The sequence below is a fragment of the Streptomyces daliensis genome (genome assembly GCF_054782395.1).
In genome coordinates this window covers 114,196-169,868 of sequence record NZ_BAAGSO010000088.1, presented here as the reverse complement: position 1 = coordinate 169,868, position 55,673 = coordinate 114,196, and the positions used below count along the sequence as shown (strand labels likewise).

General features: G+C 72.9%; 52 protein-coding genes (1 of these 52 running past the window's edge). 22 read left to right on the top strand and 30 right to left on the bottom strand.

Features of this window, described 5'->3' with window-relative positions; translation table 11 throughout:
* Positions 1–45: 45 nt before the first annotated feature.
* Positions 46–1,416 carry an aspartate aminotransferase family protein gene (locus ACYVOO_RS20180; RefSeq protein ID WP_461017042.1) on the bottom strand — a complete coding sequence of 457 codons (1,371 nt, stop codon included), beginning with the start codon at positions 1,414–1,416 and terminating at the stop codon, positions 46–48.
* An 88-nt stretch (positions 1,417–1,504) separates the two neighbouring features.
* On the opposite strand from ACYVOO_RS20180, the gene ACYVOO_RS20175 reads away from it, so the two are divergent.
* On the top strand, positions 1,505–2,488 hold the full coding sequence (locus tag ACYVOO_RS20175) for a LysR substrate-binding domain-containing protein (RefSeq protein WP_461017041.1): 984 nt from the start codon (positions 1,505–1,507) through the stop codon (positions 2,486–2,488).
* Positions 2,489–2,523: 35 nt separating this feature from the next.
* Here ACYVOO_RS20175 and ACYVOO_RS20170 read toward each other — a convergent pair whose 3' ends face one another.
* Together ACYVOO_RS20170 and ACYVOO_RS20165 are read right to left on the bottom strand one after the other, a co-directional pair.
* Positions 2,524–3,480 (bottom strand): DUF4349 domain-containing protein, encoded by a 957-nt coding sequence (locus tag ACYVOO_RS20170; RefSeq protein ID WP_461017040.1) that lies wholly within the window; start codon positions 3,478–3,480, stop codon positions 2,524–2,526.
* A gap of 144 nt (positions 3,481–3,624) precedes the next feature.
* A complete protein-coding gene (locus tag ACYVOO_RS20165; RefSeq protein WP_461017039.1) occupies positions 3,625–4,098 on the bottom strand; it encodes a carboxymuconolactone decarboxylase family protein in 474 nt (157 codons plus the stop codon).
* Between the two features lie 184 nt (positions 4,099–4,282).
* Between ACYVOO_RS20165 and ACYVOO_RS20160 the strand changes: the two genes are divergently transcribed.
* From ACYVOO_RS20160 to ACYVOO_RS20150, 3 genes are all read left to right on the top strand, one after another.
* Positions 4,283–5,374 carry an NUDIX hydrolase gene (locus ACYVOO_RS20160; protein WP_461017038.1) on the top strand — a complete coding sequence of 364 codons (1,092 nt, stop codon included), beginning with the start codon at positions 4,283–4,285 and terminating at the stop codon, positions 5,372–5,374.
* A 156-nt stretch (positions 5,375–5,530) separates the two neighbouring features.
* Positions 5,531–7,858 carry a HelD family protein gene (locus ACYVOO_RS20155; RefSeq protein WP_461017286.1) on the top strand — a complete coding sequence of 776 codons (2,328 nt, stop codon included), beginning with the start codon at positions 5,531–5,533 and terminating at the stop codon, positions 7,856–7,858.
* An 82-nt stretch (positions 7,859–7,940) separates the two neighbouring features.
* Positions 7,941–8,186, top strand: a complete 246-nt coding sequence (locus tag ACYVOO_RS20150) for a hypothetical protein (RefSeq protein ID WP_461017037.1) — start codon at positions 7,941–7,943, stop codon at positions 8,184–8,186.
* A 38-nt stretch (positions 8,187–8,224) separates the two neighbouring features.
* On the opposite strand, the gene ACYVOO_RS20145 is transcribed toward ACYVOO_RS20150, so the two are convergent.
* Complete coding sequence (locus ACYVOO_RS20145; RefSeq protein WP_461017036.1) at positions 8,225–8,905, bottom strand: DNA alkylation repair protein; 681 nt, start codon at positions 8,903–8,905, stop codon at positions 8,225–8,227.
* 821 nt (positions 8,906–9,726) lie between these two features.
* On the opposite strand from ACYVOO_RS20145, the gene ACYVOO_RS20140 reads away from it, so the two are divergent.
* The 3 genes from ACYVOO_RS20140 to ACYVOO_RS20130 all read left to right on the top strand — a co-directional run bounded on the left by ACYVOO_RS20140 (position 9,727) and on the right by ACYVOO_RS20130 (position 11,249).
* Entirely contained in the window at positions 9,727–10,581 is an 855-nt protein-coding gene (locus ACYVOO_RS20140; RefSeq protein WP_461017035.1) for a SigB/SigF/SigG family RNA polymerase sigma factor, read from the top strand.
* 149 nt (positions 10,582–10,730) lie between these two features.
* Positions 10,731–10,859 carry an LPFR motif small protein gene (locus ACYVOO_RS20135; protein ID WP_453347598.1) on the top strand — a complete coding sequence of 43 codons (129 nt, stop codon included), beginning with the start codon at positions 10,731–10,733 and terminating at the stop codon, positions 10,857–10,859.
* A 195-nt stretch (positions 10,860–11,054) separates the two neighbouring features.
* The gene (locus tag ACYVOO_RS20130) at positions 11,055–11,249 is read left to right on the top strand and encodes a hypothetical protein (protein WP_461017034.1); all 195 of its coding nucleotides are present in this window, start codon (positions 11,055–11,057) and stop codon (positions 11,247–11,249) included.
* A 99-nt stretch (positions 11,250–11,348) separates the two neighbouring features.
* Here the strand turns inward: ACYVOO_RS20130 and ACYVOO_RS20125 are convergent, their stop codons facing one another.
* Positions 11,349–12,812 carry a phenylacetate--CoA ligase family protein gene (locus ACYVOO_RS20125; protein WP_461017033.1) on the bottom strand — a complete coding sequence of 488 codons (1,464 nt, stop codon included), beginning with the start codon at positions 12,810–12,812 and terminating at the stop codon, positions 11,349–11,351.
* 219 nt (positions 12,813–13,031) lie between these two features.
* Between ACYVOO_RS20125 and ACYVOO_RS20120 the strand changes: the two genes are divergently transcribed.
* Entirely contained in the window at positions 13,032–14,165 is a 1,134-nt protein-coding gene (locus ACYVOO_RS20120) for a pyridoxal-phosphate-dependent aminotransferase family protein (protein WP_461017032.1), read from the top strand.
* An 84-nt stretch (positions 14,166–14,249) separates the two neighbouring features.
* On the opposite strand, the gene ACYVOO_RS20115 is transcribed toward ACYVOO_RS20120, so the two are convergent.
* The 6 genes from ACYVOO_RS20115 to ACYVOO_RS20090 all read right to left on the bottom strand — a co-directional run bounded on the left by ACYVOO_RS20115 (position 14,250) and on the right by ACYVOO_RS20090 (position 20,408).
* Positions 14,250–15,485, bottom strand: a complete 1,236-nt coding sequence (locus tag ACYVOO_RS20115; RefSeq protein WP_461017031.1) for a cytochrome P450 — start codon at positions 15,483–15,485, stop codon at positions 14,250–14,252.
* Between the two features lie 61 nt (positions 15,486–15,546).
* Positions 15,547–17,007, bottom strand: a complete 1,461-nt coding sequence (locus ACYVOO_RS20110) for an MFS transporter (protein WP_461017030.1) — start codon at positions 17,005–17,007, stop codon at positions 15,547–15,549.
* Positions 17,008–17,081: 74 nt separating this feature from the next.
* A complete protein-coding gene (locus tag ACYVOO_RS20105; protein ID WP_461017029.1) occupies positions 17,082–18,284 on the bottom strand; it encodes an NAD(P)/FAD-dependent oxidoreductase in 1,203 nt (400 codons plus the stop codon).
* Complete coding sequence (locus tag ACYVOO_RS20100; protein ID WP_461017028.1) at positions 18,281–18,481, bottom strand: ferredoxin; 201 nt, start codon at positions 18,479–18,481, stop codon at positions 18,281–18,283. The genes ACYVOO_RS20105 and ACYVOO_RS20100 overlap by 4 nt, the downstream gene beginning before the upstream one ends.
* Positions 18,478–19,191 carry a TetR/AcrR family transcriptional regulator gene (locus ACYVOO_RS20095; protein ID WP_461017027.1) on the bottom strand — a complete coding sequence of 238 codons (714 nt, stop codon included), beginning with the start codon at positions 19,189–19,191 and terminating at the stop codon, positions 18,478–18,480. The genes ACYVOO_RS20100 and ACYVOO_RS20095 overlap by 4 nt, the downstream gene beginning before the upstream one ends.
* Positions 19,188–20,408, bottom strand: coding sequence for a cytochrome P450 (locus ACYVOO_RS20090; protein ID WP_461017026.1), 1,221 nt, complete (start codon positions 20,406–20,408; stop codon positions 19,188–19,190). The genes ACYVOO_RS20095 and ACYVOO_RS20090 overlap by 4 nt, the downstream gene beginning before the upstream one ends.
* 215 nt (positions 20,409–20,623) lie before the next feature.
* On the opposite strand from ACYVOO_RS20090, the gene ACYVOO_RS20085 reads away from it, so the two are divergent.
* Positions 20,624–21,421, top strand: a complete 798-nt coding sequence (locus ACYVOO_RS20085; protein WP_461017025.1) for a VOC family protein — start codon at positions 20,624–20,626, stop codon at positions 21,419–21,421.
* Positions 21,422–21,552: 131 nt separating this feature from the next.
* Here the strand turns inward: ACYVOO_RS20085 and ACYVOO_RS20080 are convergent, their stop codons facing one another.
* The 5 genes from ACYVOO_RS20080 to ACYVOO_RS20060 all read right to left on the bottom strand — a co-directional run bounded on the left by ACYVOO_RS20080 (position 21,553) and on the right by ACYVOO_RS20060 (position 24,834).
* Complete coding sequence (locus ACYVOO_RS20080; RefSeq protein WP_461017024.1) at positions 21,553–21,819, bottom strand: DUF4235 domain-containing protein; 267 nt, start codon at positions 21,817–21,819, stop codon at positions 21,553–21,555.
* A complete protein-coding gene (locus ACYVOO_RS20075; RefSeq protein WP_461017023.1) occupies positions 21,816–22,088 on the bottom strand; it encodes a DUF3618 domain-containing protein in 273 nt (90 codons plus the stop codon). Before ACYVOO_RS20075 ends, ACYVOO_RS20080 begins: the two co-directional genes overlap by 4 nt.
* Positions 22,085–22,576: a phage holin family protein gene (locus ACYVOO_RS20070; RefSeq protein ID WP_461017022.1), complete on the bottom strand. Its 492-nt coding sequence runs from the start codon at positions 22,574–22,576 to the stop codon at positions 22,085–22,087. The genes ACYVOO_RS20075 and ACYVOO_RS20070 overlap by 4 nt, the downstream gene beginning before the upstream one ends.
* Before the next feature lie 182 nt (positions 22,577–22,758).
* Complete coding sequence (locus ACYVOO_RS20065) at positions 22,759–23,814, bottom strand: YihY/virulence factor BrkB family protein (protein WP_461017021.1); 1,056 nt, start codon at positions 23,812–23,814, stop codon at positions 22,759–22,761.
* Positions 23,815–23,952: 138 nt separating this feature from the next.
* On the bottom strand, positions 23,953–24,834 hold the full coding sequence (locus tag ACYVOO_RS20060; RefSeq protein ID WP_461017020.1) for a DUF4344 domain-containing metallopeptidase: 882 nt from the start codon (positions 24,832–24,834) through the stop codon (positions 23,953–23,955).
* A gap of 122 nt (positions 24,835–24,956) precedes the next feature.
* Between ACYVOO_RS20060 and ACYVOO_RS20055 the strand changes: the two genes are divergently transcribed.
* On the top strand, positions 24,957–25,607 hold the full coding sequence (locus tag ACYVOO_RS20055) for a class I SAM-dependent methyltransferase (RefSeq protein ID WP_461017019.1): 651 nt from the start codon (positions 24,957–24,959) through the stop codon (positions 25,605–25,607).
* Between the two features lie 29 nt (positions 25,608–25,636).
* Here ACYVOO_RS20055 and ACYVOO_RS20050 read toward each other — a convergent pair whose 3' ends face one another.
* Complete coding sequence (locus ACYVOO_RS20050; RefSeq protein WP_461017018.1) at positions 25,637–26,575, bottom strand: SGNH/GDSL hydrolase family protein; 939 nt, start codon at positions 26,573–26,575, stop codon at positions 25,637–25,639.
* A 429-nt stretch (positions 26,576–27,004) separates the two neighbouring features.
* Here ACYVOO_RS20050 and ACYVOO_RS20045 point away from each other — a divergent pair, with 429 nt between their 5' ends.
* Positions 27,005–27,082: a 50S ribosomal protein bL37 gene (locus ACYVOO_RS20045; RefSeq protein WP_370443954.1), complete on the top strand. Its 78-nt coding sequence runs from the start codon at positions 27,005–27,007 to the stop codon at positions 27,080–27,082.
* Between the two features lie 130 nt (positions 27,083–27,212).
* Here ACYVOO_RS20045 and ACYVOO_RS20040 read toward each other — a convergent pair whose 3' ends face one another.
* Complete coding sequence (locus ACYVOO_RS20040) at positions 27,213–27,968, bottom strand: MerR family transcriptional regulator (RefSeq protein ID WP_461017017.1); 756 nt, start codon at positions 27,966–27,968, stop codon at positions 27,213–27,215.
* Positions 27,969–28,091: 123 nt separating this feature from the next.
* Between ACYVOO_RS20040 and uvrA the strand changes: the two genes are divergently transcribed.
* A complete protein-coding gene (uvrA, locus tag ACYVOO_RS20035) occupies positions 28,092–30,698 on the top strand; it encodes an excinuclease ABC subunit UvrA (protein WP_461017016.1) in 2,607 nt (868 codons plus the stop codon).
* Between the two features lie 76 nt (positions 30,699–30,774).
* Here the strand turns inward: uvrA and ACYVOO_RS20030 are convergent, their stop codons facing one another.
* A complete protein-coding gene (locus tag ACYVOO_RS20030) occupies positions 30,775–31,455 on the bottom strand; it encodes a class I SAM-dependent methyltransferase (protein ID WP_461017015.1) in 681 nt (226 codons plus the stop codon).
* A 96-nt stretch (positions 31,456–31,551) separates the two neighbouring features.
* Between ACYVOO_RS20030 and ACYVOO_RS20025 the strand changes: the two genes are divergently transcribed.
* Positions 31,552–32,589: a phosphotransferase gene (locus ACYVOO_RS20025; RefSeq protein ID WP_461017014.1), complete on the top strand. Its 1,038-nt coding sequence runs from the start codon at positions 31,552–31,554 to the stop codon at positions 32,587–32,589.
* A 53-nt stretch (positions 32,590–32,642) separates the two neighbouring features.
* Here the strand turns inward: ACYVOO_RS20025 and ACYVOO_RS20020 are convergent, their stop codons facing one another.
* Positions 32,643–33,083, bottom strand: a complete 441-nt coding sequence (locus tag ACYVOO_RS20020; protein ID WP_461017013.1) for a nitroreductase family deazaflavin-dependent oxidoreductase — start codon at positions 33,081–33,083, stop codon at positions 32,643–32,645.
* A 401-nt stretch (positions 33,084–33,484) separates the two neighbouring features.
* Here ACYVOO_RS20020 and ACYVOO_RS20015 point away from each other — a divergent pair, with 401 nt between their 5' ends.
* Positions 33,485–33,991: a MarR family winged helix-turn-helix transcriptional regulator gene (locus ACYVOO_RS20015; protein ID WP_461017012.1), complete on the top strand. Its 507-nt coding sequence runs from the start codon at positions 33,485–33,487 to the stop codon at positions 33,989–33,991.
* Positions 33,992–34,176: 185 nt separating this feature from the next.
* On the opposite strand, the gene ACYVOO_RS20010 is transcribed toward ACYVOO_RS20015, so the two are convergent.
* On the bottom strand, positions 34,177–35,436 hold the full coding sequence (locus ACYVOO_RS20010; protein WP_461017011.1) for a PP2C family protein-serine/threonine phosphatase: 1,260 nt from the start codon (positions 35,434–35,436) through the stop codon (positions 34,177–34,179).
* A 520-nt stretch (positions 35,437–35,956) separates the two neighbouring features.
* Between ACYVOO_RS20010 and ACYVOO_RS20005 the strand changes: the two genes are divergently transcribed.
* On the top strand, positions 35,957–36,322 hold the full coding sequence (locus tag ACYVOO_RS20005) for an ANTAR domain-containing protein (protein ID WP_461017010.1): 366 nt from the start codon (positions 35,957–35,959) through the stop codon (positions 36,320–36,322).
* A gap of 73 nt (positions 36,323–36,395) precedes the next feature.
* Here the strand turns inward: ACYVOO_RS20005 and ACYVOO_RS20000 are convergent, their stop codons facing one another.
* Both ACYVOO_RS20000 and ACYVOO_RS19995 read right to left on the bottom strand, forming a co-directional pair.
* Positions 36,396–37,472, bottom strand: coding sequence for an alpha/beta fold hydrolase (locus tag ACYVOO_RS20000; RefSeq protein WP_461017009.1), 1,077 nt, complete (start codon positions 37,470–37,472; stop codon positions 36,396–36,398).
* Between the two features lie 183 nt (positions 37,473–37,655).
* A complete protein-coding gene (locus ACYVOO_RS19995) occupies positions 37,656–38,396 on the bottom strand; it encodes a class I SAM-dependent DNA methyltransferase (RefSeq protein WP_461017008.1) in 741 nt (246 codons plus the stop codon).
* Positions 38,397–38,538: 142 nt separating this feature from the next.
* On the opposite strand from ACYVOO_RS19995, the gene ACYVOO_RS19990 reads away from it, so the two are divergent.
* The 4 genes from ACYVOO_RS19990 to ACYVOO_RS19975 all read left to right on the top strand — a co-directional run bounded on the left by ACYVOO_RS19990 (position 38,539) and on the right by ACYVOO_RS19975 (position 43,143).
* Positions 38,539–39,162, top strand: coding sequence for a TetR/AcrR family transcriptional regulator (locus ACYVOO_RS19990; protein WP_461017007.1), 624 nt, complete (start codon positions 38,539–38,541; stop codon positions 39,160–39,162).
* A 221-nt stretch (positions 39,163–39,383) separates the two neighbouring features.
* Positions 39,384–40,256, top strand: coding sequence for a HalD/BesD family halogenase (locus ACYVOO_RS19985; RefSeq protein ID WP_461017006.1), 873 nt, complete (start codon positions 39,384–39,386; stop codon positions 40,254–40,256).
* Positions 40,257–40,309: 53 nt separating this feature from the next.
* The gene (locus tag ACYVOO_RS19980; RefSeq protein WP_461017005.1) at positions 40,310–41,158 is read left to right on the top strand and encodes a class I SAM-dependent methyltransferase; all 849 of its coding nucleotides are present in this window, start codon (positions 40,310–40,312) and stop codon (positions 41,156–41,158) included.
* Between the two features lie 143 nt (positions 41,159–41,301).
* Positions 41,302–43,143 (top strand): choline/carnitine O-acyltransferase, encoded by a 1,842-nt coding sequence (locus ACYVOO_RS19975; protein WP_461017004.1) that lies wholly within the window; start codon positions 41,302–41,304, stop codon positions 43,141–43,143.
* Positions 43,144–43,221: 78 nt separating this feature from the next.
* On the opposite strand, the gene ACYVOO_RS19970 is transcribed toward ACYVOO_RS19975, so the two are convergent.
* The 4 genes from ACYVOO_RS19970 to ACYVOO_RS19955 form a co-directional block, all read right to left on the bottom strand.
* On the bottom strand, positions 43,222–44,736 hold the full coding sequence (locus ACYVOO_RS19970; RefSeq protein ID WP_461017003.1) for a nickel transporter: 1,515 nt from the start codon (positions 44,734–44,736) through the stop codon (positions 43,222–43,224).
* An 86-nt stretch (positions 44,737–44,822) separates the two neighbouring features.
* Positions 44,823–46,196, bottom strand: a complete 1,374-nt coding sequence (locus ACYVOO_RS19965; RefSeq protein ID WP_461017002.1) for a tetratricopeptide repeat protein — start codon at positions 46,194–46,196, stop codon at positions 44,823–44,825.
* A 244-nt stretch (positions 46,197–46,440) separates the two neighbouring features.
* Entirely contained in the window at positions 46,441–47,979 is a 1,539-nt protein-coding gene (locus ACYVOO_RS19960; protein ID WP_461017001.1) for a DUF4331 domain-containing protein, read from the bottom strand.
* A 475-nt stretch (positions 47,980–48,454) separates the two neighbouring features.
* Positions 48,455–49,204 carry a TetR/AcrR family transcriptional regulator gene (locus ACYVOO_RS19955; protein WP_461017000.1) on the bottom strand — a complete coding sequence of 250 codons (750 nt, stop codon included), beginning with the start codon at positions 49,202–49,204 and terminating at the stop codon, positions 48,455–48,457.
* Positions 49,205–49,386: 182 nt separating this feature from the next.
* Here ACYVOO_RS19955 and ACYVOO_RS19950 point away from each other — a divergent pair, with 182 nt between their 5' ends.
* Genes ACYVOO_RS19950 through ACYVOO_RS19940 form a run of 3 tightly spaced genes read left to right on the top strand, consistent with a single transcriptional unit; the run spans position 49,387 to position 53,152 of the window.
* Positions 49,387–49,998, top strand: a complete 612-nt coding sequence (locus ACYVOO_RS19950; RefSeq protein WP_461016999.1) for a (2Fe-2S)-binding protein — start codon at positions 49,387–49,389, stop codon at positions 49,996–49,998.
* Positions 49,995–50,978, top strand: coding sequence for an FAD binding domain-containing protein (locus tag ACYVOO_RS19945; RefSeq protein ID WP_461016998.1), 984 nt, complete (start codon positions 49,995–49,997; stop codon positions 50,976–50,978). The genes ACYVOO_RS19950 and ACYVOO_RS19945 overlap by 4 nt, the downstream gene beginning before the upstream one ends.
* Positions 50,975–53,152, top strand: coding sequence for a xanthine dehydrogenase family protein molybdopterin-binding subunit (locus tag ACYVOO_RS19940; RefSeq protein ID WP_461016997.1), 2,178 nt, complete (start codon positions 50,975–50,977; stop codon positions 53,150–53,152). The genes ACYVOO_RS19945 and ACYVOO_RS19940 overlap by 4 nt, the downstream gene beginning before the upstream one ends.
* A gap of 152 nt (positions 53,153–53,304) precedes the next feature.
* Here ACYVOO_RS19940 and ACYVOO_RS19935 read toward each other — a convergent pair whose 3' ends face one another.
* The 3 genes from ACYVOO_RS19935 to ACYVOO_RS19925 form a co-directional block, all read right to left on the bottom strand.
* Positions 53,305–54,618 (bottom strand): maleylpyruvate isomerase N-terminal domain-containing protein, encoded by a 1,314-nt coding sequence (locus ACYVOO_RS19935; RefSeq protein ID WP_461016996.1) that lies wholly within the window; start codon positions 54,616–54,618, stop codon positions 53,305–53,307.
* On the bottom strand, positions 54,615–55,229 hold the full coding sequence (locus ACYVOO_RS19930; RefSeq protein WP_461016995.1) for a sigma-70 family RNA polymerase sigma factor: 615 nt from the start codon (positions 55,227–55,229) through the stop codon (positions 54,615–54,617). The genes ACYVOO_RS19935 and ACYVOO_RS19930 overlap by 4 nt, the downstream gene beginning before the upstream one ends.
* 284 nt (positions 55,230–55,513) lie before the next feature.
* Positions 55,514–55,673: the end of an aminotransferase class III-fold pyridoxal phosphate-dependent enzyme gene (locus ACYVOO_RS19925; RefSeq protein WP_461016994.1), read on the bottom strand. The gene runs 1,223 nt beyond the window's last position; only the last 160 of its 1,383 coding nucleotides appear in the window; its start codon lies off the right edge, out of view — the gene reads right to left on this strand; it ends in the stop codon at positions 55,514–55,516.

Sequence of the window (55,673 nt, the reverse complement as noted above, 5' to 3'; positions counted from 1 at the left end):
GTCCCCCTGGGCTCCGTGCGCGAGGGGGACGGTGGCGCGGGGCGGTCAGAGCGCGGCGCAGGTGTCGGCTATCGCCTCGTCCAGGATCGCCAGGCCGAGGGAAAGCTCCTCCTCGGTGGCGGTCAGCGGGGGCGCGATGCGGAAGACGCCGCCCATGCCGGGGAGCTGGACGATGTTCATGTGCAGGCCGAGTTCCAGGCAGCGCCGGGTGACGCGCGCGCCCAGCTCGTCCGAGCTCTCCTTCGTCTCGCGGTCGACGACGAGTTCGAGCCCGGCCAGCAGGCCCCGGCCGCGGATGTCACCGACGACGGGGTGGCGCTCGGCGATGTCCGTCAGGCCGTCGCGGAGGAACGTGCCGAGCGCGTGCGCCCGCTCGTCGAGCCTGTCCCGGGTCAGGACGTCGAGGACGGTGTTGCCGACGGCGGCCACCAGCGGGTCGGAGACATGTGTGGTGAGGAACAGGAACCCGCGCTCGTGCGCCTTCTCCTCGATCTCGGCACTGGTGACCACCGCCGCCAGCGGCAGTCCCGCGCCGAGCGTCTTGGACAGGGTGATGATGTCCGGGACGACGCCGTCGCGCTCGAACGCGTACCAGGTTCCCGTACGGCACAGGCCGGTCTGCGCCTCGTCGAATATCAGCAGCATGCCGCGCTCCCGGCACTTCTCCTGGAGCGCCGCGAAGTATCCGACGGGCGGCTCGATGATGCCGCCCGAGCTGAGGATCGGCTCGACGAGGCACGCGGCGAGGCTGCCCGTCGACTGGGCGTCGATCAGGTCGAAGGCGAAGTCGAGCTGACGGCGCCAGTCCAGCTCCCCTTCGGCCGTGGTGAAGTCGGGGCGGTACGCGTGCGGCGCGGGGATGGCGAAGTTGCCCGGAGCACCGGGGCCGTAGCCCTTGCGGCCCGCGCTGTAGGTGGCGGAGGCGGCGGCCTGCGTCATGCCGTGCCAGGACCGCGCGAACGAGACGACCTCGTGCCCGCCGGTGACCAGCTTGGCCATCCGGATCGCGGCCTCGTTCGACTCGGCGCCCGTCGTCAGCAGCATCGCCTTCTCCAGCGGCGCGGGCAGCGTCTCGGCCAGCCGCCGCGCAAGGTCGACCACGGGGCGGCTGAGCATGCCGCTGTAGAGGTGGTCGAGGGAGGCGACCTGCCGCTGAACGGTTTCGACGATCTCGGGGTGGGAGTGGCCGAGGATCGCGCTCATCTGGCCGGAGGTGAAGTCGAGGATCTTCCGGCCGTCCTCGGTGAACACGAAGCTCCCGGCGGCGCGGTCGACGATCTCGCGGGTGAAGGGGCCCCCGTAGCGCACGAGGTGCTTGTCGGCGTCGGCCCAGAAGCGCTCGGCGGAGGCGGCGGTGTGGGCCGAGGGAGTGGCGGGTGTGGCGGCGGAGGGTGAGGCGGTGGTCGAAGCAGGCATGGCCCCGACGGTAGGCCGGGCCCGAGCGTCGCGTCCATCACACAATTCCGGCTGTCCTGTACGGCAAAACCGCACAACAATGGCCAGCATGATGAACCCCTGGAGGCTGCGGCTGCTGAGCCAACTGGACACGCTGGGCACCGTCAGGGCGGTAGCGCAGGCCGCCAGCCTGAGCCCGTCCAGCGTGTCCCAGCAGCTCGCCGTGCTGGAGGCCGAGACGCGCACACAACTGCTGGAACGCACCGGGCGGCGGGTGCGGCTGACCTCGGCCGGGCTGATCCTCGCGCGGCGGGCGCGGGCGATCCTCGACCACATGGACGGCGTCGAGGAGGAGCTGCGCGGCTTCGGCGAGGAACCGGCCGGGCTGGTGCGGCTGGGCGCGTTCCAGAGCGCGATCCACACCATGGCCGTGCCCGCTGTGACCCGGCTAGCGCGCGAGCATCCGCATCTGGAGATCGAGCTGCTGGAGCTGGAGCCGCACGAGAGCGTGCCCGCGCTGCGGGGCGGCGACGCGGACGTCATCATCACGACCACGGACTTCGACGAGCTGCCGCTCGGCCCCGACCTCGACCTCGTGACGCTGGCCACGGACCCGATCGTCCTGGTGGTCCCACCCGAGCACCCCGCGGCCGGGCGCGGCACCGTGGACCTCGCGGCCTACGCGGACGAGTCGTGGGCGTTCGACATCCCGCAGTCGTACATGGCGAACCTCGCGCTGCGGCTGTGCCGTCAGGCACGGTTCGAGCCGCGGGTGGTGTGCCGGTTCAGCAATTACATGATGACCTTGCAGCACGTCGAGCAGGGGCTGTCGATCGCGCTGCTGCCGGGGCTTGCCGTCGACCGCCGCTACCGCGTCGCCACAAGGGAGCTGGCGACTCCCCTGACGCGCACGATCACGGCGGCCATCCGCCGCGGCTCGCCGCCTCGCGCGGCGGTGCGCGCCGTGCTGGACGCGCTGCGGCACGCACCGGACCCGTCGACGGCCGGGGCCGGACCAGAACCGGGGCCCGGACCGGGGCAGGGGCAGGGGCCGGGGCCCGACGGCTCGCCGCCGAACCCTCCGTCGACGTGACCTGACCGGCGCCCTGACCGGACGAGCCCCCCACGTCAGGGGTTCTCGGAGCCCTCCGGAGAACGCTCGGTCCCGGCACCGTCCGCTGCGGCGGGCGCCGGACGGCGTGCGAGCCGCGGCCTCACCAGCAGCCACAACCCCACCAGCAGCGCGGCCCCCGCGGCGAACGGCAGCACCGCGCCGAGCGCCACCGCCACCCAGCGCAGCACCGTCACGAACGCGCTCCAGCCGCCCGCCAGCGCGTCCGTGAACCCCGGCTCGTCGTCCTCCCCCGCCGCCTTCGGCCGCGTCTCGGACAGGGAGAGGGTGATGGTGGCGAAGTCCGTGCGGTCCTTCAGGGACGCCTGCTGTGCCAGCAGGGACTCCAGGTCCGCCTGCCGGGAGGCGAGTTCGCTCTCCAGCTTCACCACGTCGTCCAGCTCGGTGGCCTTGTCCATCAGCTCACGGATGCGGGACACGCTGGCCCGCTGGGACTTGACGCGGCTCTCCACGTCGACGACCTGCTCCGTGACGTCCTGCGCCTTCGAGTCGCGCTTCAGGAGCCGTCCCGCGCCCTCCAGGCCGGTGAGGACCCCCTCGTACTCCTCGGCGGGGACGCGCAGCACCACGCGCGTGCTTTCGTGCCCTTCGTCGTCCCGGCTGGTGGACTCCTTGCCGACGTAGCCACCGGCCGCCTCCGTGGTGCTCCTGGCCTCGTCCAGCGCCTTCGGCACGTCTTGCACCCGGACGGTCAGCGAGGCGGTCCGGATGACGTTGCTCCGGTTCAGCCGCGACGGCGCGGCCGACGGCCCTGGGCCCTCGGCCGCGCCGCCCCGGGAAGCCCTCTTCTTCCCGTCCGTCCCGGCCTCGGGGGCGGCGGCGTCCTGGGCCGTCCCGTCGGCGGAACTGCCCGCGGAGCCCTGCCCTCCGGTGCAGCCGGTGAGCACGAGTGCCCCGGCCAGCAGGGCGCCGGCCAGGGCGTGAACGGGCCGCAAGGAACGGTGCACGCACATCTGTGTCCCCCCTGGGGTCGTCTTGACTGCCGTCCCTTCGACGTCGCGCGTGCGGTGTGAGACGGCGCGGAACGGTCCCAAAGAGGTCACGGTCGGAACTCGGCCGCGGTGACGCCCCCCTGTGCGGCCGGGTGAACCGGCCGGTCAGCCGAACTGGCCGGGCTGGTAGTCGCCCGCGGGCTGCTGGACGAGGACGTTCGCCCGGTTGAAGGCGTTGATGAGGGCGATGGCGCACACCAGGGCCGCCAACTGCTCCTCGTCGTAGTGCTTCGCCGCGTTCGACCAGATCGGGTCCGGGACTCCTCCGGCCGCGTCCGCGATGCGGGTGCCCGCCTCCGTCAGCTCCAGCGCGGCCCGCTCGGCCTCGGTGAAGACGGTGGCCTCGCGCCACGCCGCGACCAGGTTGAGGCGCACCGAGGTCTCACCGGCGGCAGCGGCGTCCTTGGTGTGCATGTCGGTGCAGAAGCCGCAGCCGTTGATCTGGCTGGCGCGGATCTTGACCAGCTCCTGCGTCGCGGCGGGCAGCGTCGACTGCTCAAGGATCTTGCCTGCCGAGATGATGTGCTTGAAGACCTTGCCCAGGGTCGGGCTGCTGAACATGTCCAGACGGGCGCTCATGGTGATCTCCTCCGGCGTTGTCGTCGCTTTCACCCGTACGACGGCGCGGCTCGCCAGGATGTGACACGAGCGGCTGTGACCCGCGTCTCACCTCTCGACGGGGGGCCGTGACGGGGCGCGCCCCGGCCCGTTCACCGGGCACACGCCCGGGAAACCCCCGAGCCGACCCGCAGAGGAGACCCCGTTGCCGCACTCCGGACCACCCCACGACGAACCGGTGCCGACCGTGCACTCCGGCGGCTCTGACGTGACGGCGATCGCCGTCACGCTCCTGGTCACCGACGAGCGGGGCCACGTCCTGCTGACCACCGGCACCACCACCGCCGCATCCGGGCCCGCCACGCGCGGTGCCCACGCGCTGCCGGGCACCCCCGTGCGGAGCACCGAGACGCCGCAGCAGGCCGCGGCTCGCGAGCTGGCCTCGGCGTTCGGGCTCGCCGATGTCACGGTCGGGCGGCTGGTGGCCGTCGACGGCCGGACGCCGCCCCCGCACGACCAGCAGCCGCCCGGCCGCCCACTCGCGCTGCACGCGCACGCGGTCGGCCCCCTCACCACCCGGCAGTTGGCGGATCTCCGTACCGCCGACGGCCACGCGGCGCGGTGGTGCACCGTCGAGGAGGCCGTTCACCGGCTGGCCCCGGCGGCCGGGCGGCTCCTGCGGCACGGGCTGCGGGCCCTGGCCACCGGGCGCGTGGCGTATCTGCACGAAGGCGAGCCGCAACTCGGCTCCCCTGTGGGTGTCCCGCCCGCGCGCCGCGCCGAGCTGGAGAGCGCACACGCGTTGGCCTGGGCCGACTTCGTCGCCCAGCGGCCGACGGTCTGGGTCAGCGTCTGCGTCCTGCTCACGGACCCGCGCGGCCGGGTGCTGGTGGTCGAGCCCGGTTACGCGCGGCACTGGCTGCTGCCGGGCGGCGGCCTGGACAGCGACACCGGGGAGACGCCGCGGGAAGGGGCCGCGCGCGAACTGGCGGAGGAACTCGGGCTCCGGCTGGACGTGGGCCGGCTGCTGGCCGTCGACTGGATTCCGCACGCAGCGCTGCCGCGCGTCGCCTACGCCTACGACGGCGGCACCGTGGACGAGGACGTGCTGTCCCGGATCCGGCTGCCGGAGCGGGAACTCACCGCCTGGCGGCTCGTGGCGCCCGAGGACCTCGACGGGCTGCTGCGGGACCATGTGACGGCCCGCGTACGGGCGTGCCTGGCCGCCCGCGCGGGAGAAGGAGGAGGCGGCGCGCTGGAACTGGTCAACGGCGCTCTTCCGGGGGCGGCTCCGTAACGCGCGGGGGGACACGTGGGGCGGCTCCCGGAATTCACGGCCACGGAACACGAAAAAAGCCCCCGCCGCTTGCGGCTGGGGCTTGGCACTGCGTATATTCGACTGCTCATGAATTCAGTGACACGAATTCACATCGAAATTTACTAAGCAGAGTATATCCGGGTGGGAGTGGCATTGTCAAACGAGGAATTGCGGGACGAGCAGGAATTCATCGACCGGCTCTACCGCCGCGTCGACGCGCTGCGCGGTGAGACCGAGGAGTCCGTCGAGGGCGCCATGGAACCGGTGGGCAGCACCATGCAGGCGAAGCTGGAGCGCGACGTGCTCGTGGCGGAGCGGTCCGGTCTGCTCGCAGCCCTCAACGCCGTGGACGGTTCGCTCTGCTTCGGCCGCCTCGACCTCGTCGACGACGCGCACCACCACATCGGCCGCATCGGCATCCGCGAGGACGACGAGGACCGCACGCCGGTGCTCATCGACTGGCGGGCCCCTGTCGCGCGCCCCTTCTACCTGGCCACAGGACACACGCCCATGGGCCTGCGCCGGCGGCGTCACATCACCACCGAGGGCCGCGACGTCACCGCGCTGCACGACGAGATCCTCGACCTCGGCGACGAGAAGCGCACCGGGTACGAGGACCCCAGCGGCGACGCGGTACTGCTCGCGGCGCTCAACTCGGCGCGCACCGGCCGTATGAACGACATCGTGCAGACCATCCAGGCCGAGCAGGACCGCATCATCAGGGCCCCGCACCGCGGGGTGCGCGTCGTCGAGGGCGGGCCCGGCACCGGCAAGACCACGGTGGCGCTGCACCGTGCCGCATACCTCCTCTACGAGCACCGCGGCCTGCTCGCGCGGCGGGCCGTGCTCGTCGTCGGCCCCAACCCGGCCTTCCTCGGCTACATCAGCGAGGTGCTGCCGTCCCTCGGTGAGACGGGGGTGCTGCTGGCCACCCTCGGCGAGCTGTACCCCGGGCTGCACGCGACCGACACCGACACCCCGCAGGCCGCCGCGGTCAAGGGCCGTGCCGGGATGGCGGACGCGCTCGCCGCCGCCGTCGCGGACCGGCAGGCGCTGCCAGAGCCGGTCCTCACCATCGAGCACGACAAGCTGGTGCTGTTCCTCGACGACGACCTGGTGCGCGTAGCCCGCGAGCGCACCCGGGCGCTCGGCCTGACGCACAACGCCGCGCGCGAACACTTCGAGGGGCACATCCTCAACATGCTCACGGACATGGTCGCCGAGCGGATCGGGACCGACCCGTACGACGGGGAACAGCTCCTCGACGACAGCGATCTGACGCAGATCCGCGACGACCTGGGCGCCAACGAGGAGGTGCACGCCGCGCTGGACGTCCTGTGGCCCGCGCTGTCGCCGCGCCGCTTCGTCGCCGAGTACCTGGCCGAGCCCACGCACCTCGACGCCGTCGAGGCCGCCGCGATCCGCCGCCCCCTGGGCTCGGAGTGGACGCCCGCCGACGTGCCGCTTCTCGACGAGGCCGCCGAGCTGCTGGGCGAGGACGACCGTGCCGAGCGCGCCGCACTCGAAGCCGAGCGCCTGGAGCGGATCGCCTACGCGCAGGGCGTCCTCGACGTCTCCCACGCCTCCCGGACCTTCGAGTTCGAGGACAAGGACGAGGAGGACTCCGAGGTCCTCGGCGCGCGGGACATCGTGGACGCCGAGAGGATGGCCGAGCGCCAGGAGGAGGCCGATCACCGCACCGCCGCCGAGCGTGCCGCGGCCGACCGCACCTGGGCGTTCGGGCACATCATCGTCGACGAGGCGCAGGAACTGTCGCCGATGGCGTGGCGGCTGCTGATGCGGCGCTGCCCGACCCGCTCCATGACGCTCGTCGGCGATCCGGCGCAGACCGCCGAAGAGGCGGGCGTGGGGTCCTGGGAGGAGATCCTGAAGCCCTACGTCGGGGACCGCTGGGAGCACAACCGGCTGGGCGTCAACTACCGCACACCCGCCGAGATCATGGACGTGGCAGCTGAGGTGCTGCGCGCTGAGCACCCCGGCTTCGAGCCGCCAGGGTCTGTGCGCTCGACCGGCGAGAAGCCGCGCCTGTGGAGCGCGCGGGAGGCGTCGGGTGCGGCAGCGGGGGACGCGTCCGGTGCGGTGGCGGAGGACGTCGCCGCGACCACCGCGCGTGCCGTCGCGGCGGCCGCTCCGGGCGAGGGGCGGCTGGCGGTGATCGCACCCGCGGCACTGCACGAGGCGCTGCTCGCCGCGCTTCCCGGGGCCTCCGCCGGGCGCGAGCCCGACCTGACGCGGGACGTGGTGCTGCTCGACCCGCGCCAGTCGAAGGGGCTGGAGTTCGACGCGGTGGTTCTCGTCGAGCCCGCGCGGCTGGGAACCAGCGATCTGTACGTGGCGCTCACCCGGGCCACCCGCACCCTCGACATCGTGCACGGGGAGCCGGTTCCCGAGGCGCTCAGGCCGCCGCACACCGTCGCGGCCGAGGCGGAGCGGCTTTCATGATCGGCTCGCGTGGGGATAGCCTCGGGGCACCGATGCCCGCGGAGGGCCGGGAAGCACGGGGAACACGGGGAAGGTGAGTGTCATGGCGCCCAAGCTGGTGCATGCGGCCCTCGGCGACACCTGGATCAACTGCCTCTTCTGCAAGGGCGATCTGTTCCGGACGCGGGGGGTGAAGCTGAACAGTTCCGGCATGGAGCTGATGAAGATGGCCTGGGCGGACGAGACGGCGACGGGGCTGATCTGCTCGTCGTGCGGTTACGTACACCTCTTCTCGAACGAGGCCATCCAGTTCTACCGCCCGGAGAAGTCCGGGAAGCGGAAGATGTAGTCCAGGCCCTTTCGCGCGTCCGGGACCGCCGACGGCCGTCAGCCCGCCGTCCCGTCCTGCCTCCGGCGCACCATCTCGGTGATCCAGACGGGCGCGAACGGAGAGGTGCAGCCCGGGGAGGTCGGGTAGTCCTTGAGCACCCCCAGGCGCTCGCCGATGCCGATCGCGCGGTCCCGGTACCCGGCGTGCTCGATCCCGATCTGCGCCAGACAGGTGTTCATCGCCCATTGCAGGCGCTCCGGGGCGTCCTTCATCCGCGTCTCGACGGTGTCGAGGAGTCCTGCGAGATCCAGCCCCTCGGGCCTCTTCGTCACACGCTCGGTGGTCAGCGCCCATCCGGCGCTCGCGACCACCGGGTCCGGGTCGGCGAACCAGGCCAGGCGCAGTTCTTCGGCGTGCGGGCTCTTCTTCACCACGTAGTTCACGAGCCAGTCGTGCACCTTGGGCGGGCGCGCCTCGCGCACCATGGCGTCCAGTTCGTCGCGCCCGAACGCCTTCGGGCGGCAGATCAGCAGCGCGAGGAGCCGCGCCGCGGTGTCGCCCGTGTCCCACAGCTCGCGCGCCAGGTCCTGCTGCGCCTTCAGCCGCTTCGCGAGCGCGCGCAGCTTGCCGAGGTGCACACCGTGATCGTCACCGTGCCGCTCGTTCACCGCCCGCGCCTTCGGGTCCTCCAACCCGGCCAGCTCGGCCATCACCTCGGCCACCGTCGTCCCGGCCATCCCAGCCTCCCGCGCGTCGGTCTTCCGCACCTCACGTGCGGGGTTCAGCCTACGAGGGGCGCCGGCCTTCCGCCGCTCCGGCGCCGCGCACGACGCCCCGTACGCAATGTCCGTACACGACGAGGGCCCCGGCGCCGTGCGGCGCCAGGGCCCGAGATTTCAACACCATCTGCCGACGTCATGCGTCGGCCTGTGAATTCCGCGCGTCCGCCCCGAGGGCTGGAGGCGCGGGGATCGCGGTTGCGTGACCGGGGACCACCTGCCAATCCGGGGTCTGCGGCACCCGAGCGGACAAGAATCCCGCTCAGGCGATCCTGATGGCGTCTACTCCTCTCCTGTTCCGTGCTCGCTCACGGGCGCCCGTCGCACACGCGGTCATGCTCAGCGGCCCTTGGAGGCCGCTCGGTCCGGCAGTCAGCGAGGGGACCTTCCAGAGCACTTCCCGGCCCCGCCGCTCCACTGCCGTGCCGTCCGCCGCGCACGTCAGATCGCCGCTGTCGCGCAGCACTTGACTTCTTTCTCCTGCGCGAAACACGTTAGTCCTGCCGACAGGCAATGTCTACCGTCACCACCACAGATTTTCTGTTCTCTGGCGGGCGGCAAAGTGACCGCAGGCCACAGCCCCCGGGGCTCCTCGCCCCACCCGACGATGAAAATCCTTCGACGCGGGTTTGTCCGACATGGTGTCGGGGAGGCGTGTGTTCACGTGCTTCGGAAGAGCAGGCACACCGTGCGGGAGCGGCCATCGGACTGCCCCAACTGTGTCTGCTCCCGCCTTGTTCAGCAGTAGTCGATGCGTGAACTCGGGAGTGAGCACCTCCATGAACACCACCCAGCTCCGCACAAAGGCACAGGCCGCCGGTGCCCGCCACAGCCACCACGACGCACCCGACACCACCGCCGACTTCGAGGAACTGGCCGCCATGCACGACGGCCCCGAGAAGCAGCGGCTCCAGGACTGCGTCGTCACCGCCTGGCTCCCCATGGCACACCGCCTGGCCGCCAAGTACCGCAACCGGGGCGAAGCCGTAGAGGACCTTGAGCAGGTCGCGGCCCTGGCGCTCGTCAAGGCCGTGGAGCGCTACGACCCCTCGCGGGGCAAGGCGTTCGAGGCCTTCGCCATTCCGACGATCTACGGTGAGCTGAAGCGGCACTTCCGTGACCACATGTGGGATCTGCACGTCCCGCGCCGCGTCCAGAACCTGCGCAACCAGGTACGCGCCAGCGTCCGCGACCTCAGCCTCACCCTGGACGACCGCACCCCCACCATCACGGAGATCGCCGAACACAGCGGACTGACCGAAGACGACGTCCACACCGGACTCGAAGCCCTCGAAAGCTACAGCTCCCTCTCCCTCGACGCCGAAATGCCCGGCACCGCGGGAAACGGAGACGGCTTCAGCCTCGTCGACACCCTCGGCACCGAAGAGACCGGCTACGACCACGTCATCGACCGCGAAGCCGTCAAGACCCGGCTGCGCCACCTCCCCGACCGCGAACGCGAAATCCTCTACCTCCGCTTCTTCCGCGAAATGACCCAGTCCGCCATCGCCCACGAATTCGGCATCTCCCAGATGCACGTCTCCCGCCTCATCTCCGGCGCCTGCCGCCGCATACGCGAAGAGATCGAGGACACACCGGAAGAGGCTGACGCGGGCGGCAGGCCCGCCGCCTGACCTGCGGCGGGCCGGTACGTGACGCGGTCCCGTCGCACCCCGGGGTTTACCGGCCTCTCCCGAGGCAACCGGTAACCCGCCACCACACGGGTGGCAGCACCACCGCCGCGTCCCTCCGGGGCCCGGCGACATCGCAGGGAGGCAGACTCATGCTGAAGGCAATCGCGGACATCCTGCGGACCATCGGCGGTGCCGTCGCCACCGTCGTCACACTGCCCTTCCGCTTGGTGGCACGCCTCTTCGGCGGCGCCTCCGACAGCGCACACGGCCGCCACTGACACCCGTGTACGGCCCGGCGGCCCCGCCGGGCCGTACACGGCGCGGCTCCCGCACCGGTGCCCGGCACACGGTGCGCGCACATCGGAGCGATGTCGGAGCAATATCGGAGCGCCCACGTCCGCATCCCGGCAGCACAGCAGGGCACCCGGCCCCTACGACAGCGCTGAGGACACAAGCGCGGAAGGGAGCCCGGCGTGGGCAAGAGCAAGGACGATCCGCAGACGGCGGTCGACGAGATGGAGGAGGAGATCCGCAAGGACCGGCCCGCCCTCGACGACGCGGAGGCCGAGCCGGCCGAGCGGTCGGAGAAACACGGTGCCGAGGCGGAGGACGCCGCGACCACCAACGAGGACGCGCCCGCGAAGCCCTCCGGCGAGACCCCCGACTGAGCGGGGCGGCGCCTGCCGGGCGGGCCCCTGTGCGGGGGCCCTGTGCGGGGCCCCTGCCCGGAGGGGCTTCCCCGGGAGGCTTTCCGGTGGGCCCAGGCCTCAGCCGCGCGTGTAACGGTGCTTCACCCCGGCCGGGAAGAACTCGGGGTCGGCGAAGTCCCGGAGCACGATGTGCGGGAGCTGCCGGTCTGCGGGCACGTAGTGCGCGAACTCGCTGTTCAGGCGGACGAGCTGGTCCCGTACGGAGCGGGCGATCGCCCCGGCGTCGGCGTCCCGTCGTCCCGCCGCCCGCTCGACGGTGATCCGCAGGCGACGGTCGTACGCCTCGTCCTCCTCGGTCTCCAGGACGAAGCGCCCGGTGACCCCGTCGCTGATGCCGCGCTGCTCCAGGCCGACGGTCACGTTCTCCGGATAGACGTTGGCGCCGAAGAAGGACACGGTGAACAGGGACCGGCCGAAGACGTACACGAAGGGCAGCTCGCCGCCCGTGCTCCCCGAACGTGCCACCGGGTCGAAGCCGTGCCGCGCGCAGAAGCGGAGCATCTCCTCGTACGGCACGAGCCCGCCCTCGTCGGCGATGTGGTAGCGGACCAGGGGGATCCCGCCGTCGCCGGAGAAGAGCAGGGTGCCCTCGTGCGTCTCGAAGAAGCGGCTCCCCGGGTCGTACTGCGCCAGCGTGGGCAGCCGCGCCTCGCCGAACAGTTCTCGGGCCGGGCCCGGGTTGGCGGCGAAGAAGCGGCGCACGGTGACGGACAGCGGCGTCTCGTTGCCCAGTACGCCCGCGTCCGCCGTGCCGTAGAGGGAGGCGGTGTCGTGTGCCGGGTCCGTCAGTCCGGCGCGTTCGGCGACGAGGTCGCGCCACTCCTCGCTGAACACCTCACCGGCGAGGACGAGCTTGACCGCGTACGTGTCCCAGGGGACCCCGGAGGCCGTGCCCGCGTCGATGACGTCCTTGAGGAAGGGCGGGTATCCGAGGAGGACCGTCTGGTCGAAGTGGGGTGCCAGTTCGGGGACGATGCGCAGGATCTCGTCCGTCCTGTTGCCGGGCGACACGGCGGTGACGGGGTAGCCCTTGGCGGCGAGGTGCCGTACGCAGGCCGTCGTGAACATCCCGCCCACCCAGGTGCCCAGCGGGAAGCAGACGACCGCCAGCGTGCTGCGCTCCCCCGCCCGGAACGCGTCGCGGAAGATCTGCTCGAAGCGGCGCGCGACCCGCAGTTCGTCGACGACGGTGCGCGGCCACACCGTCGGACGCCCGCTGGAACCGGAGGAGACGGCGACCATGTCGCAGCCCTCGACGCGGCCGTCCCGGCAGCGCTCGGGGAGGGGGTAGCGCTGGTGGTAGGACGCCTTGTCGAGCAGCGGAAGGCGGCGGAAGTCGGCCATCGTGCGGACGCCGGCCGGGTCGACGCCGTGCTCCGCGAGGAACGCGCGGTAGGCGGGCACCGAGGCGGCCACCCGCCGGAAGAGGGCCACGGGGTCCTCGGCCCCGGTCAGCTCCGTGTCCGCGGCGAAGTCCGCGAGCGCCGAGGCGACGTGGCCCGGCCGGTCGTGGTCCCTCATGAGGCGTCCCTTCCACGGACGGGGCGACGGGTGGTGGCAGGCCGCGGCGGCGCGGGCGGCCTCCATCATGCGGGCGCGCGGGGCGGGCCGCCAGTACCGGTGGCGGGGTGGCGCCAGGGGCAGGGCGCGGGGTGGTGAGGGTGCCGCGGGAGGCCGTCGTAGAGTCGAGGAGTACCCCGAGCCGTGGCGGACGCGGCTCGCTATCGCTGGAAGGCGACCGTGACTGCGAACAACGAGCCCCTGTCCCTGCTGGACCTGCCGCCGCTCGGCGCGGCGCACTTCGCCGCCATCGAGGACAAGATCGCGTCCTTGATGGGGACGCGTGCCGACGTCGTGGCCATGCAGGGCGAGGCACTGCTGCCCCTGGAGGCGTGCATCCGTTCCGCCGCACGCGCAGGCAGCACGGCCCTCAACATCGTCACGGGGCCCTACGGGGAGACGTTCGGCGGCTGGCTGCGGTCCTGCGGCGCCGAGGTGGTCACCCTCAGCGCGCCCTTCACCGGCGCGGTCTCCCCCGGCCAGGTGGCGGAGGCGCTTCGCGAGAACCCCGCCGTCGAGCTGGTGAGCCTCGTCCACGCGGAGGCGGCGACGGGCAACACCAACCCGGTCGCGGAGATCGGCGCCGTGGTGCGGGAGCACGGCGCGCTGCTCATGCTCGACGCCGTCGCCTCCGTGGGGGCCGAGCCCCTGCTGACCGACGAATGGGGCGTGGACCTGTGCGTCATCGGCGGCCAGAAGGCCCTGGCCGGGCCCGCCGGAGTCTCCGCCGTCTCGGTCAGCCCGCGCGCCTGGGAGCGGATCGCGGCCAACGAGCGGGCTCCGCGCCGCTCCTACCTCTCGCTGCTGGACTGGAAGGAGAGGTGGCTCGACGGGGGCCGCACGGCGCTGCCGCACGCCCCGGCTCAGCTGGAGATGCTGGCGCTGGAGCAGGCCGTGGACCGCGTCGCCGCCGAGGGGCTCGACGCCGCCATCGCCCGGCACCGGGCCGCCTCCGCCGCGCTGCGTGCGGGGGCGCGGGAGCTGCCGGGCCTCTCCCCCTACGTGGTCAGGGACGCGGACGCCGCACCGGCTGCCACGACGCTGCGCGCCCCGGCCGACCTGGACGCGCGCGACGTGGTGTCCGCCGCGCTCGCGGTGGACGGCGGCGTGCCGCTCCAAGCCGCGGCCGGGCCGCTGGCCAAGGAGATGCTGCGGGTCAACCACTACGGGCGCGCCGCGGAGCGCGCCGTCGCGCTCGCCACGCTGGAGGCGCTGGCGGGCGGCCTGCGCGCGCTGGGCCTGGAGACGGCGAGCGGCGAGGCGGCACGCGGGGCCGCGGGCGCGGCCTGGGACGCGACGGCCGTCACGGGCTGACGGCCCGACCCTGCGGGGGCCGGGCGGGCCCAGCGGGGCGGCGGCCCGGTCCGTCCGCGCCCCGCCCGGGGCCCGGAGCTACCGCTACCAGGTGACGGGCAGCTCGTAGAGCCCGTAGATGACCGCGTCGTACTTGAACGGGAGCCGCGCCACGTCCTCCGTCACCCGGAGCGTGGGGACGCGCCGGAAGAGCGTCGGGTAGATGACCTGGAGCTCCATCCTGGCCAGCGGCTGGCCGACGCAGTGGTGGGTGCCGGAGCCGAACGCCTGGTGCTGGCGGGCGTCGCGGGTGAGGTCGAGGCGGTCCGGGTCGGGGAAGACGGCGGGGTCCCGGTTCGCCAGCTCGCCGAGCAGGATCACGCCGTCGCCCGCGCGGATGGTGCGGCCCGCGATCTCGATGTCCTCCAGCGCGGTCCTGCGGCGCCCGAGGTGCACGACGGAGAGGTAACGCAGCAGCTCCTCCACCGCGGTGGCGATCACCCTGGGGTCCTCGGCCTCGCGGATGACGGCGAGCTGATCGGGGTGCTGGAGCAGGAGCAGCGTGCCCAGGCTGATCATGTTCGCCGTGGTCTCGTGCCCGCCGAGGAGCAGCAGCACGCCCATCGTGACCGCTTCCCTGCGGGTCAGCTCACCGGCGTCGATCAGCTCGGCGAGCTTGGAGAGCAGATCGTCGCCCGGCTCGGCGAGCTTTTCGCCGACCAGGCGGTCCAGGTACTCGGCCAGGTTGGTGTGCGCGGCCTGCCGCGCCTCGGGGGTGGTGACGGCGGAGACGATGTCCTTGCTGTTGTTCTGGAAGAACGCGTGGTCCTCGTAGGGCACTCCGAGCAGTTCGGAGATCACCAACGAGGGGAGGGGCAGCGCCAGCGCCTGGACCAGGTCGGCGGGGTTCGGCCCGGCGAGCATGTCGTCGATGAAGCCGTCGACCATCTTCTGCACGACGGGACGCAGCGCCTCGATCCGTTTGACGGTGAAGGCGCCGCTGACCATCCGGCGCAGCCGGGCGTGCTCCGGGTCGTCCATGCCGACGAAGCTCATGTCGGTCTTGCCCGCGTGCGCGTGGCGCGGGTCGACGGGACTGGGGAAGCCGGGGTGGGAGAAGTCCGCGCTCAGCCGGGGGTCGGCGAGCAGCGTCTTCTGCTCGGCGTGGCTGGTCACCACCCAGGGGGTGCTGTCGCCCCAGGACCTGACCGGCGCCACCGGGCCGTGCCGCGTCAGGTTCCGCAGCTCGGGTGACGGGTCGAAGGGGCAGACGGCGGAGCGCGGTGCCGGGAAGTCGGGGATGTCGGCCGGGGCGGTGCCGAAGCTGTGCGCGGTGGTCATTGTCGTCCTCCAGGGGGCCGGGTGTCCAGGGCGTTCTGGCCGTTCGGGGTGTTCAGCGTGTTCAGGGGGTGTCGCCCGGCTTGGCCACGGAGAGCGGTGGCCGGGCCGGGGGCGTGTCCGCGTCCTGCGGAGGCGCGGTCTTGCGCAGGGGGATGGCGACGGCGATCGCCGCAGCGAGGAGGGCGACGCCACAGCCGAGCAGCATGCCCGTGCGGATGCCGCTCTCGGAAGGCAGTGACCGGCCACCCATGTGCACCGTCATCTGGGCGAGGACGATCCCGACGACCGCGGCGGCGACGGAGGTGCCGACGGAACGCATCAGCGTGTTGAAGCTGTTGGCCGAGGCGGTCTCCGACTGCGGGACCCCGCTCATGATGAGCGCGGGCATGGCTCCGTAGGCCAGCGCTACGCCGGTGTTGCAGACGCAGGTGACGATCAGCAGGCCCCACGTCGAGCCCATCAGGAACAGCGACGAGCCGTAGCCGAGGGCGATGACGAGGCTGCCGACGGCGAGGGTCGTCTTCGGCGTGCGCGCGGCGGACAGTTTCGCGCCCAGGGGCGACACGAGCATCATCATCAGCCCGGACGGTGCCATCCACAGCCCGGCGGCCTGCATGGACTGGCCCAGTCCGTGGCCGGTCTCGCTGGGCAGTTGCAGCAACTGCGGCACGATGAGCGCCGCCGCGTACATCGAGAAGGCGACGACGATCGACGCCGCGTTGGTCACCAGCACCTGCGGGCGTGCCGCGACGCGCAGATCGACGAGCGGAGCGGGGCTGCGCAGCTCCCACCAGCCCCATACGGCGAGGACGACCGGCGCCGCGATCAGCAGCCCGAGCACTGTGGTGCTGGACCAGCCCCAGTCGGCGCCCTTGGAGACGCCGAGCAGGAGGCAGACGAGACCGGCGCCGAGGCCGAGCGCGCCCACCGTGTCGAAGCGGCCACCGGCGAGCGCCGGTGTGGCGGGTATCAGGAACCGGACCAGGGCGCCGACGAGCACACTGAGCCCTGCCGAGACCCAGAACAGGACGCGCCAGTCGGCGTGTTCGGCGACGGCGGCGGCGAACGGCAGGCCGAGCGCGCCGCCGATGCCCAGCGAGGAGGAGATCAGGGCGATGGACGAGCCGAGCCGCTCGGGCGGCATGAGGTCGCGCAGCGCGCTGATGCCCAGCGCCACGATGCCCATGCCCATGCCCTGCATGCCGCGGCCGACGACCATCTGCGCGAGGGAATCGGCGAGGGCGCAGAGCACGGAGCCCGCCACGAGCGGGACGCAGAGGCCGAGGAGGACGCGGCGCTTGCCGTAGAGGTCGCCGAGGCGCCCGCTCGCGGGTGTGGTGACGGCTCCGGCCAGCAGGGTGGCGGTGACCGCCCATGAGGCGTTGGAGGCCGAGGTGTCCAGCAGGACGGGCAGCTCGCCGATCAGCGGGACCACCAGGGTCTGCATGAGCGCGGCGACGATACCGGCCAGCGCCAGCACGCCCACGACCGCTCCGGGCCGTTGGGCGGTTCTCGGGGTCATCGCGGGTTCCTTCGTGCGGTGTGTGCGGTGCGGCGTGACGGCTTACGGGGGTACGGGCCGGGTGGTGCGGTGCGTCAGCGGCTCGGCAGCACGGGGGTGTGCGCGCCGCCGTCGACGAGTGCCTGCCGGTGCAGACGGGCCTGGCGCGGCATGTTCCAGCCGAGCACGGCCGTGACGCGGCCCTCCCTCGTGTAGTGCGCCACGAACCGGCGGTCGTGTTCGCCGCCTTCCACGACGGTCACCTCGGCATCGGGGGACGGCACCCCGTACACCTGGATCTTCACGTCGTACTGGTCCGTCCAGAAGTACGGGACGGGCACGTAAGCGCGGTCCTCGCCGAGGATGTTGGCCGCGACGACCCCGGCCTGTTCGACCGCGCTCGTGCGGTTCTCCAGCCGGAGCGGGACGCCGAGGTGGTCGTGGTGCCAGCGGGCCACGTCGCCGACGGCGTAGATCCCCTCCGCCGCGCGGCAGCGGGAGTCGCACACCACTCCGTCCGCCAGCCGCAGCCCGCTCCCGGCCAGCCAGTCGGTGGCCGGGACGCAGCCGATCGCCACCACGGCCACGTCGGCGGGAAGGGTCTCGCCGTCCGGCAGCCGTACGCCGCTGACCCGTCCCCGCTCCGACGTGAGACCGGCGACGGCCGTGCCGCCGCGCACCCGCACCCCGTGCTCGGTGTGCAGCTCGGCCAGCAGGCGCGCGAGGTGCGGGCCGAGCTGGTCGGTCATCGGCGCGGTCTGCGGGCCCGCCAGGGTGACGGACGGACCCATCCGCCGTGCCGTGGCGGCGATCTCGGCGCCGAGCACACCGTCCCCGACCACCACGACTCTCCCCCGGTCCCCGGCGTCGAGCAGCGCGCCGCGGAGCGCCATGGCGTCGTCCAGCGTGCGCAGCACGTGCACGCCGCGCAGGTCCTCCTGTCCGGGGAAGGTGCGGGGGCGCAGCCCGGTGGCCACGACGACGGCGTCGGCGCTCAGCGTACGCGCGGAGGCGGTACGGACGGTGCGCGTCTCCGCGTCGAGGGAGAGGGCCGCGTCCCCGAGCAGGAACTCGGCGTCCAGCGCGTCCAGTACCTCCTGGGCGCGGAGCTGGGTCCGTTCGGGCTGCCAGGCGCCCGAGAGCACCTGCTTGGACAGCGGCGGCCGGTCGTAGGGCAGCCGGGTCTCGTCGCCCAGGACGGTCAGCCGGCCCGTGTAGCCCTTGCGGCGCAGGGCTTCCGCCGTGCCGAGCCCTGCGGCGGAGGCGCCGACGACCAGTACGTGTCCGGGTGTGCTCACGGGGTCCCGCCGAGGTGGATGGCGGCAGCGGGGCACACGTCGGCCGACTCGCGGACGGCCGTGTGGTGTTCGGCGGGCGGTTCGGCGTCGAGCAGGACGACGATGCCGTCGTCGTCCCGCTGGTCGAAGACCTCGGGCGCGATCAGCACGCACTGTCCCGCGCCGCAGCACTTGTCCTCGTCGACGGTGATCTTCATGATGCGGTGTCCTCCAGGCGGTCGCGATCGAGGTCGCGGTCACGGTCGCGGTTGCGGTGGGTGGTGACGGGCGCGGTGAGCAGGCCGGTGATCGCGTCGGACAGCGCGTCGGCCGTGTGCTCCCATGACGCGTGCAGGGGCGCGTTGCCCTCGGCCAGCGCGCGTTCCCGTTCCGCGCAGGTGTGGATGATCAGGTGGCGGGCCATGCTGCCGCGTTCGGCCCTGGCCTCGGCCGGAAGCGTCCGGAGGCAGCCGCCGAGTCCGTCGAGGGTCTGACTCAGTGTCGTCCTGACGAGGGCCTCGTCGGTGACGAGCGCGCGCATCATGGGGTCGGTCATGACCTGGACGGCGAAGCGGGCGTGCCAGGAGGGAACGCCGAGCGAGCCCAGGTACTCCGGTACGGGGCGCACCAGGCAGTCCACCCAGTCCCGGACGTCGCGGCTCCCGCCCATCCCGTCGAGGTAGCGCTGCCGGATGCGGTCGACCGCCTCGCCGTGCCTGGCCATGATGGCGCGCACGAGTCCTGGCCTGCCGCCGAAGTGGTAGCTGACGGCGGTGACGTTGCCCTGTCCCGCCGCCTCCCCGATCTGGCGGTTCGAGACGGCGGCGAGCCCGTGTTCCGCGTAGAGCCGCTCGGCCGCCGACATCAGGGCCGCGTGTGTCTCCGCGACGCGCGAGGCACGGGGTGTGCGCGTGCCGCCGCCGCTCACCAGGTCACCGGCAGTTCGCGCAGCGGGGTGGTCAGCATGCCGTCCTGGCGGCGCAGGTCCGTCACCTCGACGCCGAGGTCGAGGGTGGGCAGCCTGCGCAGCAGCACGCCGAGCACGGCCTGGAGTTCGGTGCGGGCCAGCGGCTGGCCGAGGCAGGAGTGCGGACCTGCACCGAAGGTGAGGTGCGGGTTGGGGGTGCGGCCCAGGTCCATGGTGTCCGCTTCCTGCCACGCGCGCTCGTCGCGGTTGGCCGCCGCCATGCTGCACACGACGGTGGTACCGGCGGGGACCACGCCGCCGGAGAGTCCGGTGTCCTCGTGCACGTAGCGGAGCATGCCGAAGCCGCTGCCGTTCGGGTCGTACCGCAGCACCTCCTCGACGGCGAGGCGGGTCTTCGAGGGGTCGGCCAGCAGCCGTTCCCAGCGTCGGCGGTCGGCCATCAGGTGCGCCACCATCATGGTGATGAAGCCCGCCGTGGTCTCGTGCCCCGCGAGGAGCAGCGCCTGCCCGGTGGCCACGAGCCCGGCCTCGGACATGGGCTCGCCGTCGCCGTCGGCGCCCGCGATGAGCAGGCTGAGGAGATCGTCCCCCGGCCGCGCGCGCTTCTCCTCGACGAGCCCCGACATGTAGGCGGCGAACTCCTCGTGCGCGGCCCGTGTCTCGTCGCGGGTGTACCCCGTCGTGTTCAGGAAGGTGTCCGACCAGTTCTTGAACCTGTCCCGGTCGCCCTCCGGCACCCCGAGCATGGTGCAGATCACGAACACCGGGAGGGGGAAGGCCAGATGCGTGACGAGGTCGGCGGGCTTCCCGTGCTCCAGCATCCCGTCGACGAGCTGGTCGGCCATGGCCTCCATGCCGGGGCGCAGCGCCGTCATCCGCTTCGCCGTGAACCACTTGCCGACCATGCGCCGCCAGCGCTCGTGGCCCTCGTCATTGAGCGCCTTCGCCATGGGGCTGCTGAAGATGCCCTCCGAGTCACCGGCGGCCACGCGTGCCGCGTCCGGCGAGGCGAGTCCCTCGCGGCTCAGCCTCGGGTCGGAGAGTGCGGTCTTCACGTCCTCGTACCGCGTCAGCAGCGCGGCCTCGTCGCCGCTCGGCAGCGTCACCCGGGCCACCGGGCACGTCTGCCGCAGCTCCGCCCACTCCGGGGGCGGCTCCAGGGGCGCTGGAGAGGCGATCGGATAGGACAGCGGTTCCGTGCCCTGGACCTGCGTCATGTGGGTGCCTCCTCGAAGCGTGCCGGGCGTGTGAGGTGAGCCGGGCACGCGGCAGTCAACCGGATCCACATTCTTAAGTCAATCAACTGAATTAATAACCGGACGGATCTCGTCTGCCGGACCCGGCGGTAACTCACTACCGTGGAAGACGGAGCCGTCCACCGACCCGAAACCGACCGGAAACCGAGCGGAACCAAGCGGGAGAGGTCGCCACCATGACCGCACTGCCAGAGGGCTCACCCTGCTGGGCCGACGCGATGTTCACCGACGTGGAGGGCGCGAAAGCCTTCTACGGCGAAGTGCTGGGCTGGACCTTCGGCGAGAGCGCGTCGGAGTTCGGCAACTACACGCAGGCGTACAAGGACGGCAAGGCCGTGGCCGCCGTCGTCCCCCCGATGCCCGGGGAGGAGGGGCCGCGGTCGGCCTGGTGCCTCTATCTCGCCTCGCCCGACGCCGCCGCCACGGCCCAGAAGGTCCGCGACAACGGCGGCGAAGTGCTGATGGGGCCGATGCGGGTCGACGACTTCGGCACGATGCTCATCGCGCGCGACCCCACGGGCGTCACCTTCGGCGTCTGGCAGGCGGGCGTGCACGAGGGCTTCGAGGCGAGCGGCGAGACGGGCACGTACTGCTGGGCCGAGATCTTCACCCGCGAACCCGAGCGGTCCGACGCCTTCTTCACCTCCGTCTTCCCCTACCGCGCACGGCGCATGGTGAGCGACGAGGTCGATTTCGTCGCCTTGCAGGTCGGCGAGAACACCGTCCTGGGACGGCTGAAGATGTCGGACCAGGTACCCGCCGATGCCCCGCCGTCCATCAACCTCTACTTCGGCGTCGACGACTGCGACGCGGCGGTGGAGCGTGCGACACGCAACGGGGGCGTGCTGCGGTTCGGTCCGCAGACCACGCCGTTCGGCAGGCTCGCGGCGGTGTCGGACCCGCAGGGCGCCTCCTTCGTCCTGCTCGACACCGGGACGACGGCGGGCGGCATGCCCGAGTGGAAGGACGCCTGAGGCGTCTGCGAGGTCTGGACGCCGACGGGCGCGTGAGGTGGCGCATGGCGTGCGCCGGGCGCCCGTCGGACGTCAGCCCGGCCGTTGGGCCGTGGGCCGTCACGCGTGCTGTCGGCCGTGGCCGCCGGGCGTCAGCCCGGCCAGGTGCCGGTGACGCGGCGGACGGCCGTCGCGCCGCCTCGGTCCGCCGCGGCCTTGACCGCCGCGAAGATCGCGCCTTGCAACGCGGCGGCGAGCAGGATCTCGCGCCAGGCCCGGTCCTCGTCCGTGGCGTCGGGGGCGTCCTCGTCGTGCCCCACGAGCTTCCACACCTGCTTGAAGGCCGCACCGGCCACCACACCGCTGAGCGCGCCCAGCGCCAGGCCCACCGGCTTGTAGAGCAGCTTCGAGCCCTTCATCGCCCGCACCTCCTCCTGCGTCCGGCGGCGAGAACGAGCGCCGCGACGACGGCCGCGCCCACCCCCGCGCCGATGAGCGGCACCGGATTGCGGCGCACGGCCTGGCTGGCCCCCGCCGCCTTCTGCCGCGCGAGAGCCTTGGCGTCCGCCTTGGCTGCCAGCGCCTCGACGGTGCGGGCGAGCTGCTCGCGTGTGTCCTCCACCCGTAGGCGCAGCTCCTGCGGGGAGGGAGCCGCGCCGTCCGCGGCGGATCTGGAGCCGTCCGTCATCGGTGCGCCCTCTCCTTGATCTCGGCCATGTCGGCCTTCACGCTCTCGATCGCCTGCTGGGGCGCGGGCGGTGTCGCCTTGCTGACCTGCCGCTTGCCCAGGGCCGCCAGGATTCCGGCGATCAGCAGCAGGGCCCCGGTGACGATGAGCGCGGACGCCCACCAGGGCAGGACGAGCGCCAGCGCGATGATCGCGGTGGCCACCATGGCCTGGAGCGCCAGGATGCCGACCAGGCCCGCGGCGCCGAACATGCCGCCGCCGAGCCCGAAGCGCTTGCCCTTCTGGCGCATCTCCGCCTGGGCGAGCTGCATCTCCTCACGGACCAGCCGGGAGAACTGCTCCGTCGCCCGCGACACCAGTACGCCCACCGACTCCTCGGTGTGCGCGTCACCGCGCCGCGCGGTGTGCGTGTGCGTCGGCGCCCGCGTCTGCGACTCCCTCTGGGCCTGCGTCCGCGGAGCCGTCCGGTCCTCGACGGAATGACTCATCACCCTGCCTGCCTTTCCTCGCTTGCCGTCCGCCCGCACTACCCGTCACGGGCGGTGTCATACGCGGATCCGTCCGTCGGGAGCGGCCAGGGCGCGTGTCTCACCCGGTGGGCCGCTCTCCGCTGGCGGGACCGGCCCGCGTCCGCGACCATCCGCCTGACCTGGGCGCGGAAGCGGGCGCGTCATCCCGCGCCCATCCGCTTACGGTCCGTCTCCGTCCACTTGCTGTCGTCACGGGGCGCCACATAGGGCTCCTCGTCCTCGGGGTGGCCCCCGACGATCGCGCGCTCGCGGGTCAGTTCGGCGTCGAACTCCAGGCCCAGCAGGATCGCCAGGTTGGTGATCCACAGCCACACCAGGAAGATGATCACGCCCGCGAGGGTGCCGTACGTCTTGTTGTACGAGCCGAAGTTGGCGACGTACACCGCGAAGAGCCCCGAGGCCACGAGCCAGATCACCAGCGCGAGGAAGCTGCCGGGGGTGACCCACCGGAAGCCCCGGAGACGCGCGTTGGGCGACGCCCAGTACAGGATCGCGATCATGATGGTGACCAGCACGACCAGCACCGGCCACTTGGCGATCGACCAGACCGTCATGGCGCTGTCCCCCAGGCCCAGTGCCGTGCCCGCCTGCCGCGCGATGCCGCCGGTGAAGACCACGATCAGGGCGCTCGCGCAGGCCAGGACCATCTGCACCAGGGTCACGGCCAGCCGCAGGGGCGTGACCTTCCAGACCGGTCGGCCCTCCGGGATGTCGTAGACGGTGTTGGACGTGCGGATGAAGGCGGCGACATAGCCCGAGGCCGACCACAGCGCCCCCAGCAGCCCCACGATGGCGAGCACGGAGCCCGTGCCGCCGCTGGACTGCAACTGCTTCACCCCGTCGGTGATGATCTGACGGGCCGAGCCGGGCGCGAGCTGCTTGACGTTGTCCAGGACCGTGTCCGTCACCGAGGGGCCCGCGATGCCCAGCAGCGAGACCAGGACGAGCAGCGCGGGGAACAGGGACAGTACCGAGTAGTAGGTGAGCGCTGCCGCGCGGTCGCTCAGCTCGTCGTCCTTGAACTCGGTGGCGGTACGCCGCAGCGCCGCCTTCCACGACCTGCCGCCCAGGTGCGTGGGCTGGTCGGGAGCGGAGCGCTCCACGTCCGGAGCCGGTCCGGAGCCGGAGTCCCCAGGGGCTCCCGGGCCGTTCCGCTCACCGCTGACATGTGCCGGGGTCTGCCGTTTCCTAGCCACGCGGTGCGAGTAACCCCCGGGCTCTGCCCCCTAACCCCGCGCACCGATTATTGGGCCATTCGGGGTGAAACAGGAGCATCTCCGACCGCTTCCGTACCCTCGCGTATCCGGAGCGCGGCTCGCGCATCCGGAGCCCGCTCACGACCGGTGCCCGGTCCGCTTCCCGGCCGCGTAGGGCGCGAGCAGCTTCTTCCAGCCGCGTTCCAGGTCCCCGTACTCGTCCACGCACAGCTCGGCCCGGTCCTCGCTCAGGTGCGTGCCGTCGACCAGCCGCTCGTGGGTGGCGGGAGCGGAACCGTAGAGGTAACAGCGGTAGTTGGCCGAGCGCGCCGCGTCCGGGGTGTGCTCGCCGGAGAGGTCGACGCCGTCCGGGCCCGCCTCCTCCGCGTAGAGGGCGTAGTTGTCGGCCGCGGCGAGCAGCGCGGCGGAGCCCCGTCGACCCTGCGGGAGGAGTTCGTACGCCGCGAACTGGTCGGCCACGTCCTCCTCGCGTCCGACGTAGGGCAGGTCGAGCTGGCCGAGCAGCGCGTGGGCGACCTCGTGGTAGAGCGTCTCGCGCACCACGCCCGCCGTCCGCTCCTCCACATCGGTGCGCCCCGCGTCCGCGAACATCGCGCGCACCTCGTCGACGAACTCGTAGCAGACGTCGACACGCTTGCCGACCGGGTCGTAGGAGATGTCGGAGCTGCCGCAGGAGCGGGCACGCAGCCGGACGGCGGTGGGCGCGTCGAGCTGCCCGTTCAGGTGCCGGGCCACCTCCTGGGGCAGTTTCCGGTCCCGCAGGAAGTCCCGCGCCCACCTCTCCCCCTCCCCCGCGTGCCGGTACTCGACGGACAGGCCCGCACCCCCGCCCCTGGAGGCGGACGGGGAGGACGGCGAGGCCGACGAGGGCTCCGCCGCGCGCTCCCGGGAGCGCGCGGGTCCGCCCGTGCCCGTCGCGCAGGCGGTCGCGGCCATGGCCGCCGCGAGGGCGAGAACGCACAGGTCACGCGCTCGGCCGGGCCCGGACGTGATCCACATCCCCTCACCCTCGCCCGCGGCCCGCGCGCCCGCAATCCGGGACTGGCTCATTACCGCCGCACGCGCGGGCCCCACGCGGCGACGGGCCACCGCGGGCGCCGCGCTCCCGGTAGCGTCCGTCCATGGCCCAACACCCGGCAGTGGACGGCTACTGGGAAGCCGTCGGCTCCACCAAGACCTTCACCCATCCCCTCGACCCCGAGCTGCTGGAGACCTATCTCCCCCGTGACGCGCGCGTCCTGGACTACGGCTGCGGCTACGGGCGGCTGACCGCCCAGCTCGCGGCTCTGGGCTACGGCCACGTCCACGGCGTGGACCCCTCGCACGCGCTGATCGCGCGGGGGCGGCGCGAGCACCCCGAGCTGGACCTCACCCACATGCCGGCGCTCCCCCTGCCCTTCGAGGACGCCTCCTTCGACGCGGCGCTCCTGTTCGTCGTCCTCAACTGCGTGCCCGAGGACGCGGCGCAGCGGGCGATCGTCGCGGAGGTGGCCAGGCTCGTGCGGCCGGGCGGGGTGCTGTACGTCAGCGATGTGCCGGTGCAGAGCGACGCGCGCAACGTGCGGCGCTACGAGGACAGCCCGGCCGCGCACCATATGTACGGCGTCTTCACCACGGCCGACGGCGCGACCTTCCGCCACCACCGGCCTGAGCATCTGCGCGAGCTGCTGGGTTCACACGGGTTCGCGGTCGAGGAGGAGCGCACGGGCACGGCGCCCACGCTGCACGGGCACACCGCCGAGCACCTCCAGATCATCGCCCGGCGCGACTAGGAAACAGCCAGAGATCGGCCAGGGAGCGGCTACGGGGCTTCGCCGTCCAGCGCGGCCAGGACCGCGTCGGCCATCGCGCGCATGCCGAGGCCGTTGGGGTGGACGGGGGCGCCGTTCCGGACGTCCCAGATGCCCTCCATCCAGCGGTCGCCCGGCGCCTGGCAGGCGTCGTGGCCGAGGCTGGGCCTGTACGTGTCCACGAACGTGGCACCGTTGGCCTCCGCCTGGCGGGCGATGACGGTGTTGAGGAGCCGGTGCTTCTCGTTCAGATAGGGCGCGTCGCCTTCGGCGACGGCGTTTCTGTTGGGATTGTCCGGGGCGCATTCCGTGCGGGATTCGGGCAGGATGACGGGATAGCCGACGACCACGACGTGCGCTTTCGGCGCACGCTCGTGAATTCCCTTGAGCGTGGCCGCGATCTTCGGTTCGACGGCGAGAATGTCCTCTTCCAACTGGTCCGTTCCGCCGCTCGTGTAGTGCTTCTCGCAGGGGGCGCCCTCGGGGTCGAAGGCCGCGAGGAGGACACAGGTGGCGATGATTCCGGCGAACCCGGCGTCATTGCCGCCGATGCCGAGCGTCACCAGTTCGTCGTCCGCTCTCAGCGCGTCGAACTGGGGCGGTTTCCCGAACTGCGACGCCGTCATGCTGCCCGTCACGGCGCCGCTGCAACTGACGTCGGTGAAGCTGGACACGCCCGTCCCGGCCGCGAGGAGGGAGGGGTAGTTCTTGTCGGAACGCGCGCACAGCCCCGAGTCGGGGTCCTGGTCAGCGATGCCGGGGCCCGCGGTGAAGGAGTCGCCGAGCGCGACGTAGCGCCCGTCGGCCGACGGCTGCGCCGCGACCGCTGTCGCGGCCGAGGAAGCACTCAGCGCGGTGCCCACGAGAGCGGCGGCCAGGGGCAGTGCCGCGAGACGGGATATCCGTCGGCGAAGGGGCGAGCGGAGACGAGGAGAACGACGCTCGGACACACTTTCCTCCCAAGTGGCGGCCCCCGCGCCGCAAGAGAATGCTGGCGCCCGGGAAAGGTGTCAATGGGCACTGCGGGAAAGGAATTCCCGCCGGGAAAGGCGCTCACCGGGAGGCGAATCGTTCTCGCGCGCATTGTCGTCCCGGCACAAATCCCCGGCCCGGCACGGACGGCGAAGGTTCCCCGTGGACCGCGACGGCCGACCGCCGGGGTGGGGCGGGTCACCGGGGCACGCGTGACACACATGACGCAGGCGACGTGAGGGACATGGGTGACCCGTGCGGCCGTTGCTGTGCCTGTGGCACTGTGAGGTGCTTCACGGGGCAGATGAGGGCCGGGCCGCTGGCACGGGGACCCGTGATCGCCAAGAGGGACACCCGTATGAAAGGGTGGAAACTTGGCGAAAAGCATCACCCAGAAAGGAGACGCCATGTCCTCGAAGCGCCGCCGCAAGAAGAAGGCACGTCGTAAGAACGGGGCCAACCACGGCAGCCGTCCCCAGTCCTGAACGGACGGGTTCCGACGGACCCTACCTGAGAGTTCCCCGCGCCCGGCCGCGCACCGCCGCTCCGGACGCGGGGACTCCACGGGGCGGCCCCGCCGCCCCCTCCCGGCCGGACTCCCCCGGCCCCCGGCCGCTACGGCGCGACGAGGCCCTCGTCGGTGAGATACCGGTGCAGCCGCCCCGCGCCTTCGAGCATGGCCGCCCCCTTGCGTACGCCCTCCGCGCGCCGCTGTGCGATCGCCGCGCGCAGCGCGTCGCTGCTGCCCGTCCGCCGGAGCCCGTCGAGCACGGGGCGGATCTGGGGCAGCGGGTAGTGGCTCTGGCGGAGGATGCTGATCAGCCGCGCGTCGCGGACGTCGGCCGCGTGGAAGCGGCGGTAGCCGGTGGCCCGTTCGCGTTCCGGGGTGAGCAGTCCGGCCGACTCCCACACGCGGAGCGCCGACGTCCGCACCCCGACGGCCGCGGCCACGTCCCCGATGCGCATCCCCGACGACGGCGAAGCCGGGGCGCCTGGCTTCTGCCGCGCGAGGGCTTCCAGCGCCTCGCTCGCCGCTTCGAGCGAGAGCCGCTGCCCGTGCAGCGCGGCGTGGTCCGCGTGCACGAGGGCGAGCGCCCCTGACACGTCGCCTTCGTGGACGGCCAGCATGACGGCCCGCGCCGTGCCAGGCCCGTACCCCTTCGCCAGCGCCCGGTAGGTGAGCAGGGCCCCCTCGTGTCCGGCGTCGAACGTGCGGTAGCCGGAGGGGGTGCGCGCCGCCGGGGGCAGGATGCCCGCCTCCTCGTAGTTGCGGACCTGCTGCGTCGAGATCCCCGCCGCGCGTGCCAGGTCGACGGGCCGCAGCCCCGCCTTCTCCCGGCGTCCCTTCGTCTTCCCCTTCGTCCCGCTCATCGCCCGTCCCCTTCGGCCATCGGATTCACCCCGAGTTGAAGGTTACGCGGGCCTCTCTTCTGCCTTTTCAGGCCCTTGCGGGGAAAAAGTCCACACAGGAAGTTCAATGGAAAACTTGAAAGTATGGACGTCATCGACAGCAAGCGCACATCCGAGGCTCCCGTCCACCGCGTGGACGGCTCGATCCGCGTGCGGGGCGCGCGCCTGCACAACCTCAGGAACGTCTCCCTGGACATACCGAAGAACCAGCTCGTCGTCCTGACCGGCCTCTCCGGCTCGGGCAAGTCGACACTCGCCTTCGACACGCTGCACAAGGAAGGCCAGCGCCAGTACCTGGAGTCCCTGGGCATGGTGACCGGCTTCGTCAGCAAGCCGTCCGTCGACTCGATCAGCGGGCTGTCCCCGTCGATCAGCGTGGACCAGCATCTGACCAACCGCAGCCCCCGGTCGACGGTCGGCACCGTCACCGAGGTCTTCACGTATCTGCGGCTGCTGTGGGCGCGCGTCGGCCGCCGCCCCTGCCCGGCGTGCGGGCACGACGTCCCGCCCTCGTACCACGTGAGCGACGACGAGAGCGCGTGGGAGGACGAGCCCGGCGCGGACGGTGCGGACGGTGCGGACGGTGCGGACGGCACGGACGACGCGGGTGGCGGCGTCGAAGCGGGCACGGGCGAGGACGGTACGCGCGTGCCCTGCCCGCACTGCGGCCACCCGCTGCCCGAACTGGCGATGGGGCACTTCTCGTTCAACAAGCCCGCCGGCGCCTGCCCCTCCTGCACCGGGCTCGGCGTCGTCATCCGGGCCGACGTGCACCGCCTTGTCGACCACGAACGGGGCGTCGCCGGGGGCGCCGTACTGGGCTGGCTCCCCGCCCTCACGGAGCGGAACATCCCGGTGCTGCGCGCCGCCGCACGGCACTACGGCTTCGACTTCGACGCGGACGTTCCCGTCGGCGCCCTCGGCGAGGCCCAGCGCGATCTGCTGCTCCACGGCGTCCACAGCCCGGAGTTCCGCCGGCACGCCCCCGGCGTCGAGCCGCCCGCCACGGTCGGCGCCGGGCGCTTCGAGGGCGTCGTCACGAACGTGCTGCGGCGCTACGCCGACCGCATCGAGGACGCCGACTACCGCGAGCGCACCGAACGGCTCCTGGTCAGGGAGACGTGCCCGGACTGCGAGGGAACCAGGCTGCGGCCCGAGAGCAGGCGCGTCACCGTCGCGGGTCTGAGCCTCGTCGAGGCGGCACGCATGTCCTTCGACGAGCTGGCCCGCTGGGTCGAAGGACTGCGCGGGCGCTCGGCGCGGGAGGAGTGGCTGATCGCCGAGCCGGTCGTCGCGGATCTGCACGAGCGCGTGCGGCGGCTGGCCGACGTCGGCGTCGGCTATCTGACGCCGGAACAGGCCACGCCCAGCCTCTCGGCGGGCGAGGCACAGCGCCTGCGCCTGGCCGCGCTGCTGGGCTCCGGCCTCACGGGGGTGCTGTACGTGCTCGACGAGCCGACGATCGGGCTGCACCCCGCCGACACGCGGCGGCTGGTGGGGGTGCTGCGGCGGCTGCGCGATCTGGGCAACACGGTGCTCGTCATCGAGCACGACCTGGAAGTGCTGCGCGCCGCCGACCACCTCGTGGACATCGGCCCCGGCGCGGGCAGACACGGCGGGCGCGTGGTGGCCGCAGGCACCCCGGCGGAGGTCGCCGCCGCCTCGGGCTCGGTCACCGCCGACTGTCTGACGGGACGGCTGGCCATGCCCGTATCGCGGCAGCGGCCCGCGCGCGAGGACCGGGCGCTGGTGATCCGCGGGGCGCGGGCGCACAACCTCAAGAACGTCACCGTGCGGCTGCCCCTCGGGCTCCTGGTCACGGTGACCGGACCCTCCGGCTCCGGCAAGTCCTCCCTTCTGCTCGACGTCCTCGACCGGGCGGCGCGCCGGCGGTTCTATGGCGCTGGCGAGGCACCCGGCGCGCACGACGGGATCGACGGCTGGGAACACCTGGACAAGGTCGTGACGATCGACCAGCAGCCGATCGGGCGCGTGCCGCGCTCCAACGCGGCCACCTACTCCGAGGTGTTCACCCCGATCCGCGAGGTGTTCGCCGCGACGGCCGGGGCGCGCGAGCGCGGGCTCGCCGCTGGGCGCTTCTCGTTCAACGTGCCCGGAGGGCGCTGCGAGCGCTGCTCCGGCGCTGGGGTGCTCAGCGTCGCCATGCACTTCCTGCCCGCCGTCGACGTACGCTGCCCCGCCTGCCGCGGGCGCCGCTTCACCCGCGAGGTCCTGGCGGTGCGCTACGGGGACCATGACATCGCGCAGGTCCTCGACATGACGGTCGAGGAGGCGCTGACGGTCTTCGGCGACGTGCCGCGGGTGGCCAGGCGGCTGCGGCCGATGGCGGACGTCGGCCTCGGCTATCTGCCGCTGGGCCAGCCCGCGACGACGCTCTCGGGCGGCGAGGCGCAGCGCCTCAAGCTCGCCAGGGAACTGGGCGCACGCGCGACGGGCCGCACCCTGTACCTGCTCGACGAACCCACCACAGGGCTGCACGCGGCGGACACGGCCCGGCTGCTCGACGTGCTGCAACGGCTCGTGGACGCGGGCAACACCGTCGTCGCCATCGAGCACGACCTCGACGTGGTCCGCGCCTCCGACTGGGTCGTCGACCTCGGTCCCGCGGGGGGCGCTGCGGGCGGCGAGGTGATGGCGGCGGGCAGCCCGAAGGAGGTGGCTCCCGCGTAGTGCCCCGGGCTCAGGTGCGCCTGCCGGGTACGGCTCCCGCCCGCCCGGCGGGCACACCCGTACGCGGTGCGGGCGGTCAGCCGCGTGGCCCGTCCTGGCGCATCAGCAGATGGCCCCGGCGGAAGCGCTCCTCCTCGCCCGGCTCGCGCAGCATCCGGCCGATCTCGGTGAAACCGGCGGCACCGGCCAGCGCGGCGAGGTCGTCGACCGGCCACCGGTAGGCCGTCGCCACCTTGTGGTCGAACGGCGTCACAGGCCCGCCCTCCGACTCGAAGAAGGCGAGCAGGAGGTGGCCGCCCGGCGCGAGCACCCGCTGGAACTCGGCGAGGTACGCGGGCATGTCCTCGGGCGGGGCGTGGATGACCGAGTACCAGGACACGATGCCGCCCAACTCGCCGTCGGGCAGGTCCAGTGCGTCCATGGAGCCGACCTCGAACCGCAGGTCCGGGTACGCCTCGCGGGCGAGGCCGATCATCGCGGGCGACAGGTCGACGCCGAAGACGTCCAGCCCGAGGTCCCGCAGGTGCGCGGTCGTCTGCCCGGGGCCGCAGCCCAGCTCGGCGACGCGCCCGGGACCGGTGCCGGAGCCCGTGCCGTTGCCGGGCCCGGTGGCCCGCACCTGCTCGGCGAAGGCGGCCAGCACCGCGCGGTCCAGCGGAAAGCCGTCCAGCGCGTCGCGGGCGAGTTCGGCGTAGAGGGTGGCCACGGCATCGTAGGCGTCGGCCGTCGCATCGAGGTGTGCGGAGGTTTCGGTCACGAGCGAGGAGACTAGAGCGTTCCCCGGCGCGCCCCGCGCCCGGGTGCCCTTCCCCGGACACGCCCTCCACGGCGGCCACTTGCGACACTGTGTCCCGTGATCGCGAAGCCCGGCGCCGGGGACGGCGCGCTCGTACGGCATCTGGAGGATCTCTACGGCCTGGAGGTCTCGGAGGTCGCCTTCCTGAACCTCGGCGCGGACGCCGACGCCGCCGCGTACCGCGTCGTCGCGGACACCGGAGTCCACTTCCTCAAGCTCCGGCGCGGCGGCGTGGACACCTCGAAGGTGGAGTTGCAGGACTTCCTCGCCCGCGCGGGCGCGGCGCGCGTCGTCGCCCCCGTGCCCGACCGCCACGGCAGGCTCGTGACGGATCTCGACGGGCACGCCGCCGTCCTCCAGCCGTTCGTCGAGGGGCGCAGCGGCTTCGAGACGGAGCTGACGCCCGGGCAGTGGACGGAGCTGGGCGCCTCGGTCCGCGCGCTGCACGAGATCGGCGACCTGCCGACGGAGCTGCGTGCGTCGGTCCGTGTCGAGACGTACGGCGGCGAGTGGCGCGAGAAGGTGCGTGCCCGGCTCGCCTCGGGCCCGCCCGAGCAGCTGCCCGACGCGCCAGCGCGGGGTCTGGCGGCGCTGCTCGTGGAGCACCGCCGGCAACTGTCGGGCATCGTCGCGCGCGCCGAGCGGCTGGCGGCGGTGCTGCGCGGCCGGGGGCGGGCGACGGTGCTGTGCCATGGAGATCTGCACGCGGGCAACGTCATGGCCGGGGACGACGGCTCGCTCACCGTCGTCGACTGGGACGACCCCGTGCTGGCGCCCAGGGAGCGCGATCTGATGTTCGTCGGCGGCGGCGTGGGCGGCACCTGGAACCGGGCGGAGGAGTGCGCCGCGTTCTACCGGGGTTACGGCAGGGACGGGACGGACGGGGCGCCCGACCGCGAGACGCTGGCCTACTACCGCCTGGAGCGCATCGTGCAGGACGTCGCCGAGTTCTGCGACGCGCTGCTTCCCGGTGAGGGCAACGACGGCTCGGTGACCGGCGCCGATGACCGGGCTCAGAACCTGCGGCACTTCGCGGGCCAGTTCCGCCCCGGCGACGTCATCGACATCGCGGAACGCACCTACGCGGCACTGTGACGGGGGCGCGGCGCCGGCCCACCCGCACGGTCCAGCGCGGCGCCCCCCGCGATCTAGCCGTCGACGGGCTCCAGGACGAAGACCGGGATCTCGCGGTCCGTCTTGCTCTGGTACTCGGCGTAAGGGGGGAACGCCGCCACCGCGCGGTCCCACCACTCGGCCTTCTCCTCGCCGGTGACCTCGCGGGCGACGTACTCCTTGCGCACCGGACCGTCCTGGAGTTCCACCGTCGGGTGGGACAGCACGTTGTGGTACCAGACCGGGTGCTTCGGCGCGCCGCCCAGGGACGCCACGGCCGCGTAACGCCCGTCGTGCTCCACGCGCATCAGCGGCGTCTTACGGATCTTGCCGGACTTGTTCCCCTTGGTGGTCAGCACGATCACCGGCATTCCGTTCATCGTCGTGCCCTCGGTGCCGCCCGAGCGCTCGTACTGCTCGACCTGGTTCCGTACCCACTCCGTCGGGCTGGGCTCGTACTCGCCGGTCAGTGGCATCCTGCTGGTCCTCTCTCCACGTGTGGACACCGCCCGTCACGGGCGTGTTCAGGCGCCAACAATGCCAGGGCCCGCGCTATTTCACGGGCTTCCGGAACGGCGCGCCCCGTACGCGGCCCAGGCCGGCGCCGGGGCGGGCCGATCATCCGGAGGCACCGGGAGGCACCGGGAGGCACCGGGAGGCACCCGGAATGACATCGCCCAGGGCGGGAACAAGCCGGGGGGCAAGGATAGGGTTGCCGCGTGGCGGACGCCTCAGTGTGCCGGTGGCCATCTCGCGCATCCGGGGCAGCAGCACCTCCGCGCGACGCGCGCCCTGTCCGCTTCCCGGGAACGCAAGCGAGCAGGCAAGCGCGGACCCCCCGCCCGGGGCCGCGCCGCCGAGATGGAGTGTCACTGTCATGGGCGCGAACCGCACACCCCCCGGCCATGACCCGCACGAGACCGCCCAGACGGCCACCGAGGTCATCGAGCTGCTGGAAGTGCTGTGGGAACGCGGCAAGGAGGCCGCGTCCACCGCGCCGGTCTCCGCCTCGCAGCTCCGGGTCATGCACTGCATCGACCGGGACGAGGGCATCAACCTGCGCACGCTCGGCGAGGCACTGGGCGCCGCGTCCTCCTCCGTCAGCCGGCTGTGCGACAGGCTCGAAGCGCTCGGTTTCGTGGAGCGGCTCCCCAGCCCCACCAGCAGGCGCGAACTGGAGCTGCACCTCACAGGGCACGGCAAGGCATATCTGAGAAGGCTGCGGAGCCAGCGCGAGGACGCCCTGCTGGCCGTCCTCTCCTCGATGCGCCCGAAGGATCGTGAAGCACTGCTCAAGGGGCTCAGGAGCTTTCGCGGGGCGGTGGATTCCTCGCTCCCAAAATCACGTCCCGCGAGCGGTGACAGCGCCGTCAGACCCGCCTGACCACCTCGGCCCTCTCTCCCTCGCTCCACGCACACCCGGCTGCGCACGGTCCGCGCACGCCCACGGGACACCTTCCGCGCCCGCGCACCCCGGCACACCGCAGAGTACCGGGACACGATCCAATTGTTGTCATGCGTGGACAGTTGTCAAGCGGCAAGTGTCTTGGGGCGGCCCGCAGTTCGGGCTCACCCCTCCGGTGACGACCGCACCCGGGCCGCCGCCCCGTCCTCCTCGCGTCCGTCCCGCCCATCCCGCCCGTCGTGCCCGTCCCGTCCGTGCCAGTCGAGACAGACCACGAGGGCGTCGTCGTGCACCGGAGAGTTCTCCCGGTACTCCCCCAGCTCGCGGAGCACCGCGCGAGGGACCTGCGCAGCGGGCAGCAGCCTGGTGGCCATGAGCGTGCGGCCGAGTGCGCGTTCGCCGTACGACTCGCCCGCGGCGGACGAGGTGTCGTAGACCCCGTCGCTCCCGATGAGCAGCCGGTCGCCGGGACGCACACGGAAGCGCTCGGACACGTACCGCGTGTCCTCGAACATGCCCAGCGGGAGCTGCGCCTCGCAGGGCAGGAACTCCACACCGTCGCGCAGCCGCCAGATGCGCGGCGAACCGGCGTCGATCGCCTCCACCTCCCCCGTCGCCAGGTCGAAGCGCAGCAGCAGCACGGACAGATGGGCGGTCCCCTGGTACTGCGCGTAGATCGCCTGGTCGGCGAGGACGGCCTGGCCCGCGAGGTCGAGACCGGCGCGCCGGGCGTTGCGCAGTGCGTTGACCCCGAGGTTGGTGAGCAGTGAGGCGTCCATCCCCTCGTTCATGCCGTTGACGACGAAGAGGGTCAGGTGGTCGGCGGTGACGGCCCAGTCGAAGCTGTCGCCGAAGATCGCGTAGGCGGGTTCCAGGTGCGCCCCGAGCGCGAACTCGGGCCGCACGCAGGAGCGCCCCGGCAGGAGCTGCCACTGCATCTCGGCGGCGAGGGTGAGCCGCGCGGTGCGGCGCGCGAGCAGGTACAGATCGGTGTCTCGCTCGGCCACCAGGACCTCGTGCCCGAGCGCCTCGCAGATGTACTCCAGGCCGCTCAGCAGCTCCTTGCCGCACTCCTCCTCGGGGAGGGTGACGGAGAGCACGCCCATCCGGTCCCCCCGGATGGTCACCGGGAGATGCGCCGTGACGCGCCCGCCCCGCGCTTCGGGCACGAGCACCGGCTCCTGGGCGCCGAAGGCCCGGCCCTGGGGGGTGTTCCACGCGGACACGGGCGCGGGTGCCGCGCCGGGTGCCGGGGCGGCGCCGGAAGCACCCACCGCCTGGAGCGTGGTCAGCCCGTAGTCGATCATGCGCAGTTCGACGCCGGATGCGCCGTAGTGCGCCCGCAGCGCGTCCGCGATGACCTCCGGCAGCGTGTCCGGCTGCGCGGTGCGCAGTGCCCGTTCGACGGCGAAGAGTTTGTCCACCACGTCTCCCAGTTCTCGTGCAGTCCTCGTCGCCCACGCGACCGTCGTCGGACGGGCCGGCACACGCCACCGGCGGCGCCACCGCGAAACGGCCAGCTAACCACGTCGCGCCCGCCTTCCCCGGCGTACCCCGGCAGGCCGTCGCCGCTCCGGGCCCGGCCGTACCACCGCACGCCCGTCCGGCGCCCCGCTCGCGCTTCCGGGCCCCCGGCGTAGGGCGGATCACACGTGTGCGGTGGAATGCACAGGGCAGAGAAAACATGCCGCCCGACAACAATTGCCCTCTGGAGACCATCGTGGACCACCACGTCACCCCGGCCTTCGGCACCCGGACCCGGCGTGCCGGTGCCCCGGCGCGCGGCGTCTCCGGCGAGGCCGAGTGGACGAGATCCAGGTGAACAGCGCTTATACCTCTTGCGGCGACGAATCGGGGGACACGGCCGCGGACACGCGGGATACGCAGGACGCGCGGGAAACGTGCGACGTACGGGAAACGCCGGATGCGCGGGAGACGCCGGACGTGCGGGGAGTTCCGCGCGACGAGTTGGTCGGCGAACTACGGAAGGAGGTCAGGCAGTTGCGGCAGGCCATGGAGACACGGCCCGTCATCGATCAGGCGTGCGGCATCATGATGGCCTCCTGGCGGTGCGACGCGGACACCGCCTGGGAGATCCTGGTGGACACTTCCCAGCGCACCAACACCAAGCTCCACGCCGTCGCGGCGCTGGTGGTCGACAGCACCCACACCCGCCCCATGCCCTCCTGGCTGCGCAGCGCGCTGCTGGTCTCCCACGGCCGGGTCACGGGCACCGCGGGGAGCGAGGACGGCGGCGGGCCCGGTGACGCGGACGGGGGCGACGGCCGAGGAAGTGGAGGCAGCGGCTGAGGCCGGGTGGCCAGGGGCGCCGGGCGCTCTCCTCCGAGAGCCCCCGCGGCGCCCCTGGCCATCCGGCCCCCGGCTACTCGGCGCCCGTGCCCGGGGAGCCGGGCAGGACCTGGAGCCAGTCCGTGAGGAGGGCGTTGACCTCCTCGGGGCGCTCCTGCTGGACCCAGTGCCCGCAGCCTTCGAGCAGGTGCGAGGAGAACAGCCCGGGCAGGGTGGCCGGGTACGCGGCGATCGCGTCGGACATCCAGGTGGTGGAGGCGTCCAGGGCGCCGCCGATGAACAGGGAGGGCTGGGTGACCGGCTGCCCGTGCCAGGCGGCGAGGTCCGCCCAGTCCCGGTCGACGTTGCGGTAGCGGTTGAGCGCCCCGGTCAGTCCGGTGCGCTCGAACTCCTCCGCGTAGACGTCGAGATCGGCCTCGGACAGCCAGCCGGGCAGGGGCCCGGCCGGGAAGCGGTCGGAGAGGCGACCGCCGGGCGGGACGAAGAAGACGTGTCCCCCGCTGTCCCCGCTCTCGCCGGACGGCATCGTGTCGCCGGAGACCGCGGCGTAGAAGCCCGCCAGCCACGCGCGCACGTCGGGCTCGGCCTCCGCCTCGGCGCGGCCCGGCTCCTGGAAGTAGCTGACGTAGAACTCCTCGTCCCCGCCGATCGCCGCGAAGGTGCTCGTCGGCCGGGGCCCGCCGGGCGGTGAGTAGGGGACGCTGAGCAGGCCGACGGCGGTGAACACGTCCGGGCGCAGCAGCGCCGAGTGGGCGGCGATGGGCGAGCCCCAGTCGTGGCCGATGATCGTCGCGGTCTCCTCGCCGAGGGCGTGCACGACACCGACGTTGTCGGCGACGTGGGCCAGCATCCGGTACGCGTCCACCGCTTCGGGCCTGGAGGAGCGGCCGTAGCCGCGTACGTCGATGGCGACCGCGTGGAAGCCCGCGGCGGCGAGCGCCGGAAGCTGGTGGCGCCACGAGTACCACGACTCGGGGAAGCCGTGTACCAGCAGGACCAGGGGCCCCGTGCCCGCCTCGACGAGGTGGATACGGCCTCCCCGCACGTCCACCAGCCGGTGCCGTGCCTCCGGCACCAGGGTGCTGGGGCGTGTGCGGGCTTCGGCGCGGGGCGTGGGCGGGCTGGCGGGCGGGTCGGTGGGCTGCGGCATCCGTACTCCCTGTGGGCTGGCCCGGCACTCGGGCACCTGGTGGCGACGGTCCTCCGCGACCGCCCGCCACGTCACATCACGTCACGATCATGGGGGGCCGTTGCGGCGCGGGCGAGCCGCGTTGCCGAAACGGCAACGAAACTCGCGCCTGCGCGTGGGACCGCGCGCGTCGGACCGCGCGCGTCAGCGCCTCGGACCGAGCGTCCGTCGGCCCGGTCTCCGCCGGGCGACCACGAGCCGCCAGCGGGGGCTGCCGTCGGGGCGGCGGCCGAACTCCTCCATCGGCAGCAGTTCCACGGCGAAGCCCGCGCGCGCCAGGTCCTCCCTCACCCCTTGAAGGGGAAAGGTCCGGTAGTACATGACGAAGGGCGGGCGCCACAGCGCGTTGCGCACGCGCATGGCCACGTCGAACCCGAGGAGCGTCCAGTACAGGGGAGAGCGCGGCGGCGGAGGCGCGCCGAGGGGGAAGGCGAAGACGCCGCCCGGGCGCAGCGCCGCGTGGACCTGGGCGAAGAGGCCGGGGCGCTCCGAGGGCAGGAAGTGGCCGAAGGCGCCGAAGCTCACCGCGAGGTCGAACGCCCCGGCGAAGGGGAGGGCGCGCGCGTCGGCCCGTACCCAGTGCGCGGCGGGGTCGGCCTCGCGCGCCGCCGCCAGCATTCCGGCGCTCAGATCGACGCCGGTGACCTGCCCGTGGCACAGGGGCCGCAGCGTGCGCAGGCCCGCGCCCGTGCCGCAGCACACGTCGAGGCCGGAGCCGAAGGGGCCCAGCGGGCGCAGCGTCTCGGTGATCGCGTCGAGGACGCGCGCGGGCGTACGGAACGGGGTGTGGTCGAACTTCGGGGCGAGGAGGTCGTATCCCCGCTCGACGGAGGAAAGTGCCTGCACCGTCAGTTCGCGGAAGGTGGGGCCCTGGGGTGTGAACACCGGGCCAGGATAGGTCTGGACAGGAGTTGGCCACGCGCCTAAATTGTTGGCCGGTCGGCCAGAAATTTTGGCCGCGGGTTTCGGAGGACTGCGCGGGCCGGAGAATCGGTGTTCCCGGGAGGCGGGGAGGAGGAGCGAGCAGGTGAAGGGCCCGAGGACGGAGCGCTCGTTCATCGAGAAGGCGCGCCGTGCGCAGATCATCGAGGCCGCCGTCGAGGTCATTGCGGAACGGGGGTACGCAATGGCGTCGCTGGCGCGGATCGCCCAGCACGCCGGGATCAGCAAGGGCGTCATCTCGTACCACTTCGCCGGCAAGGACGAGCTGATCGAGCGGCTCGTGGAGCAGGTGTACGGGGAGATCGGTGCCTTCATCGGGCCCCGGCGGGACGGCCGGGCCGAGGCCGCCGCACGGCTGCGCATGCACATCGAGTCACTGGCGGAGTACATGCGCGGCCACCGGGCCCGGCACATCGCGCTCATCGAGATCTTCGGCAGCTTCCGCACCGGGGACGGGGCGCTGTACTACGGCGTCGAGAGGGCCGAGCCCGTCTACTCCACGCTGGAGGAGATCTTCCGCGACGGCCAGCGGTCCGGCGAGTTCCGGGACTTCGACGTGCGGGTCATGGCCGTCAGCCTCCAGTCGGCCATCGACGGCATGTTCGCGTACTGGAGGGCTCACCCGGACGTGGATCTGACGGCCTACGCGGGCGAGCTGGCCGACCTCTTCGCGCACGCCACCCGCGCCGGGGACCCGACGGGCCGCTGAGCACACCCCGCCCGCGCCTCTCTCCGCGCACAGCGAAGAAGCCCTCCGTGTCATCACACGTGCGACGTGTGACGTGTCACAGACAACGGGTCGGCGTTATGGAAGCGTCAACTGCGTTACCGCTCAGTAGAGTTGCCGGTGATCCGAGGGCGGGCCCGCGCGGGCGCACGGCTCGGCGCTGTCGGCTCGGGGGCGACGGGCCGCACGCGGAGAGGGATCGGATGAGCACTTCGGAGCAGCAGCGAACGCTCGACCACCTGGTCGACACCGCCCGCTACCCCCTGTCGGAACCCGAGAGCCCCGGTGCGCGGGCCGTGGTCGACCGTGCCCGGCGCGAACTGCTGGACGTCGGCTGCACCGTACTGCCCGACTTCATCCGCCCGTCGCTGCGCGAGATCCTGCGGCAGGACTGCGCGGCCATCGCACCCCGCGCGCACTACGACGTCGAGACGGTCAACGTCTACAACACGGCCGCCGACCCCTCCCTCCCCGCCGACCACCCCGGGCACATGTCCTTCGACAGGGGCAACGCGTTCGTCCCCCGCGACCGCATCCCCGACGAGGCGCTCGTCAGCCGCCTCTACTCCCACGAGCTGTTCAAGGACTTCCTCGCGCGCTGCTTCGAGCTGGAGCGGCTGCACGAGCTGGCCGACCCGCTCTCGGGCCTGGTGGTCAACGTCGTCGCGCCCGGCATGGAGCACCCGTGGCACTTCGACACCAACGAGTTCACCGTCAGCATGCTCACCCAGGAGGCGCGGACGGGCGGGGTCTTCGAATACTGCCCCGGCATCAGGTCGGCGCGGGACGAGCACTTCGACGATGTCAGGGACGTGCTGACCGGGCGGGGCGAACGGCTCGTCAGGCGGCTGCGGCTGCGCCCCGGCGACCTTCAGCTCTTCATGGGCCGCTACTCCCTGCACCGGGTGAGCCCCGTGCGGGGCGACACGGCGCGCCACTCGGCGATCTTCGCGTACAGCGAGCGCCCTGGCGTGATCGGGAGCGTGTCCCGCACCCGTCAGCTCTTCGGCCGGGTGCTGCCCGAGCATCTGGAGGCCGAGGGCAGGGCCGTGCGGGGTGACCGGCTGCTCGACTAGGACGGCGGGCCCCGCCCACCGTATGCGACGGAATCCTCGGAGGAGTAAGCCCCGTGCGCTTTGACGCCACCGGAAAAGTCTCGCTCGACCACATCTACAACCGCCCCGATCCGCGCGCCTACTTCGGCTCGCTGCGCCGTCTCGACTACTGCGTCCCCCAGCAGGCCAAGCCCTACTTCGCGAAGCTCATCAAGGAGTACCGCGACTCGCAGCACGTCGCCGTGCCCCAGATCCTGGACATCGGCTGCTCGTACGGTGTGAACGCGGCGCTGCTCACCTACGACATGACCATGGACGAGCTGTACGCGCGCTACGGCGGCGGCTCCGAGGACGGCATCGACGCGGACGCGCGGCGGGAGCCGGATGCGGAGGCCGACGGCTCCCGCGCGGCGCTGCTCGCCCGGGACAGGGAGCTGACGAGGTCCCGTCGCCCCGCGCACGCGCCCCGCTTCGTCGGCCTCGACACCTCGGGCAACGCCCTCGCGTACGCGAGGGAGGCGGGCTACCTCGACGACGCGGTGCACGCCGACCTGGAGCGGCACGACCCCACGCCGCGGCAGCGCGCCCAGCTCGCGGGAACGGACCTGGTGATCTCCACCGGCTGCCTCGGCTACGTCACCGAGCGGACGCTGACCCGCGTCGTGCGGAGCCTGGAGGGCCGCAGGCCGTGGATGGCGCACTTCGTCCTGCGGATGTTCCCCTTCTCCCCCGTCGAACGCGCGCTGGACGGACTGGGCTACCGGACCGAGCGCGTCGAAGGGGTCTTCAAGCAGCGGATGTTCGCCTCCCCCGAGGAACAGGCGCAGATGCTGGAGACGATGTCGGCTGCCGGTGTGGACGCCAGGGGCCTGGAGACGGACGGCTGGCTGTACGCGCAGCTCCATGTCTCCCGGCCCGTGTGAACGTCCGCGCCCCGAACGGGGAAGGCTCAGGCCCGGAGGCCGCCCCCGTGAAGCCCACGCCTCATGCCCCGCGTGCCACGACCACCGGAAACGCAAAAAACGTAGAAACGCAGAAACGCAGAAACGCAGAAACGAGAGCCGAATTGAAGACCAGTCAGGAAACAGCCGTCCCGGCGACCTTCGCGAAGGAGGACACGCTGCCGCGCGTACCGCTGCCCACTCTGGAGGCGAGCTGCGAGCGGTTCCTCGCCTGGTGCGCGCCGCTGCTCTCCGCCGACCAGCGTGCGGCGACCGAGGCCGAGGTGGACGCCTTCCTCAGCGCCGACGGGCCGGGGCGGGTGCTGCATGCCGCGCTGGAGGAGTACGACGCGCGCGAGGACACGCACAGTTGGCTCGACACCTTCTGGCCGTACCGCTATCTGGGCCGCAGGGACCGGATCGCGCTCAACGCCAACTTCTTCTTCCTCTTCCAGGACTCCGGGCAGCCCCAGTTGGAGCGCGCCGCCGGGCTCGTCGCGGGCGCCGTCGGCTACAAGCGGCAGGTGGACGAGGGGCTCATCGAGCCGGTGGTGCAGCGCGGGCAGCCCCAGTCCATGGAGCAGATCAAGTACCTGTTCTCCAGCACCCGCATCCCCGGCGCCGAGCAGGACACCTCCCGCACCCCCTACTCCGCCGAGTGGCCCGGCCCCTCCGAGGCACGGCACATCGTCGTGTTCTTCCGGGGCCGCATGTTCCGGCTGGACGTGCTCGGCGCCGACGGTGTGCCGCACAGCCTCGACGATCTGACGGCCGGACTGCGCGCCGTCACGGAGGCGGGAACCGGCACGGAGGCGGGGAAGGACGCGGGCGGCGCTGACGCGCCCGTCGGACACCTCACCACGATGGCCCGCGCGGAGTGGGCCGCCGCCCGCGCGTCGCTGCTCGCCTGCCATCCGCGCAACGCGGACGCGCTGGAGGACATCGAGACCGCGCTGTTCTGCCTCTGCCTGGAGGACTTCGCGCCCGCGGACGTCCAGGAGGCGTGCGACGAGCTGCTGTACGGGGACCGCGGCAACCGCTGGTTCGACAAGGCGCTCTCGCTGATCGTGTTCGCCGACGGGCGCGCGGGCATCAACGTCGAGCACTGCGAGCTGGACGGCACCACCATCCTCGGCTTCGTCGACACGCTGCTGAGCAGCCCCGCCGAGGAGCAGTCCCGCCGCTCGGGCGCCCGCACGCAGGGCGCGCCGACGCCGCGGCCGCTCGTGTTCACGCTCGACGAGGAGCTGCGGACGCGGGTGCGGGATGCGGCCGGCGCTTTCGCGGACTACGGCGCGGCCACCGCGACCCGGTGCGTCTCCTTCGAGGACTTCGGCGGCAACACGGCCAAGGCCCTGGGCGTCTCGCCCGACGCGTTCGTCCAGATCGCCTACCAGCTCGCGCACCAGCGCGCCAAGGGGCACCTGGGCGCTACGTACGAGTCGATCGCGACCCGCCAGTACCGGCACGGGCGGACGGAGGCGATGCGCGTCATCACCCCCGAGATGACCGCCTTCGTGGCGACGGTGGAGGACCCCGCGACGGACGCGGGCACCCGGCGCGCCGCGTTCCGCGCCGCCGCCGAGGCGCATGTGCGGCGGGCCAAGGAGTGCCAGGCCGTCGAGGCGCCCGAGCAGCACCTGTGGGAGCTGGAGCTGATCCAGCGGCGGCGCGGCGCCGAGCTGGGGGTGACGGAGCAGCCCACCCTGTTCCGGACGCCGGGCTGGCTGACGATGCGGGACGACTATCTGAGCACCAGCTCGGCGCCGTCCACCCACATCCAGTTCTTCGGCTTCGGCTCGACCAGCAGCCGCTGCATCGGCGTCGCCTACGTGCTGCTGCCCGAGCGCTTCAACCTCTACCTGAGCACGCCGCGCGCGGTGGCGGGCCCGATGGAAACCTTCGCCGAGTGCCTGGGCGACGTGCTGACGGAGCTGCGGGAGCTGCTGGCGTCCGAGGCCGGGTAGCGCCGCTCGGGGCTCGGACCGGGTGTGCCGCCGGGGCTGTGGTGACGGCCCCGGCGGGGCGCCTTGTGACGGGGCGCCCTACGCGACGGCCGCGAGTCCCCGCAGGGTGAGGAAGGCGCCGAGCAGGACGACCAGTGCGGCGGTGCCCGTGGGCGCCCTGCGGTGGAGCACGCCGAAGAGGCGCTCGTAGCGCGGCGCGGCGGACATGAGGCGTCGGCCCAGCCGGGCACCCGCGCGCACCAGGACCACGGCGACGGCCACGAGGGTGAGGGCGAGGCCCACTCCGTAGGCGGTCACCAGCAGCACCCCGAACCAGAGCTGGCCCAGCGCGCTGGACCCGACCAGCACGAGCACGGCCGACGGGCTGGGCACCAATCCCCCGGCGAACCCCAGGAGCAGCGTGTCCCTGGTGCGCGGCCCGTGCGGGTGGGTGTGGGCGTGGTGGTGGCCCTGGTGTCCGTGGCCATGGATGTGGGCGTGGGCGTGGCCGTGGGCGCCGTGTGCCGTGAGCGCGCGGCGGAGCAGTGCCGTCCCCGCCAGCGCGACGAGCACCCCGCTCAGCACCGTCAGCCAGGGCAGCGCGGACGGGGTGACCCGGGAGCCGCCGACGACGAGCAGCCCGAGGATCAGCACCCCTGCCGTGTGGGTCACCGTCACGGCGGCCCCGATGTGCAGCACATCGGGCAGCGAGCGGCGCCGCCCGCCCGCCACGTAGGCGGCCATCACGGTCTTGCCGTGCCCCGGTGCGAGCGCGTGCGCCGCGCCGAGCACCATGGCGAGGAGGCACGCGACGAGGCCGAAGCCGAGGGTGAGCCGGTGGCCGCCGACGAGGTCCGTGAACCGCTGGGTGAGCCCGTCGGCGTCCCGTGCCAGCGCGCGAGCGCCCAAGGCGCCGTCCTCCCCCGCGTCCGTGCCCGTGCCCGTGCCTTCCAGTGCCGGTCCCCCGCGACGGACGCCGAGCGCGGCGGTGCGCTGCCGCAACGGGTCCGTGAGGGTGCCGTCGGGGTAACGGGTCAGCCGGGCCGAGGCCGAGCGCGCCGGGGTTCCGTTCCGCTCCAGCCGGGTACGGTCCCCGCGCGCCGTGATCTCGCGCCAGCCAGGCCCCGCTTCGCCGACGGCGGTGGCGCCGGTGAAGCGCAGCGCCGTGGCGTCCGTCGCGCCCTCCCCCGCGAGCGTCAGGGGCGCTGTCAGCAGGCACTCCAGGCGCAGGGTGTGCAGCCCCGCCTCGCCGGGGCGCCGCAGGGCCCGCGCCCGGTCGCCGCGCGAGGCGAACTCCAGGGCACGGGCGTCGACGGTAGTTCGGGTCCGGCGCGCCGCGCGCTCGCACATCCGGCGCGCCCAGCGGCCGCGCTCGACGGCGCTGGACCGGCCGTCGCCGTCCTCGTCGATCCGGGGTTCCGCCTGTGCGGCCGGGATCTCGGCCAGGTCCTCGACGTGGTCGACGCGCAGGTGCCGGGGCGAGACGGTCAGGCCGTCGTATCCGTTGACCGTGAAGTTGCCCAGCGGGTGCGCGGCGGCGGGCGGAGCGGCCACGAGGGCGAGCCCGGCCGCCGCCAGCAGCAGCGCGAGCAGCGTCGCCGCCCGCCGACGCACGGTGCGACGGTGCACACCGGTACATCCCGCACTCCGTGTGGCCGGGGACTCGTCCCGCCGGGCCGGGGGCGATGTCCGTGGCGACGTCACCGGGCCGCCTCCGCCCGCTCCGTGAGGACCTCGCGGGCCTTCGGCGTCAGCGCCGTCCGGAGGCGGAGCGCGGTGCGGCGGTGGGTACGGGCCTGCGCGCCGTCGCCGAGTGCGTGGGCGATCTCGGAGCGGTGGTAGTGGAACATCGCGTTGCGGTAGCCGCCGTCGGTGAGGCCGTCCGTGGCCAGCCGGGCGAGGCGCAGCGCCCGCGCGTCGTGCCCCTGCCGGTGCAGCGCCCAGGCGAGCGCGTCGGCGGTGTGCACGGTGTGGCGGCGGTCCCAGGCGGCACGCGCCGCGCGCAGCGCCACGGCGCCGTCACCGTGGTCTGCGGCCACCAGCGCGGTGTCCAGGTCCGTGTCCACGCGGTGGGCGCGGGCCGCCTTCGTCCAGGCGCCGAGCAGCGCGTACTGCTCCTTCGCGCGGTCCTTCCTGCCGCGTGCCTCGTACAGTTCGCCGAGCAGCGCGAGATGCGCGGGCAGCGGCTGCCGCGCGGCGACGGCGCGCACGTCACGTACCGCCGCCGCCGGCTTGCCCTCGGCCGCCCTGACCTGGCCCCTGCCGAGCAGCGCGGGAAGGTGTCCCGGGTCGGCGCGCAGCGCGGTGGCGTAGTGGCGCAGTGCGGCGTCCGCGCGGCCCTCGGCGCGGTCGAGTTCGGCGAGCGCGGTCGCCACCTGGGCGAGGTCGCCAGGGGAGGCGGCGGAGTCCAGCGCCCGCTCCAGCACGCGCCGGGCCCCGGCGCGCTCGCCGCGCAGCTCGCGCACATAGGCGAGCCGGGTGAAGACGGGGATGCCGGGGCGGCGGGCGTCGGCCTGGAGGGCCGCGTCGTGGGCTGCCCCGTACCGCCCCAGCTCGACGAGCGCGTCGACGCGGACGGCCAGCGCGAGTTCGCCGTACGGATTGACCGTCAGTGCCTCGCGGGCGAGGCGCAGCGCGGAGCGGAAGTCGTGCCGTGCGGCGGCGAGCGCGGCCTGTCCGGCCAGGGCCGCGTCGTTGCCGTCGGCGGACCGTAGAGAGAGGGAGCGGGCCAGGGCGCGCTGGGCGCGGGTGCAGTAGCCGGGCTCTGCCGTGCGGCGGGCCTGTTCGACGTAGCCGGTGCCGAGCGCCGCCCAGGCCGCCGCGTCGCGCGGCTGGGCGCGCAGGTGCCGCCGCAGTCCGGTGAGCCGACGCTCCAGACCGGCGCTGGTCAGGGGCGCGAAGGCGGGCGGCGCTGCGGGGCCGCGCAGGGCGGGGCCGTCGGCCGCCGGGGTGTCCTGGCCGCCCGGACCGCCTGGCACGCCCGGCACGGGGAAGCTGGTGAACCAGGCCGCCGCGGTCAGCAGCAGGGCCGTCACCACGACGATCAGCGCGCCGCGCGGGCCGCGTGTCCGCATGGCGTCCCTCCTCGCTGTACGGCCGTACGAGCGGCCGGCCGGTGGTTGGTTGCTCGGGCAGTGGCTGACGGCTGATGGGGGGCCGGGCGGGTGTGCGCGGCCCGCTCCCCCACCGCTGGGGGGAGAGAGAAGGAGCGGGCGGCGGGCCTCCCCGTGGCCCGCCGCCCTCAACTCCCGTCCCCCGAGAGGGAGTTGCCTCCCCGGACCGCCCGTCCATCAGCGGCCGGTCCGGGGGCGCCCACGGTCACCGCGGTGCGGCACTCCGTGAACGGTTTCGGCGCCACCACAGCAGCCCCAGCGCGACGACCAGCAGGGCAGCGGCGCCGCTGGCGGCCGAGGCCAGGAGCAGGCTGCCGTCGTCGGACGACGTGGCGGCGGAGGAGGCCGAGGAGTTGTCGCCGTCCAGCGCGCTGGTGCCGCTGCCGCCCCGCGCGGGCTCCTTGAGCGGTCCGCGCGAACCGGAGTGCGGCGAGGCCACGTAGGGGAAGGTGTCGTCGAACTTCTCGTCGTTGACGTCCACCGCGTCCCCGAGGTCGTTCTTCTGACCGGCCAGTTCGCCTCGGACGACCTGGAGCGAGATGTCGAGGACGTCGTCGGTCAGGCGCCGCCCGTTGGGATAGCCCGCCTTGTCACCGTCCAGCACACCCAGCCGTTTCGGGTCCTGCGCTGGCTTGACGGACGTGTTGAGGCGCAGCGCCTCGTGCGGCCTGACGCCCGCGGGCTTGTTCAGTCCCGGCACCCCGGTCAGGAAGACCTGGGCCAGGTCCTTGCGCGGTACGGCCGGCGCCTTGAGCTTGTAGACCTTCTCCAGCAGCCTGGCCAGTTCGGGGTCGTTGACGTAGGGCGCGAACTGCGCGTCGTCCCACGGCGTGGACGCGTTGAACTTGTCCTTGTCCTTGCTGGGCACGACGACCTCGTTGACCAGCGGCATCCCGAGCCGGGACACCTGGCGCCAGCCGTTGGCGGCGCTGCGCCGGTGCGTGGTGCTCCAGACGCCGATGACGGGCTTGTCGGAGCTGGCCGTGAGCTGCTCGGTGGGGAGCTGGAGGGCCAGCGTGTTGACGTTGTAGCCCTTCAGGGTGTCCTGGCCGACCTCGGAGAGGTTTCCGCCGTAGAGCAGGTCGAAGACGCGCAGGTCCAGGTAGAAGGGGTCGTCGGCCTGACCGGCGAAGGCCGTCCCGCCGTTGGAGGTCTTGCGCACGGCCTGCGCGCGCAGATCGTCGTAGCGGGGCATCGAGGCCCGTCCCACGTTGGAGGGCGCGACGGGCGCGTCGTCGGCGAGCGTGTCCGTCGACAGGTGCTTGCCGTCCTTGAACTTCAGGACCTGCAAGTCGTAGGTCTGCCGGAAGTTGAGGTCGGGGTCGTCCAGCGAGGTGACCTTGTCCGAGTTGTAGAGGAAGGTGTCCCCGTTGCGGACCTCGTCCTTGAACGTCCAGCGGTAGATCAGCTCGGACTGGCCGTCGCCCGTGTTGTCCACGTGGATCTGGTAGCGGGCGTCGTCGGCGAACTTGTAGAAGTTGGGACCGCCCGCGGGCTCTTCAAAGGGCAGCCAGTTCGCCATGAGCGTGGTGGTACCGGTCTTGTCCGGGCTGGTGAAGGCGTACACATCGGTGTTGTCGTACTGCGGCTGACCCGAGATCAGCGGGGCTTCGCGGTGACTCGACGCGGTGGCCGGGGCGGGGCCGAGTGCGGCCGTCCCGGTCGCGAGCGAGGTGGCCACCAGCGCGATCCCCCCGGTCAGCAGCGCCCAGGCCGGTACCCGGCCGGTTCGTGCTGTCGACATCGCGGCGTCCTTTACGGATGCGGTATGGAGTGGAGCGGTGCGGAGCGTGGAAGGGTGCGGGGACGCGACGTCGAGGCGCGCTCTGCGCGTCGGCTACGTGCGTCGTGTGCCAGGTACGTCGTTCAGTACGTGCGTCACGTGCGGTACGTGCGTCACGTGCGGTACGTGCGTCACGTGCGGTACGTGCGTCACGGACCGCGGCGGCTGTGGGAGGCGGTGGGCCATCGGGACGCGCATGGGCAACCGCCGCGGTCCACCGGGCCGCGTCCCGATGCCCCTCATTCGGCCCCGGACCGCTCCTGGATTGCACTACGGCGGAGTTGGCCGAAAACCGCCGTCCGGGGACCGTCCGCCGACCGCCCAGGGGCGCACTCCCGGACACCGGGAGGCAGCGCCTTCCTCCGGATCACGCGACGTGGCCGTCGGCTCCGGATCGCTCGTCAGTCCCGCGCGTAGCCTCGACCGGCCCCGCGCCTCACTGCACGACGGCCGTCTGCCCGCTCCCGCGTAGCGGCGCCTCGGGAGCGGACGCGGCGACGCGGTCCATCCACTGGACGAGCAGGAGGCGTTCGGCGTCGGTGAGGGAGGTCAGCTGCGGCGCGACGGCGCGCAGCGCCACCGCGATGCCGACGGGGGAGGTATCGGCCGCGCTCTCGCGGGGGTCGGTGGTGACCGCGGCGATCACGGACTCGCGGGCCAGCTCGGACAGCGCCGGATCGCGCTGGTCCTCCGGGAGCGCGATGAGCGTGAACGTCATGCCGCATCCCGCCGAGTGGATCAGGTGCGCGGCACGCTCCTCACTGACCCGCAGCCGTCCCGCCTCGGCGATCCGCTTGACCGTTCCGTCCAGCATCGCGGAGGCACGCCGGGCCGCCCGCGTCTCGACTCCCGGCCGGCCGTCGCCGTAGATCAGTGAGTAGCAGGCTGGATGGGACAGGCCGAAGCCGATGTGCAGGTCCCAGCCACGGCGCAGGTCCTCGACCGGGTCGGCGGTGTCCGGCAGTGCCGCCTTGTCGCTCAGATAGCTCTCGAATTCGTGCTCGGCGACCGCGTCGAGCAGCCCGTTCTTGTCCCCGAAGAGCCGGTAGAGGGTGGGTGACTGCACCCCGGCGGCGGCGCATACCGCCCGGGTGGAGACCGCCTCGCGCCCGCCCTCGGCCAAGAGGCCGGCGGCCGCCTCGACCAGCCGCTTGCCGATCTGCTCGCGCGTGAGATCCCTCTCCATGCGGGCCACGGTAACAGCGTCATGACGCGATGTTGGCATCGATAACGGGGCCATGCACCCATCATTGCGTTGCCGTTGGCAACATGATTTCGTTATCACCGACAGGGCACGGGCGGGGATGTCCCTCCCGCCCGCTTCGAGCGCGTCGCCAGCTCCATCAACCGACAAGGAGACAGAGACGCATGCCGGACAACGAGCAACCCACAGTGGACGGGCAGAGCCGCCGCAGCGTGTTCGTGGCCGGAGCTGTCACCACCGCGGGCATGGCCGTGCCGAGGAGCGCGGCGGCTGCCACCGGCTCTCCCGGAGCCGTTTCCCCGGCCGTGGAGGCCGACGTGACGTTATTCGTCAACGGCCGGAAGCGGCCGGTCAGAGTCGAGGCCCGGGTCACCCTGCTGGACGCGCTGCGCGAGCGGCTCGGCCTGACGGGCACCAAGAAGGGCTGTGACCGAGGCGAATGCGGTGCCTGCACCGTGTTGATCGAGGGCGAGCGCGTCACGTCGTGCATGACCCTGGCGGTCATGGAGGACGGCCGGGCGATCACCACGGTGGAGGGTCTGGCCCGCGGCGAAGAACTGCACCCCGTGCAGGCCGCGTTCATCCGCCGTGACGCCTTCCAGTGCGGTTTCTGCACCCCCGGGCAGATCATGTCAGCGGTCGCATGCGTCGAGGAGGGCCACACCCGCTCGGACGACGAGATACGCGAGTGGATGAGCGGCAACCTCTGCCGCTGCGGCTGTTATCCGAACATCGTCGACGCCGTACGGGACGCCGCGAAGGAGGCCGGCCGATGAGGCTCTTCGACTACGCGCGCGCCTCGCGCGCTTCCGAGGCCGTCGATCTCGTCGCCTCCCACGGGGAAGCCGCGTTCATCGCCGGCGGGACGGAACTGACGAACCTGATGAAGGACGGTGTTCTCGCCCCCGGCCTGGTCGTCGACGTCAACGACACCCCTCTGTCCGGGATCGAACTGCGCGAGCGCCGACTGCGCATCGGGGCCATGGCACGGATGCGGCAGGTGGCCGACCGGCCGGTGGTCAGGGAGCGGTTCCCGGTGATCTCCGAGGCGCTGCTGGCGTCGGCGTCCCCGCAGGTACGCAACCGGGCGACGATCGGCGGCAACCTCATGCAGCGCACCCGCTGCGGCTACTACCGCGACGCGGCCGGCCCGTGCAACCGGCGCCGCCCCGGCAGCGGCTGCCCGGCCATCGCCGGGCAGAACCGCGCACACGCGATCCTGGGCGGCAGCGACCACTGCATCGCCGTGCATCCCTCCGATCTGGCCGTCGCGCTGTGCGCCCTGGACGCGGTGGTGCTCACCCTCGGGCCGGACGGCCGCCGCTCGATCGCGGTCGAGGATCTCCATCTGCTCCCCGGCACCACTCCGCACCGGGAGACCGCGCTGCGGCACGGCGAAATGATCACCGGCATCGAGGTCCCCGAGCATCCTGTGGCACGCGGCTCGCGGTATCTGAAACTGCGCGACCGCTCCTCGTTCGAGTTCGCGACGGTCTCCGTGGCCGCAGCGCTGACCATGCGGGAGCGGGTCGTGACCGACATCCGGCTGGCCTTCGGCGGAGTCGCGCCCCGCCCGTGGCGTTCGGCCGAGGCGGAGGACGCGCTGCGCGGCCGGCCGCTGACCGATGCCACCGTGGCCGAAGCGGGCAGGGCCCTGGTCAACGGGGCGAGACCGCGCGAACACAACGCATTCAAGGTCGAGTTGGTGCAGCGCGCCCTCGCCGACGTTCTCAGCGGCCTGGGAGGCGACCGATGAGCCAGGTCATCGGGAGCCCCGTTCCACGGCTGGACGGCCGCGCCAAGGTCACCGGCGCGGCCACCTACGCCGCGGACGCCCGGGTCAGCGGAGTCCTGCACGGTCTGCTGGTGATGAGCACCATCGCCTCCGGGCGCATCACCCGCATCGACACCCGCCAGGCCGAACGTTCGCCGGGGGTCGTCGCCGTCTTCACCCACCTGAACATGCCGCGCCTCGCACGGCCCACCTATCTCAGCTATCTGAAGCGCTATGTCCCGCTACAGGACGCGGACATCCACCACAGCGGGCAGCCCGTGGCCTACGTGGCCGCCGAGACGCTGGAGCAGGCCCAGCACGCCGCGACGCTCGTGGACGTCTCCTACGAGGAGTCGGAGCCCCGGGCCTTCATCGCCGACGCGATGGACGAGGCATTCGTGCCGGACGCGGGCCTCGCGGGCCCCAACGAGACCACCCGCGGGGATGTCGCGGCAGGGCTGCAACAGGCCGACGTCGTCATGGACGTCACCTACACCACGCCCACGCACCACCACAATCCGATGGAGCCGTCCACGACCACCGCCGAGTGGGACGGCGAGCGGGTGACGATCCACGAATCCGCCCAAGGCGTCCACGCCACCAGGTTCTGCGTCTCCCAGGCACTGGGTGTCCCCGAAGCCGATGTGCGGGTGCTGTCGCCGTTCCTGGGCGGCGGCTTCGGGGCCAAGGGCCCGACGTGGCCGCACACCCTGCTCACCGCGGCCGTCGCACGGGAGCTGGGACGGCCGGTCAAGCTGGTGCTCACCCGCGCCCACACCTTCACCTCCAACGGCCAGCGGGCCGAATCGCACCAGCGCCTGCGGCTCGGGGCCCGGCGGGACGGAACCCTCACCGCCATCGACCACGTCACCACGAACCAGGTCACCCGCACCGAGGAGGGCATCTTCTCCACCTGCCACTCCACCCGCATGCTGTACGCCTGCCCCCATGTGCACGTCGCCCAGCGGGCGGTCCGGCTCGACCTCCCCGCGCCGAGCTTCATGAGGCCACCGGAGGCCGTCGGTGGCTTCGCCCTGGAGTCGGCGCTCGACGAACTCGCCTACGAGCTGGGCATGGATCCCGTCGAACTCCGGCTGCGCAACCACGCCGCCGTCAACCCGGAGACCGGGAACGGCAGCAGGCATCTGATCGAGTGTTACCGCCGGGGCGCCGACGTGTTCGGCTGGGACAGGCGCACTCCGCGCCCGAGGTCGATGCGCGACGGCGACACGCTGATCGGCTGGGGCATGGCCACCGCGGCCCACACGACGGGCGGCAGGCCGTCCGCCGGTGCCGAAGTGGAGCTGTCCGCATCGGGCAAGGCGGTGGTCCGGGTCGGCACCCATGACATCGGCACCGGCACCTACACGGTGATGTCCCAGGTGGCCGCGCAGACCCTGGGCCTGGCCTTGGACGACGTCGACTTCCGGCTCGGCGACACCGGCTACCCGTTCGCCTTCGCGTCCGTCGCCTCCGGCACCGTTCCCGGAGTCGGCATCCCGGTCGAGCGGACCTGTGCCGCGGTCCGGGGGATGCTGATCGACATCGCGGTCGCCGATCCGCGCTCACCCCTGTACGGCGTTCCGGCCGACCGGATCACGGCGGAGGACGGGTTCCTGTACGAGACCGGCCTGCCCCGGCGCCGTGCGGAGATCCGTTCGGTCCTCGCCCGGCACGGCAAGCCGGTCAAGGCCACCACCGAGGCGTCCGGGTCGAGTCCGCTGGGCTACTCCGTCGGCGCGGAGTTCGCCGAGGTGCGCGTCGATCCGCGGGTCGGACGGATCCGGGTGACGCGCATGGTCGGCGCGTACGACGCGGGCCGGATCCTCAACCGCAGAACCCTGCGCGGCCAGGCCATCGGCGGTCTCGTCTGTGCGATCGGCTTCGCCCTCACCGAGCACACCCTGATCGACCCCCACCGGGCCCGCGTGGTCAACCCGAACCTCTCCGGCTATCTGCTGCCGGTCAACGCCGACGTCCCGCACATCCGGACCGTCTTCGTCGACGAACCCGACCCGGCCATGGGGAAACTCGGCGCACGCGGCTTCGGGGAGACCGCGGGCACGGGGATGCCAGCGGCGATCGGCAACGCCGTTTACCACGCCACCGGACGCCGGATACGCGATCTGCCCATCAGCCGGGACAAGCTGCTCTGACGGGCCGGCGGACAACGGCTGGCAGCGACCGGGCCGGATGCCGGTGGTACGGCGGCGCGCCGACCGGTCGGCGGAGACGGGGGCGAGCGTGACGAGGGTGCGCCGAGCCGGGGCCGGGAACGGGGCCGGGAACGGGGCGGCCGGTCGCCGGGCTACGGCCCGGCGAAGGCGGGAGCCGCGTGCAGCGCCTCTTCGGCCAGCCGCCCGGAGCCCGTCGTACGGGCGGTTCCGGCCAGTTGCGCGGGGTCGCCCCGGCCTCCGACGAGGAGGCAGAACTCGACGGTTCCGAGGACGAGCCGCGCGTCGGGCTCCTCCGTGCCGCCCCCGGGGTCCGCGCCCGTCGAGCCCGCCGGGCCCGTCGTCCCCGTCGGGAGGGAGTCCGCGCCCGCCTCGCCGACCAGCCAGACGCCGCCGCCCCTGCCCGTCAGCTCCAGCCGCAGCACCCGCGTGCCCAGCGGCGTGCCGCACACCCGCATCGCGGGCGGCAGCAGGCGCACCCCGAGATCGGCGATGGGCGCGAGGTGCCGGGCGGCGGGCGGGGGCAGCCGGAATCCGCTGCGCCCTGCGATGTCGGCGGTGTGCACCCAGGTCTCGAAGGCGCGGCCCAGCGCCTGGTCGGCCACCGGCACCTTCGGTGTCCTGCCGAGCGCGACCCTCCGCTGCCCCTGCTCCTCGCCGACGCGCGCGAGCGCGGACCGCAGCGCCTCGGCCTGGGCGCGCCAGGCCGCGTGGACGTCCTCCGGCCGCTGACGCTCGGCCCACGCGGTGTACGCCGCTGTACGGAGGGCGACGGCATCGCCGCGCCCGGAAGGGGTACGCGCGGAGCCTTCCGGTTCCGTGGCCGGGCCGCCGCCCGGGTCGCCGCCGGGGTCGTCCGGATCGCCGGGGTCCGCCAGTCCCTCCGGCAGGACCGGTGGGGCGCCGAGACGGTGCGCCAGCAGGCTGTCCGTCGCCGCCAGATGGGCCACCACCTGTGCGGCGCTCCAGCCCGGTGCCGCCTCCGCACGCCAGTCGTCGGCGCCGAGTTCGCCCAGCAGCGCGTCCAGGGTGGCGAACTGCGCGGCGTAGGGCCGGGCGAACCCCGGCAGTCCTCGCGGTGTGGGCGGCCTGCGCCGATAGGCGGACCCGGTCACGCCGTCCCACAGGGCGGGCGGCGGCGCGGGCCACGACCCGTCGCCCGTGCTGTCGGCCTCCGCCAGCGCGGCGACGGCGCGGTGCGCCGCGCGCACGTCGGCCGCGCAGCGCGCGCAGTGCCGCAGATGTGCTTCCACTTCGGCTGCCTCCTCGGCGGAGCAGGCGTTCAGCAGCCACGCTCCCCAGAGGGATTCGGCCGGGGCACACCCCGCGGATTCGCGCGGCCCGCCAGAGCCCGCGGCCCCCGCGCGGTCCGGGGCTCCGGAGGGGCCCGGGCGGCCCGAGCGGCCGGAGGGGCCCGCGGGCTCTGGGCTCGCACCGGCACGGCTCATGGCGCGGTCCCTTCCGCCGCGAGCGCCGCGGCCATGAGGCGCAGGGCGGCCCGGAGCCTGGTCTTGGCCGTGCCCTCGGGGATGCCGAGTTCGGTGGCCACCTGACGGTACGTCCAGCCTCCGTAGTAGGCCAGAAGCAGCGGCTCGCGCAAGGTGTCGGGGAGTTCGGCGGCGACGGCCCTGATCCGCAGCGTCAGCATCCCCTCCTCCGCCGCCTCAGCGGTCTCGTCCCCGCGCGGCGGTTCGTGGCGCTCGTAGCGCACCTGGACGCCGCGGCGCCGCTCCTCGCGGCGGATCCAGTCGACGGCGCGGTGGTGCGCCAGCACGGCCAGCCAGGAGCGGAGGGAGCCGCGCTCCGGGTCGAAGGAGAAGGGCCGCTCCCAGAGGTGGGAGAAGACCTCCTGGACGACGTCCTCGGCCGCCGCCCTGTCCCGGGTGACCCGGGTGGCGACGCCCATGACCAGCGGGGCGTACCGCTCGTACACGGCGCGGAACGCGTCCTCGTCGGCCGCCAGCAGCCGGGCCTGGATCTCCAGCCGGTCCTCCGGGTCCGCGTCCTTGTCCCACGGCGCGGTACCCGGCGGGTGCTGTCGGCCCTCACGGGCCACCATGGCCGAAGTATGGCGCGGCGGCGGGGGTTCCGGGCGGGGAACGGGCCCCTACGCGTACGCCGTCGCGCACGGTAGGGGCGGTGCCGGGCGCGGCTACTCCGCTTGCGGGGTGCTTTCCCGCTCCGGCATACGTCCGCCGTCTTCTCCCGGCGCTCACAACGGGGGGAGGCCGTCCACGTCCTGCCCCTGCGCGGGGCGGCCGACGGGGCGGGACGCGGCAGGAATGGGAGGGGGCGGGGCGGGACGGTCGCCCGTCGCGCCCCGCCCCCTCCCCTACAGCTCCGCTACGACTCCGCCGCCACCAGCGCGTCCACCCGGCTCAGGACGCGGTCGAGGATGCCGAGCCCTTCCCGTGCCTCGTCGTCGCTGACCGTGCAGGGCGGGACGACGTGGATGCGGTTCGAGTTGGTGAAGGGCAGCAGGCCCAGGGACTTCGCGGTGGCG

Coding starts and splice junctions, on each gene's coding strand:
- ACYVOO_RS19985 (WP_461017006.1), top strand. CDS start 39,384: ATGAGCACTTCGGAGCAGCAGCGAACGCTCGACCACCTGGTCGACACC.
- ACYVOO_RS19930 (WP_461016995.1), bottom strand. CDS start 55,229: ATGGTGGCCCGTGAGGGCCGACAGCACCCGCCGGGTACCGCGCCGTGG.
- ACYVOO_RS20040 (WP_461017017.1), bottom strand. CDS start 27,968: ATGAGCGGGACGAAGGGGAAGACGAAGGGACGCCGGGAGAAGGCGGGG.
- ACYVOO_RS20135 (WP_453347598.1), top strand. CDS start 10,731: ATGCTGAAGGCAATCGCGGACATCCTGCGGACCATCGGCGGTGCCGTC.
- ACYVOO_RS20180 (WP_461017042.1), bottom strand. CDS start 1,416: ATGCCTGCTTCGACCACCGCCTCACCCTCCGCCGCCACACCCGCCACT.
- ACYVOO_RS19960 (WP_461017001.1), bottom strand. CDS start 47,979: ATGTCGACAGCACGAACCGGCCGGGTACCGGCCTGGGCGCTGCTGACC.
- ACYVOO_RS20075 (WP_461017023.1), bottom strand. CDS start 22,088: ATGACGGACGGCTCCAGATCCGCCGCGGACGGCGCGGCTCCCTCCCCG.
- ACYVOO_RS20055 (WP_461017019.1), top strand. CDS start 24,957: ATGGCCCAACACCCGGCAGTGGACGGCTACTGGGAAGCCGTCGGCTCC.
- ACYVOO_RS19950 (WP_461016999.1), top strand. CDS start 49,387: ATGCCGGACAACGAGCAACCCACAGTGGACGGGCAGAGCCGCCGCAGC.
- ACYVOO_RS20085 (WP_461017025.1), top strand. CDS start 20,624: ATGACCGCACTGCCAGAGGGCTCACCCTGCTGGGCCGACGCGATGTTC.
- ACYVOO_RS20110 (WP_461017030.1), bottom strand. CDS start 17,007: ATGACCCCGAGAACCGCCCAACGGCCCGGAGCGGTCGTGGGCGTGCTG.
- ACYVOO_RS20090 (WP_461017026.1), bottom strand. CDS start 20,408: ATGACGCAGGTCCAGGGCACGGAACCGCTGTCCTATCCGATCGCCTCT.
- ACYVOO_RS20115 (WP_461017031.1), bottom strand. CDS start 15,485: ATGACCACCGCGCACAGCTTCGGCACCGCCCCGGCCGACATCCCCGAC.
- ACYVOO_RS19965 (WP_461017002.1), bottom strand. CDS start 46,196: ATGCGGACACGCGGCCCGCGCGGCGCGCTGATCGTCGTGGTGACGGCC.
- ACYVOO_RS20070 (WP_461017022.1), bottom strand. CDS start 22,576: ATGAGTCATTCCGTCGAGGACCGGACGGCTCCGCGGACGCAGGCCCAG.
- ACYVOO_RS20060 (WP_461017020.1), bottom strand. CDS start 24,834: ATGTGGATCACGTCCGGGCCCGGCCGAGCGCGTGACCTGTGCGTTCTC.
- ACYVOO_RS19935 (WP_461016996.1), bottom strand. CDS start 54,618: ATGAGCCGTGCCGGTGCGAGCCCAGAGCCCGCGGGCCCCTCCGGCCGC.
- ACYVOO_RS20015 (WP_461017012.1), top strand. CDS start 33,485: ATGGGCGCGAACCGCACACCCCCCGGCCATGACCCGCACGAGACCGCC.
- ACYVOO_RS20020 (WP_461017013.1), bottom strand. CDS start 33,083: ATGCCACTGACCGGCGAGTACGAGCCCAGCCCGACGGAGTGGGTACGG.
- ACYVOO_RS19955 (WP_461017000.1), bottom strand. CDS start 49,204: ATGGAGAGGGATCTCACGCGCGAGCAGATCGGCAAGCGGCTGGTCGAG.
- ACYVOO_RS19940 (WP_461016997.1), top strand. CDS start 50,975: ATGAGCCAGGTCATCGGGAGCCCCGTTCCACGGCTGGACGGCCGCGCC.
- ACYVOO_RS20140 (WP_461017035.1), top strand. CDS start 9,727: ATGAACACCACCCAGCTCCGCACAAAGGCACAGGCCGCCGGTGCCCGC.
- ACYVOO_RS19945 (WP_461016998.1), top strand. CDS start 49,995: ATGAGGCTCTTCGACTACGCGCGCGCCTCGCGCGCTTCCGAGGCCGTC.
- uvrA (WP_461017016.1), top strand. CDS start 28,092: ATGGACGTCATCGACAGCAAGCGCACATCCGAGGCTCCCGTCCACCGC.
- ACYVOO_RS20100 (WP_461017028.1), bottom strand. CDS start 18,481: ATGAAGATCACCGTCGACGAGGACAAGTGCTGCGGCGCGGGACAGTGC.
- ACYVOO_RS20150 (WP_461017037.1), top strand. CDS start 7,941: ATGGCGCCCAAGCTGGTGCATGCGGCCCTCGGCGACACCTGGATCAAC.
- ACYVOO_RS20145 (WP_461017036.1), bottom strand. CDS start 8,905: ATGGCCGGGACGACGGTGGCCGAGGTGATGGCCGAGCTGGCCGGGTTG.
- ACYVOO_RS20175 (WP_461017041.1), top strand. CDS start 1,505: ATGATGAACCCCTGGAGGCTGCGGCTGCTGAGCCAACTGGACACGCTG.
- ACYVOO_RS20000 (WP_461017009.1), bottom strand. CDS start 37,472: ATGCCGCAGCCCACCGACCCGCCCGCCAGCCCGCCCACGCCCCGCGCC.
- ACYVOO_RS20165 (WP_461017039.1), bottom strand. CDS start 4,098: ATGAGCGCCCGTCTGGACATGTTCAGCAGCCCGACCCTGGGCAAGGTC.
- ACYVOO_RS20080 (WP_461017024.1), bottom strand. CDS start 21,819: ATGAAGGGCTCGAAGCTGCTCTACAAGCCGGTGGGCCTGGCGCTGGGC.
- ACYVOO_RS20125 (WP_461017033.1), bottom strand. CDS start 12,812: ATGAGGGACCACGACCGGCCGGGCCACGTCGCCTCGGCGCTCGCGGAC.
- ACYVOO_RS20170 (WP_461017040.1), bottom strand. CDS start 3,480: ATGTGCGTGCACCGTTCCTTGCGGCCCGTTCACGCCCTGGCCGGCGCC.
- ACYVOO_RS20045 (WP_370443954.1), top strand. CDS start 27,005: ATGTCCTCGAAGCGCCGCCGCAAGAAGAAGGCACGTCGTAAGAACGGG.